This window comes from Martelella sp. K41-7, from assembly GCF_055808365.1.
Genome location: NZ_CM147867.1, coordinates 4,228,688 through 4,286,358, shown reverse-complemented (window position 1 = coordinate 4,286,358; position 57,671 = coordinate 4,228,688). Strand labels below are relative to the sequence as shown.

Here is a 57,671-nt window from a genome sequence, read left to right as displayed (position 1 = left end):
CGGTCAGCTTCTGGCCAGGCTTGCGGAATTTGGCAACACCGGCGGCCTCTGCCTCCGCATCCGCACTCACAAGCGTATAGTCGCGGCTGATCTCACCGGAACCGGACTTCTGATAGACGGTCAGTACGATCTCGTTCTTCGGCAGCGTGAACTCTTCAGGCGCCAGCACCGCGATCCTCAGCGAAGCCGGGTTGGCGGCAATCGGTGACGGGATCGGCGGCTTTGCCCCCGGCAGAAACGAAAGGGAGCAGGCCGACAGCAGAGCGAGACCGGAAACAGCCAGAAATCTCTTGAAAATAGGCATGGGCATGATCGGGTGAGCCACGGATATGGTTAATGATCATTCATACTATTGCGCATAGCTTAAGGGCGGGTAAAGACACGGCATAACCGCTACGACAAGGGGCAGTCCGGCAGCCACCGCAGGCCACGTTGCGCCAGCAATGCGCCGAATTCCGTATTGGTCATCAAAGGAATGATCGCGTGTGAATCGGCCTCGGGCGGTGGAACAGCACCCAACCGCAAGCCGGCGTTGCCGCCGTTGGCCAAAGGCCGAGAGCAGAACCAGACCGATGGCAAGGCAACTCCAGTGAGGAAGGAAGAACTCAACAGATCACTTGATTGACAATCATTTCTTATCGTTTTATGATAAGAAACCATTGTAGAACAAGAGGTCTTTTCGATGAAATCACCGAACACACTTGCACTGTCCAGACTATGCGGGCGCATGAAGCTTCTCACCCGGATCCTGCAAGCCAGCCTTGCCATCGGCGTGATCTATGCTGGCTGGTCCGTCATAACCCGGCCGGATACGGTCTCTGCCTGGCTTGCCGATGCCCTCTCCGTCCCCGTGACCGTCACGCCGGCCACTAGATTGGCACTCTCCATATTGGCAGCTGTTGTGGCGGGGCTGATGTTTGCCGGGCTGCAGACAGTCTGGCAGCTTTTCGACCGGCTGCAGCGCGAGAAGCCATTTTCCTATGAGGTTGCCGCGCTGTTGCGCAGAGCCGGGCTACTGGCACTTGCCGGCGCGGTCGCTGGCCTTGTCCTGCCAACTGCGGCCACACTTCTGGCAACGCTTGCCAACCCGCCGGGCAGCCGCACCCTGAGCATCGGCGTCGGCAGCGATCAGATGATGTTGTTCCTGCTCGCCGGGCTGCTGTTCGTACTGGGCCATGTGATGGTACTCGCCACCGCGATCAACGACGACTATGAGCGCATCGTTTAACCCATGGCGATCATTGTCAATCTCGATGTCATGCTCGCCCGGCGCAAGATGCGTGCGAAAGCGCTCGCCGAGCATGTCGGCATCACCGAACAGAACATATCGCTGCTCAGGTCAGGCAAGGTAAAGGGCGTCCGGTTCGAAACGCTCGAAAAAATATGTCAGGCGCTTGACTGCCAGCCCGGCGACATTCTGGAATATCAGGCGGACGCCCCCGGATAGCTCAAAGCCCGATCTCATGGGCATAGTGCGGATTGGCGCCGGCGCGGGAAACCGTGACGGCGGCAGCCTTTGCGCCGAGCGCCAGTGCATCTGCAATCGCCCCGGGGGAAAGAGCAAGGCACACGGACGTTCACAATGTTATCGGCAAACCAGTCTTGTCCCATGCGGGACGCCACGCCCTGTGAACTTCAGTTTCAATGCCGGGATCGGTGCGACGTCAGGGCCTATCTGAAGCAGCACATCGATGTTCTGCTTGCGTGAAGGATCCAAGCTCTCGATGAACGTGCAGCCGGGATCCAGAGCAACACCATAAAAGGCGGCACTGTTGCGCCCAGCCGCGACACGCTGACGCATTAGCGTTTGCTGGGCCTCGAACCGGCGAACATCAGCAGGTTCCAGGGCAAAGGTGACCCGCTGCCGGCCTCCTGCCCTCTTGCCTATTCCGGTTCTGTCCAGCGACGCATCGATCGTACGCAGTTTCCGTCCTTTGGACTTCATGAAATACTTAATGACGACATCACCACTCTCGAACTCGAGACTGGCCGGAGCATCGACAAAAACCCTGAAGTCCTGAGGCTTTGCGTCAAGCGATGCCAGAACTTCGGCTGTCTCGGTCAGGCGATCAGAAACCGTCGAGCAAGACGCCATGAAAAGCGCAACACAGAGAACCGCACCAACGGTAAGGAGTTTTTTCATCTCAAGCCCCCAAGGATGACACACCACCGGAATCTAGTTTGCAGCCAGAAAAATCACAATCATAAAATGCACAGCCCGCCTCGTTCAGCCTGAGCGGGCAAAGCATCCACAAACCTGTCGATCAGTTCAAAGCCCAACCTCATGGGCATAGGGCGGATTGGCGCCGGCGCGGGAAACCGTGACGGCGGCAGCCTTTGCGCCGAGCGCCAGTGCATCTGCAATCGCCCCGGGGGAAAGCGAGCGCACCTTCTCCTTTGTCAGCAGGCCCGCGATATCAAAGGATGCAAGAATACCGGCGTCGAAGGTATCGCCGGCGCCGACAGTGTCGACCACCGCGACCTTTTCACTCGGCACCTCGACCTTGTGCTCGGCAGTGTAGCCGATTGCCCCGTCCGCGCCGCAGGTAATCACCACGAGGCTTGCACCGGCTGTGATCCAGTGACGCGCCTTGTCATCGAGCGAACCTTCAAGACCGAACCAGTCGAGATCCTCATCGGAGAATTTCACGATATCCGATTTGGCCGCCATGCGTTCGATCCGCGCCCTGTGACTGGCAGGATCGGTGATGAAGGTCGGGCGGATATTGGGGTCAAGCGAGATAACACGGGCGTCCGCCTCGCGCATCAACAGCGCCTCATAGGTGGAGCCGCAGGGTTCGGGAATAAGGCTGATCGCGCCGAAATGCATTGCCGAACAGCCATCGCCAATGGCCGGCAGATCATCCTCGGTGATCATCCGGCCGGCTGTATTCTCGTCATAGAAGGCGTAGCTGGCCGAGCCATTGATCAGCTTGACGAAGGCAAGTGTGGTCGGCCGGTCGGATAGTGCGACGAGGGAATGATCGACCTTCGAGGCATCGAGCTTTTCGCGGATGATGTCACCCATCAGATCGGTGGAGATGCCGGAGAAGAACCCTGTCGGGCGGCCGAGCCGGGCCAGCGCGACCGCGGTATTGCAGACCGCGCCACCGGCATAGGGGGCAAAGGCCGGTTCGCCCTTGTCGGTCTCGCGCGGCAACATGTCGATCAGGGCTTCACCACAGCATAAAATCATCATTCTCTCCCAATTCCGGTTGCGCGTCCGCTCACCGGGAGCGGACGCCTATAGCAAGGGGCCCTCAGCGCCTTTCAGACGATCAGTTCCTGAAGCCCGCCGCGCGCGCGCGACCAATCCATCGGATGATCAAGGAAAGTGCCGACAGCTTCAAGCGTTGCCTCGTCTGCAAGACCATCCTTACGCGCGACGTTCAGCACTTCCTTCCAGGTCGCGATGTAATGGAGGTTAACGCCGCCCTCGCGGAAACGTTTCTCCGCCTCGCCGAAAATCCCATAATAAAACAACGCCATGCCATGTTCCACCACACCGCCGGCTGAACGGATGGCATTGATGAAGTTGAACATCGACCCACCGGCGGTGGTCAGGTCCTCGATCACCAGAACGCGCGCACCCTTCGGCATATGCCCCTCGATCTGCGCATTCTTGCCATAGCCCTTCGGCTTCTTGCGAACGTAGATCATCGGCAGTTCAAGCCGGTCGGCAAGGAATGCGGCAAAGGGAATACCCGCAGTCTCACCACCAGCCACGCAATCGAACTTCTCGAAGCCAGCATCGCGCAGCACCTTGGCGGCGGCGAAATCCATCAGCGTGGAACGAATGCGCGGATAGGAAATCAGCTGCCGGCAATCGATATAAACCGGGCTGACCAGACCGGAGGCAAGCTTGTAGGGCTCATCCGGCGCAAAATGCACCGCTCCGATTTCCCACAGCATGCGGGCCATCAGCTCCCCCATCACTGCGGGCTCCACGAAACTGGCTCTGCTCATCGCAACAATCCTCTTTATCCTGTGGCCTCAAGAGACCAGCGTTCCGGGATGCGGAAGGATGCATCACGGGAAAAGCGGGTCTTGTCGGCGCTGCCGCCTGCCGAGCGGCCAACCAATCCGGTTGTCCAATTGGACAATCACGGCGGAAAAATCAATCGTCGACCGGTCGATTCAACACATCCGGGCAGCATGCCAATACAGCATAGACCAACGTGGAATGGCTGCAATGACGGATATTAAATCGTTTAGAAAATCTTTTTTGACGCCGCTAGCAGCGTTTAGACCTCCATCGAATATCCCGCTCCGCGCACGGTGCGGATCACATCCGGCATCTGCGAGAAATTGAGTGCCTTTCTCAGCCGGCCGACATGGACGTCGACGGTGCGCTCATCCACATAAATATCGTGACCCCAGACACCATCGAGAAGCTGGGCGCGGGAAAACACCCGGCCGGGCGACGTCATCAGAAACTCCAGAAGCCGGAACTCCGTCGGGCCGAGCCGCACTTCGCGCGCCTTGCGGTGGACACGGTGGGTCTCGCGGTCAAGCTCGATATCGCCGCATTTCAGCACGCTGGAGAGCACTTCCGGCCTTGCGCGGCGGAGGATCGCCTTGACCCGCGCCATCAGCTCCGGCGTGGAAAACGGCTTGACGACATAGTCGTCGGCACCGATCGCCAGACCGCGTATCCGTTCGCTTTCCTCGCCACGCGCCGTCAGCATGATGATCGGCAGGCGTTCTGTCTCCGGCCGCATTCTGAGGCGACGGCAAAGCTCGATGCCGGAGACCCCCGGCAGCATCCAGTCGAGCAGCAGCAGATCGGGAACCCGCTCCTGAAGCCGGATCTCGGCCTCGTCGCCGCGCATGATGGTTTCGACCTCATAGCCTTCCGCTTCGAGATTGTAACGTAGCAGGACGCTGAGTGCTTCCTCGTCTTCGACAACTGCAATTTTCGGCACCATTGGACGTCTATCTCCCTGATCTCAAATGGCTTCAGACATCATCGGAACCGACGGCAGCAGAGTTGTCGTCCTTGGGACGTTCTCCCTGGGGCTGGGCGCCGGTGGCAATGTAGTAGATCATTTCAGCGATGTTGGTGGCATGGTCGCCGATACGCTCGATATTCTTGGCGCAGAACAGAAGATGCGTGCAGGTGGTGATGTTGCGCGGATCTTCCATCATGTAGGTCAAAAGCTCGCGAAACAGCGAGGTATAGATCGCATCGATCTCGTCATCGCGCTCGCGGATCGAGTTGGCCTTGTCGGCCTGGCGCGTTGTGTAGGCGTCCAGCACTTCCTTGAGCTGCAGCAACGCCAGTTCCGACAAATGCTCGATGCCGTGCGCTAGCTTGCGCGGAACGCCGGTGCCCTGCACAGAGATCACCCGCTTCGCGGTGTTCTTCGCCATATCGCCAACGCGTTCCAGATCGGCAGCGATGCGGATCGCACCCATGATTTCGCGCAGGTCCGCAGCCACCGGCTGACGACGGGCGATGGTCACAATTGCCTTTTCACCGATCTCACGCTCGGCCTCGTCCAGTGCGAGGTCGTCCTTGATCACCTTTTCGGCAAGCTCGGTATCGGTATTGACGAGGGCTGAGACCGACTGGCTCACCATTTCCTCCGCCAGACCGCCCATTTCGGAAATCCGGCGCTGGAGGTATTTCAGTTCGTCATCGAAAGCCGTCAGAATATGCGAGGGGGCCATGTTTAATCCTTCCTTGGCGTGAGCGTGCGGCAACCGCCCCTCAGCCGAAACGTCCCATGATGTAATCCTGGGTACGCTGATCCGCGGGATTGGTGAAAATCGTATCGGTACTGTTTTCCTCGACCATATGACCGAGATGGAACATCGCGGTGCGCTCGGACACGCGCGCGGCCTGCTGCATGGAATGGGTCACCATCACAATGGTGTAGTTCTCCGCAAGATCGGAAATCAGTTCCTCGACGCGGGCTGTCGCGATCGGATCGAGCGCGGAACAGGGTTCGTCCATCAGGATGACTTCCGGGCTGACGGCAATGGCGCGGGCAATGCACAGCCGCTGCTGCTGGCCGCCGGAAAGGCTGGTGCCCGGCTCGTCCAGCCGATCCTTGACCTCGTTGAACAGCCCCGCCTTGATCAGGCTGGTCTCGACGATCTGATCGAACTCGGTGCGATGACGGGCAAGGCCGTGGATACGCGGCCCGTAGGCGACATTCTCATAGATCGACTTCGGGAACGGATTGGGGTTCTGGAAAACCATGCCGACGCGTGCACGCAACTCCACCACATCGATGCCGGAGGTGTAGATATCCTCGCCGTCAAGCGTGATCGTACCGGTCACGCGACAATTGTCGATCGTGTCGTTCATGCGGTTGAGGGTCCGCAGAAAGGTCGACTTGCCGCACCCGGACGGGCCGATCAACGCCGTGACAGTATGCTCGCGTATATTCAGGCTGACATCAAAAAGCGCGCGCTTCTGCCCGTAATAGACGGACACCGCCTGGCCGGTCATTTTGTATGTGTTGTTGCTCATTGTTTGCTTCCAGGTGTTTTCGCGGTCGGGTTCGCCATTGCCACGCGCCTACCAGCGTCGTTCGAAACGACGGCGCAGGATCACCGCCGTGACGTTCATCAGGATCAGGAAGGCCAGAAGCACGATGATGGCGGCGGAGGTGCGCTCGACAAAGGCACGCTCGGCCTCGCCCGCCCACATGTAGATCTGTACCGGCAGTGCCGTCGCGGGGTCAAACGGGCTTGCCGGATAATCCGCCACGAAGGCGACCATGCCGATCAGAAGCAGCGGTGCGGTTTCGCCGAGGGCCTGGGCCAGGCCGATAATTGTGCCCGTCAGAATACCGGGCATGGCCAGCGGCAGGACATGATGGAACACGGCCTGCATTTTCGAGGCGCCGACGCCTAGCGCCGCCGAACGGATCGAGGGCGGCACGGCCTTCAGCGCAGCCCGGGTGGCAATGATGATTGTCGGCAGCGTCATCAGCGTCAGCACCAGCCCGCCGACCAGTGACGCAGAGCGCGGAAGCCCCATGAAGCCGATGAACACCGCAAGGCCCAGTAGACCGAAAACAATCGAGGGAACAGCGGCCAGATTGTTGATATTGACCTCGATGAGATCCGTGAACCTGTTCTTCGGCGCGAATTCTTCAAGATAGATCGCCGAGGCCACGCCGATCGGCAGTGCCAGCAGCAGCACCACACCCAGCATGTAGAGCGTGCCGACAAAGGCCACGCCGATGCCAGCCGACTCAGGCCGGCTGGATGCGCCATGAGTGAAGAAGCCGGTGTTGAAAGACTTCCTAAGCAATCCATCAGCTTTCAGTTCGTCCATCCAGTGAAGCTGCTGGTCAGAGACGCGCCTGCTGGTCTCGGGCACGGAAAGGTCGATCTGGCCCTTGTTGGCGGAATCGATATCGGCAGATGCCAGAAGGCGCACATCAACGGTCTTGCCGATGACCGACGGATCCTTCGCCACCACATCGCGCAGCTCCACCCGACTGCTGCGAGAAACCATCCGCATCGCCTCGCGCATTTCCGGCCCGTTTGCAGGACTGATGCCCAGCGTGCCGGCGAGCGCGCCCTGTACCAGTTGCGGATAATCCGCTGTCAGCAGAAGGCTGGGATCTTCGTCGCGTCCGCCGTCCGGATCGATCACCGAAGCCTCGAAGGTAATCGGCAGGGTGATGGTCGTCTGCTGAAAGGCAGTATAGCCCTTGCCGACCACGGAAAACAAAAGTGCGCCCAGAAAGAAGATGCCAACGCAAATCGCGAGCAGGCCGGAAATGCGGAAACGGCGTTCGGCAGCATGGCGGCGTTTTAGACTCTTGCGGCGTTTTTCAGCCTGCTCCTTGCTGAATGTCCCGATCATTCGTACTGCTCCCGGTACTTGCGCACAATATAAAGCGCGTAAACATTGAGGCAGAGCGTAATCACGAACAGCGTCAGGCCGAGCGCGAAGGCAACAAGCGTCTGCGGGGTGTTGAACTCCAGATCGCCTGTCAACTGATTGACGATCTTGACGGTCACGGTCGTCATCGGCTCCAGCGGATTGAGCTGCAACTGCGCGGCAACACCAGCGGCCAGAACCACGATCATGGTCTCGCCGATCGCGCGCGATGCTGTCAGCAGCAGTGCGCCTGCAACACCGGGAAGAGCCGCGGGCAGGACCACGCGTTTGATGGTTTCGGATTGCGTGGCGCCAAGGCCGAGTGAGCCCTTGCGCAGGCTATCGGGAACCGCATTGATGATATCATCGGATAGCGAGGAGACGAAGGGGATCAGCATGATGCCCATCACCACGCCCGCCGTCAGCACCGACTGCGCCTCGATGAAATTGCGATAACTGCCGGTGAAAAGCCCGTTCAGTTCCGCGGAGATATCGCGCAGCAGCGGACCGACGGTCACCAACGCGAAAAAGCCGTAGACGATGGTCGGAATGCCCGCAAGCACTTCCAGCAGCGGCTTGGCGACCGAGCGCAATCTGGGTCCTGCATATTCCGACATGTAAATCGCGGCATAAAGCCCGATCGGCACGGCAACCGCCATGGCAACGAGCGAGATGTAGAGCGTACCGGCAAGCAGCGGGATAAGCCCGAACTGACCGGGCGATCCGCTCTCTCCAGCAGCGGCGAAGCGCGGATCCCAGACTGTACCGAAGAAGAAATCGGCCGGCGGCACTTGAGAAAAGAACCTCAGCGATTCCGTCAGCATCGACAGTACAATGCCGACCGTTGTCAGGATCGCAATCGTCGATGCAAGGAGAAGGGCGGCAAGAACGGCCTGTTCAACGCGGTTGCGCGCCTGAAACGAAGGCCGGACCGCGCGATAGGCGAGAGCGAACGACATCAGAGCGAGCGCCAGCACCGCAGCCGCCATAGCCGCGCCCGAACGCGCCGAAAGCGTATTGAGCCGCTCGGCCGCGGACAGCACATAGGGTTCGGGCGAGGCGGCAAGCGGAATGCCGTTGCGGGCGAGGACAGCGCGGAGAACGCCAGCATCCTCGTCGACACTTGCACGCGCTTCCTCAGGCAATTGCCGCAGGCCATAGGCAACGGAAATCACGGTATTATAGGTGAGGCTCTGGGCGGAGGCCGGCTGCTCTTTCACGCTTTCGGGGAAATCGTTTCGGACTTCCGCGCCGATGACCAGCGGGCTGACCACCATCCACACCGCCATCAGCAGCACCGCCGGCACAATCGCGGCAATCGCCACGAAGCTGGCGTGATGCGCCGGGCGCGAATTCAGCCGCGTCCGGGTTTCACCGGCGAGCGCATAGGCCTTGGCGCGGGCCGAAAAATATCCGGCAACGCCAAGCGCGACCACCAGCGCCAGAATGATCAAAAAGACATGCATTATGTCGTTCCAGACCGTCCGGGATTTCCGGACCCTTGATTTCGGCCGCCCCCAGGTTTCTGGGCACCAGCCGGATTTTCAGTTCTCTCTTCGGCGGCGCCTGCCTAATCTTCCGGCGACATCAGCGCATCCTCGAACGCAGCAAGGATTTCGGCGCGCTGTTGTTCCGATGCCGGCACAAGACCATATTCGGCAAGTGGGCCATAGGGACCGGCCATGTTTTCCGACAGGAAGAACGCAACATATTCGCGCAAACCCGGGATCGCCCCGACATGCGCCATCTTGACGTAGAAAAACAGTGGCCGGGACACCGGATATTCGCCGGACGCAACCGTTTCGACAGTGGGGGTAACCCCGGAAATCGTCGCCACTTTCAGCTTGTCGGCATTGTTATCGTAAAACGACAGGCCGAAAACGCCGAGAGCGGTCCGGTCGGCTGCCACCCGCGCCAGCGTTTCGGTATAATCACCGTCGATCCCTGGCGCCCGCCCGTCCCGGCGCACCGCAATGCAAGTGTTTTCACCCTGCTTTTCGCCGAACATTTCGGTCAGCACGGGCAGCGAATCGGCTTCCTCGCAGCCAACCGCCAGCACCTTTTCCTCAAAGACCTCGCGCGTGCCGTGCTTTTCGCCGGGAATATAGGCCTTGATCTCCGTATCGGGCAGTGCCGGATTAACCTCGGACCAGAGGGTGTAGGGGTTCTTCACCAGTTGACCATCAATCACCAGTTCAGCCGCAAGCGCGCGGTAAAGATCAAGCGGCGTCAACGCCATCTGCGGCATCGAGGAGGCCGTGGCAAACACGATGCCATCATACCCGAAAGCCACTTCCGCGATCTCCGTCACGCCATTCATCGCGCAGTTTTCGATCTCGCCAGGGCGGATCGGCCGCGACGCATTGGCGATGTCGATGGTGCGCGGCCCGACGCCCCTGCAGAATTCCTTCAGCCCTGCCGACGACCCACCCGACTCCACGATCGGCGTCTTGTAGTCCGGGTAGATCTCGCCAAAGGTCTCGGCAACGATCTTGGCATAGGGCAGAACGGTCGACGAACCGGCAATCTGTATCTGATCGCGTGCCTGGGCCGACCCGATGGCAGATATTGCGAGAAACAGCGCAACAGCAGGCAAAACGAAATGCTTCATGGCGCATCCCTTGCGGGGTTATGAGTTTGCACCGTTTAACCCGATGCTTGGTCAGCTCCCGCTGCAAACAGCCGGAACCGGACTGGCCCGGTTTTATGTCATTTTTGATTCAATTTTATGACAGACCAGAGCTTTGTTTTTATGACGTTTTTTTGAACCCGCAAATCAATCAGAATCGCACCGTAAAGGTGGTCCCATTGCCGACCGCGGATTTGACCACTAGCCGCGCACGGTGTCGGGTGAGGATGTGCTTGACGATCGCAAGTCCCAGCCCCGTGCCTTTCTTCGACCGGCTGTCAGCCACCGAAACCCGGTAAAACCGCTCCGTCAGACGCGGAACATGTTCGGCGGGAATGCCGGGACCATAATCGACGACGGACACTTCCGCAGCGCCGTTTTCCAGCGCCTTCAGATAGACATCGACGCGCCCCCCGTCGGCCCCGTATTTGCATGCATTTTCGATCAGGTTTTCGAACACTTCCAGTAGCTCATCATTGTCGCCGTTCACCGTGACCTGCTCTTCCGGCAGGAACAGATTGATCGCGACTTCGAGGTCCTGGGCAAGCGGCAGCAGGCTGTCGCGCACATGCTCCAGAAGCGCGTTGAGCCTGACCTTCTGTTCCGGCGAGAGATGAGCCTTGGCTTCCAGACGCGAAAGCGACATCAGGTCGTCGACAAGCCGGCTCATACGGTTTGCCTGATCGAGCATGATCGGCAGGAAACGTTCCTGCGCCTTGGTGTCGTGTTTGGCGGGGCCTTGCAGGGTTTCGATATAGCCACGCAGTGAGGCAAGCGGCGTTCTCAGCTCATGGCTGGCATTGGCCACGAAATCGGAGCGCATCCGGTCGATCCGGCGAGCCTCGGAGATATCACGGAGAACCAGCAGAAACACCGGATTGCGTCCCGGTTCGGTCGCCACCGGGGCCGCCCGGACGAGATAGACGCGCTCAGACGGCAGACGTTCGGAATATTCGATCTGGTTGGCGCGACCATTGGCCAGCGTATCACGGATGATATCGAGAACGCCGGGCGCCCTCATGCGGGCTGAAATGTGCGATCCGAGCGGGAAAGTACCGAAGGTGCTGCCAGCGGAGCGGTTCTGATAAAGCACCGTGCCATCGGCTGCGAGAAGATAGATGCCGAGATCAATCTCTTCGAGAAAGCGCGACAGCTCGACGAAATCGGGGAGCAGATCGGCCGGTTGCTCGTCCACATCGTGCTGTTGGGGCGTTCCGGCTTCCGGGCTTTGCGCCACCAGCGACGCAGCGGCAAGGATCAGCCAGCCGAGACCGGCAGCGACAGGATGAAGTGAGCCGAAGAATATGGCCGCAAAAGCCAACGCGGCCGCCATAAACAGGACAATGCGCGCACGCGCCGCACGCGTTGCGATTTCCCTGACTGTCTGCTTCAGACGGTTCACCTGACGTCCTTAGAATTCTTGCAAAAAGAGCTGCTTATACGTCTTTTGTGACAGGCGTATTCACACCTGCAAAAAACAAACGGTCTCAATCTGCGGCGCGTACGCGTATGGCAAAAATGTCGAGCGGTGCACCTGATCCACTGAGGTCACTGGAAATCATCATCCGCGTGGGCAGAACCCCGCCCTGCGTCGGGTCGAGCCGCACGACGAGACTGTCTCTGTGGACGCTCGGCGTGAAGCGGTGACGCTGACATCCCTCGATGGTGCCGTCGGCACAGTAAATCCCCACAGGCTGACCGACGCCATCAGGTGCCAGGACGCTGGCTTCGAAAAGAACCGGGCCCTCCTCAAGCATCATCCGAACCGCCGTCGGCAATGCAACCGCGACCGCCCCGGCATCACCGGTGGCCTGTGACGCGACCTGAACTGCGGGCGCGCCATCGACCGTAACATTGGCAACGCGCGCCGATGCGCCCGGCACAAGCCCGTTGGAGGCACCAGGCTGAAACACATCTCGTCCAGCTGGATGCACCTTCAAAATCCTCCGCTTCAATCCGAAGTGCGGGGTTGGGCACCGCCGTATCGAGCGAATTTGGGTTGAACGTGAAATTTGAGCTGACCACCCACCAGCCGCCAAAAACGAGGAACGCAAGCACGATGACGGCGATCAAAAGCCGCGCAAAACGCCCGCGCTTGCGCGGAACCCGCTCGGACCTTACCGCTCGCCGCGCTTTCTGCTTCTTCTTCGGACGTTGCCGGTCGGAGGCTTTGAGTGTGCCGCCGACAGGCCGGCGTTCTTCCGATACGACCGAAATGTCATCAACGGCGGAAAGCTCTTCGCTATCAAGATGCCCTGTTTCCCGCCGGTCATCCGGGGAAACGGCGAAATCTGCTTCGGTAAAGTCAGTGTCCGCCCGCCCCTCGGCTCTGACGACCGGACTTTCAGGATAATCGAAGTGCGCCTCCGGTTCGCCATCCATATCGAGGGCGGAAATCCCGGATTCAGCCCGCCGGCCGGGATCGAAGGCCGGTTCTGCAGGGATCGAGGGCTCGGCCGGTGCTGCAGGTTTTTCGGGCATGCGTCCAACGGCAAATGGATCGTCGAACACAGCCGGGCGGGGCTGACGCGCTTCACGCGCCTTGCGGGCGGCATCAGCCTCTTCACGTTCAATCGCCGTGATAACCTCGTCCAGCCGGCGCCGCTGGCGTGCAACCGCTTTGCTATCGGTAATGCCCTGCTTGGCAAGTCCGCTTTCAAGCGCCTGCCTTGCGGACTGATAGACCCGCGCCCGCTGATTGGTATCCTCCCGGTCGGTGCTTTCCAGCGCCTTTCTGATGGCTTGTTCCAGTCCGCTCACAATTTCATCCCGTCACGTTTCATCAGGCCTTCTCAACGCTATTGACAGTGTTTCACCCCTTCGATCAAGGTAAAACAGCGCGCAACGCCACTCTCGACCCTACAGGTAGCCGACCGTGCAGTAACGCAGAAGCGTTTCAAAGCGTTGCAAAAGCAGTCGAAAAATGTCTCCCTTGGGAAAATTAGGCCGCGGCAACTGCATGCGGATGAGCCCCGGGGGATCCATGTCGCAAACTTTCCGTCTCGATGATCTGATGCAGATGGCCCGTGAGGAAGGCCGGATTGTGGCCGAAGAGGCCGCGCAGCGCCTCGGCGTCACGGTGCAGACGATCCGCCGCGACCTTTTGAAACTGTCGGAAGCCGGCAAGCTTACCCGCGTCCATGGCGGCGCGGTTCTGGCCTCAGGAACCAGCAATATCGGCTATGCCGACCGGCGGGCGCTCAATCCCGATAAAAAGGAAGCGATCGCGGCTGCCTGTGCGGCGAACATTCCAGACAATGCCGCAATCTTCATGAATATCGGCACCACCACGGAGGCGGTGGCTCGTCAGTTGCTCGGCCATCGCGGCATTCTTGTGGTCACCAACAATATCAATGTCGCCAATACGCTGGTTGCCAACCCCGACTGCGAAATCGTGGTCGCAGGCGGGCAGTTGCGTCGTACTGATGGCGGGCTGGTCGGCACCCTTGCCAACAATATTGTCGAACAGTTCAAGTTTGACCTCGCCATCATCGGTTGCTCGGCAATGGACGATGACGGCGACCTGCTCGATTTCGACATGATGGAGGTCGGCGTCAGCCAGACGGCCGTTCGACGCGCGCGAAAGACCTTTCTGGTGGCCGATCATTCGAAATTCGCCCGGTCCGCCCCCGCGCGCATCGCATCGCTTGCCGATATCGACACCTTTTTACCGACCGAGCTCTGGAGCCGCACCTCACAGCGCGATGTGCAGCCTGGAATACCCGGATCGTCGTCGCCTGATCGCCCCCGCGCAATCCGACTTTCGGCGCGTGACACCAAAATAACTGTCAGACGGCTTCAGAGGGAACAAAAGCCCCCTGCCCGCTTTGTTAACGCAAGCGGCCGGGGTGGGGCGCATGCCTTGAAAACAATGAAACGAACGATGTTGTAGCGCGGCTCACCCAGCCCGGCGCAACAATGACGCGGAGTGCGGAATTTGGCGAAGACACTGAAAGGACTGACCTGGAGCCATCCTCGCGGGTTCGACCCGCTGGAGGCGGCTTCGCGTCAATGGCGCGCCGAAACCGGTGTCTGCATCACATGGGAAAAGGGCACTCAGCAGGATTTCACGGATGTTCACACCGCTGAACTGGCCAAGGCCTACGACCTCCTGATCATAGACCACACGCATCTCGGGCGCCTGACGCAGGGCAAATGCCTGCTGCCACTGGATATCGAAGGACGGGAAGATGCCCGCCGGGAGGTTGAGCGTGGCGCTGTCGGTGCGACCTGTCAGAGTTTTCATTTCCGGGACAGGCAATGGGCCTTTCCGATAGATGCTTCAGCGGAGGTCATGGCCTTTCGCCACGACCGAGCGCCGGAAGTACCCGCGGACTGGGAGGCGCTGATGCACCTCGCACGAAAAGGCAAGGTCCTGCTGCCGCTGCGCACGCCGCATGCCCTGATGGTGTTTTTCACCATAGCCGCCGGGCTCGGCACACCATGCCGCGCAGAACAGCAAGGACCGCTAATCGGTGAGGATGAGGGCATCGTCGTCTATGAATATCTCGCCGAGCTTGCCCGCCTTGTTCCGGAGGAAAACCTGACAATGGATCCTGTCGCGGTGCTGGAACGGCTGGCCAGCGGTGAGACAAAAGCCTCGGTTGCACCCTTCATATCCGGCTATGTGAATTATGCAGTCGACGGCTTTCGCGCCAACCGCCTGGCCTTCACAAGTGTTCCTGCAATCAACGGCGATAGCCCGGCAAGTTCCACGCTCGGTGGCACCGGCATTGCCGTCTCCGCCGCATCCTCAAACGCCGAAGAGGCGCTTGATTTCTGCCACTGGATCGCAAGCGGGCCGGTTCAGTCGACACTTTATGCCGAGGCCGGGGGACAGCCTGCCCATAAACAGGCCTGGGAGAGCGCAGAGGTGAACGATGCCGTGTACAATTTCTACCGCCAGACCCGCGAGGCAGTCGAGCATGCCTTTGTCCGGCCCCGCCATGACGGCTATCACCACTTCCAGCAGGAGGCCTCCGACGTCATCATAGAGGCGCTGCGCACCGACGTGCCGCCAATCGCGGTCATCGGCCGCCTCAACAAACTGTTCGAAGACAGTTTTTCAAATGGTTCTATGGCAGAAATTTAAACCGTCTCGAGAAAAGATGTCCGTCAGCAATCAACATTGCCGGCCCGGTTGTGACGCCGTTTCGCGTGGCCTGAAACAGCGGAATTCACGGGAATCTCGTCTGATCTACTATTTTTGATTTACGTACATCATTTTTAACGCTATAGTCCTTCTCAACGAAGACCGGAAAGGTCTCGGGCGGGGCCGTTCAGCCCCGGTGAGGAGCGAAACAAACTAGGCGGACGATATGCGCCCAACCGTACATGACATTGCTGCCGAAGCAGGCGTCAGTCTTGCGACCGTCGATCGCGTGATGAATGCGCGGCCCGGCGTCCGGGAGAAGACCAGGGTCAAGGTGGAGCAGGCCATTGAAAAGCTAGGCTATGTCCGCGATGTTGCAGCCGCGAACCTCGCCAAAGGACGATCCTATCCCTTTACCTTTATTCTGCCGTGCAACGAGAACGCCTTCATGGCCGAACTGCGCGCGGCAGTCATTCAGGCAAATGAGCGCGGGCGGATCGAACGCACACAGATCACCATTGTCGACGTTCCCGCCTTCGATGCCGACGCCCTGTCCGACGCGCTGCTTGCTGCCGGCGAAACTGATACTGCCGGTATTGCTGTGGTCGCCATCGAGGCCGACCCCGTGCGCGAGGCCGTCCGCAAACTGACCGAAAGAGGCATTCCGGTCGTCACTCTCGTCTCCGATCTCGAAGACAGCACCCGCGATCATTATGCCGGCGTCGACAACCCCGCAGCCGGCCGCACAGCGGCGACATTGCTGGGGCGGTTTCTCGACGCGCGCAACGGCGCAATCGGTGTGCTGGCCGGTTCGCTTTCGGTGCGTGACCACCAGAACCGGTTTGCCGGATTTTCGCAAATCATGGCCGCGCATTTTCCAAACCTGACCATCCTGCCGCCCATGGAAGGCCGGGACGATCTCGCCCCTCGCACGCAGCCTGGTTTGCGAAGCAGTCGATACCCATCCGGACATGATCGGCCTTTACAGTCTCGGCGCCGGTAATCGCGGCCTGATCGCCGCACTGGAAGAGACCCGCGCCAAAGGCCGTGAAATCGTCACGATCGCACATGAGCTTTCGGTACATTCACGCGAAGCGCTCGAGAGCGGACTGTTTGATGTCATCCTCAATCAGGACGCCGGCCACGAAGTGCGAAGCGCAATTCGCGTGCTGAAGGCCAAGGCGGACGGCCTCGCGGTGATCGCCGCGCAGGAGCGTATCCGCATCGATATCTTCATCAAGGACAATCTGCCGTGACAAGGCAGCACCTCACAACAAGGGAGGAAAGACATGTATCTCGGGCTTGACCTCGGTACCTCCGGCCTCAAGGCCATGCTGATCGACGAACACCAGAAGGTGATCGCCAGTGCCGACGCGCCACTGACCGTTCAGCGCCTGCATCACGGCTGGTCGGAACAGAACCCGTCAGACTGGATCGCCGCTTGCAAGATCGCCGTTGGTCGTCTGGCGGAGCGTCATCCGGCAGAGCTTTCAGCCGTAAAAGGCATCGGCCTGTCCGGCCACATGCATGGTGCGACCATGGTGGACGCCGCCGGCGACGTTCTGAGACCGTGCATCCTGTGGAACGACACCCGCTCCTATGTGGAAGCCGCGCAACTGGATGACGACCCGCGTTTCCGCGCGATCACCGGCAATATCGTGTTTCCCGGCTTCACCGCACCGAAACTCGTCTGGGTCAGGAAAAACGAGCCGGAAATCTTCGCGAAAGTCGCCAAGGTTCTCCTGCCGAAGGATTATCTGCGCTTCTGGCTGACCGGTGAATATATCTCGGAAATGTCGGATTCGGCTGGCACGTCCTGGCTGGACACGGCAAAACGCGACTGGTCCGACGAACTGCTGGCCGCCACAGAGCTGCGCCGCGAACAGATGCCGGCGCTCGTCGAAGGGTCTGAGGCCGGCGGCACGCTGAAACAGGTTCTGGCCTCCGAATGGGGCATGACAGGCCCGGTCGTGGTGGCCGGCGGCGCCGGCGACAACGCGGCCTCCGCCTGCGGAATGGGTACCGTTGCCGATGGGGCAGCCTTTGTTTCGCTCGGCACCTCCGGCGTGCTTTTTGCCGCCAATGACCGCTATCGTCCAAAGCCGGAATCGGCCGTCCATGCCTTCTGCCACGCCCTTCCCGGCACCTGGCACCAGATGGGTGTGATCCTTTCGGCCACCGATACGCTGAACTGGTATGCCAAGGTGACCGACAAGAGCCCGGCCCAGCTTTCAACCGAAGTCGGCGAACAGCTCCAGGCACCAACTGATGTGACCTTCCTGCCTTATCTTTCCGGCGAGCGGACACCGCATAATGACGCCGCCATTCGCGGCGCCTTCATCGGCCTTGCCCATGAGAGTGATCGTGCGGCGATGACCCGGGCGGTCATGGAAGGTGTCGCCTTTGCACTGCGCGACAATCTGGAGGCGTTACGCGCCGCAGGCACAGAGCTTACCCGCATTACCGCAATCGGCGGCGGATCGCGCTCGCGCTACTGGCTGAAGGCCGTGGCAACAGCCCTCAACCTGCCGATCGATATCCCCGCAGATGGCGACTTCGGCGCCGCGTTCGGCGCTGCCCGTCTCGGCCTTCTGGCTGCGACCGGCGCCGACCCGCTTGCCGTCTGCACCCCGCCGGAAACGGCGGAAACAGTTGCCCCCGAGACGGCCCACACCGCCGCCTTCGAGGAGGCCTATCAGCGTTTCCGGGCGCTGTATCCGGCCATCAAAAACCTTTCCGGAAACTGACGCGAAAAGCGGGCATCTACCAAGACAGACCCCGCCGCTTACAGAAAATGACAAACCCAACAGGGAGTATCCAAGATGAGCACCGGCTTTTTCGGCGACATCACCAAAGTCCAGTATGAAGGCCCCGAAAGCGAAAATCAGCTTGCCTTCAAACATTACAACCCCGACGAAATCGTCATGGGCAAACCGCTGAAGGAACATCTGCGTTTCGCCATCGCCTACTGGCATTCGCTGGCCTGGGAAGGCGGCGACCCCTTTGGCGGCCGCACCTTCGACCGCCCGTGGTATGACGGCGGCATCGACAAGGCCAAGCTCAAGGCAGACGTCGGCTTCGAGCTGTTCACCCTGCTCGGCGCGCCTTACTACTGCTTCCACGACGTCGATATCTCGTCCCGAAGGCAATAGCTTTGCTGAAAACACGAAGTACCTGAACGAAGTCGTCGACTATCTTGGTGAAAAGCAGGAAGCAACCGGCGTCAAGCTGCTCTGGGGCACGGCCAACCTGTTCACCAACCGCCGCTTCATGTCCGGTGCCTCCACCAACCCGGACCCGGATGTCTTCGCGTTCTCGGCGGCGACCATCAAGACCTGCATGGACGCCACCAACAAGCTCGGCGGTGAAAACTATGTTCTGTGGGGCGGCCGTGAAGGCTATGAAACCCTGCTCAACACCGACATGGGCAAGGAACTCGACCAGATGGCTCGCATGCTGCACATGGTTGTCGAGTACAAGCACAAGATCGGCTTCAAGGGCCAGATCCTGGTTGAACCGAAGCCGCAGGAACCGACCAAGCATCAGTATGACTACGATGTTGCCACGGTTTACGGCTTCCTGCAGAAGCATGGCCTCGAAAAGGAAGTAAAGGTCAATATCGAGCAGGGTCACGCGATCCTCGCCGGTCACACCTTCGAGCATGAATTGGCACTTGCCCGCACGCTCGGCATTCTCGGCTCCATCGACATGAACCGCAACGACTACCAGTCTGGCTGGGATACAGACCAGTTCCCGAACAATGTTCCGGAAATGGCACTGGCCTACTACCAGGTTCTACTGAATGGCGGCCTCGGTTCCGGCGGCACCAATTTCGACGCCAAGCTGCGCCGTCAGTCGATCGACCCGGCCGACCTGCTCTATGGTCACATCGGTGGCATGGACAGCTGCGCACGCGGCCTGAAGGCTGCGGCCAAGATGGTTGAAGAAGGCGCCCTGCAGAAGCCACTCGACGAGCGCTATGCCGGCTGGAACGAGCCGACTGCCAAGAAGATGCTCGCCGGCGAAATGACGCTGGAAGACATCGCAACGATGGTCGAGAAAGACAATATCAATCCTGAGCCCAAATCCGGCCGTCAGGAATATCTCGAAAACATCGTCAACAAATACGTCTAATCACATAACGACTGTGATTTTGCATATCAGGACCGGGGCGCGAGAGTGCCCCGGTCCGTCTTGCTAGATTTTCGGTGGTGGCGATGTGCCTGTGGCCCGGGAAAGCCAGATCTCCCGCTGCCCGACCTCTGGGGACGGGACAATAACAATCCTGGTGCCGTCGCTGATCCGTCGTCGGAACATGTCGGCGCGTTCTGGCTCCGCACGGAGAACGCCCCTCTGTTGCAGCGCCTTCAGCTGCGATCGCGAGATGTCGAGCGCCGTTGCCAACAATCGGTCAAGGCGCTGGCTCACCGGTCGCGGAGCTGCCAGAACGATCTCCACGCGCGTGAAATTGGCGGGTTCCCTCAGAACAGTCCGCTCGATGTCGGCATCGGGGGTTTCATCAATCCGCCGTGTTTTTCGCCGCAGCGCCGCGAGGTTGAATGCCTCCGCCTCCACCCACTCCGGGTCGTTGGAGCGAAGCGCCTCGAGCGCGATGGGACTGATGTCGCGAACATTTCGCCGCTCGAAGATCGGCCTGTTCCAGGTTCGCTTGCACGTCACGCATTTGTAAATCAGCCAGGCATCGAGCCTGCGACCGTTGGCATTGAGCCGAACCTTGCCGCTTGATCGGAAAGGGCGAGGCTCCCCGCAACTGCCGCAGATGATCCAGGGTTGCGGTGCGGTGCGAGGCGTTATGGTCCAGCGGACCTTAAGTGAATTGCACATTTCGTCTTGGTCTTCCGTTCGGAAGTCCACCAAGAGGGTGCAGGAGAAAACCCTTGCGGGCGCGGCATGGCGATGTCGGGGGGTAGCTGAAGAGCTCAGGCAGCGGAACTGCGCTTGGCACATGGCAACAATGCCAGACCGGTCTCTTGCCGCCACCCGATGGACATAAATACACGCCGGCAGCACGCGGCAGGCCGGTGGTACGGGTGAAACTGGGTCGAGACCGGGATTACTTAGGCAAAGTTGACCTCTATGCGCCAATGCTCTTCGTCGGGGGTTTTAGCAGATGAACTGCGCGGCAGCGAGTCCGATCCTGTGAGCAAAAGCAGGATCGGCCGTGCTACGATAATTGTGCAACAAGATGGCGGACCGGGAGATCGGTCCTCGTGGAGGCTCTCGCGCTTCAGGCCTTTGTTTAGTCCAGGCCGGTAATCCGCAGCGCCCTGCCGTCCCCGGCGACAATCGTATCGATCTCTGCCGCCAGCACATCCCGGTCTTCCGGGCCCCGCAGCATCCGACCTGCGAGCTTGTCGAACCGTCCGCCGGCGATATCGGCGATCAGGGCCGCGGCTTTTGAAGGGGGAACGTTGATATTGTCCTCGAAGAGCTGCTGGATACCGGGCAGAAAGGTGCGGCCCGCCTCCGTGTTGAGCTGCATCTCGGTCATCGTCGTGCGCACCAGCCCCGGGTCAACGGCGAAGGCGAGCACGCCGCCGCTGGCCGTGGTGTCATTCAGGCATTCGGTGAAGCGCATAATTCCGGCCTTGCTGGACGCATAGCCGGAGCCATGGGGGAAGCTGGTGCCGGTTCCTCCACCGACCAGATTGACGATACGCCCCCTTCCCCGTTCAAGCATCGCCGGAGCGACCACTCGGCAGGTGTGGAAACAGCCGCGCAGGTTGATCTCGACATCGCCCCACCATTCGTCAGGATCGCATTCCCATATCGGACCGAAGGCGCGAAACGAGCCGTGGTTGTTGACCAAGCAGTCGATCGGTCCAATTTCCGAGACGATCGCGGCGAAGGTCGCCTCGACCGCTTCGCGATCAACGAGGTCAACCACATAGGCTTTCGCCTGACCGCCCTCCTTCTCGATCAGCGCCGCCGTCTCCCCGATCTGCGCGGCGGTGCGGGCAAGAACGGCAACCGTTGCACCGGTACGGGCCTGATGCAGGGCAATTTCACGCCCGATACCACGACCGGCACCGGTAACCACGGTCAATTTCCCCTGAAGATCGGCCATCTTTTCCTCCCACGAATGGCTGAACTGTCGTGCCGGAGCCCTCAAAAGAGCGTCGGCTCAACAATGTGAGGGGTGCAAGTCTGACCGACAGCTGAAGGCAACGCAAGGCATTAAGCCTCAACCTCCACATCCGAAAGCGGACGCGAGCAGCAGGCGAGGATATAGCCTTCCTCGATCTCGTCATCGAGAATGCCGCCGTTATGCTGCATGTCCACCTTGCCGGATTTGCACATGGTGCGGCAGGTACCGCAGATACCGCTCTCGCAGGCCGCCGGGATGCGCACACCGGCATTGCGCGCAGTCTGCAGGATGGTGAAACCGGGCTGCACCTCCGCTGTCACGCCAGAATCGGCGAATTCGACGGTAAAGAGCTTTTCCTCGTCGCCGCTATCGCCGACAAACACGGCTGGCTCCGACACTTCCGGCTTGAACGTCTCCTGGAAGTAATTGTTTTCCATATCGAAACTGGAGCTCTCAAGCGAATCCCTGACCGTTGCCATGAACGGATCCGGCCCGCAGCAGAACACCCGTCGCTCTAAAAAATCCGGGACCAGCAGCGCGATCTTGGCGCGGTCAATAAAGCCCCGCAGCCCTGACCAGAGCTGTGTGCGCTCAAGCTCGGTGACGATAAAACCGAGATTGAAGAAAGGCATGTAGCGCGCCTTGTACTCCAGCTCCCATCGAAAAATAATGTCGCTGGGCGAGCGGGCGCAGTGGATAAAGGCAATATCGGTGTCGGGGTCGCGGTCGCCGAGATCGCGGGTCATCGACATCATGGGCGTGATGCCGGAACCTGCCGAGATAAACAGATATTTATCCGCTGGATGCTGCACATAGGAAAAATCGCCCAGCGGCCCGATGGCCTTCAGTTTCATGCCCGGCTGAAGATTTTCAAACATCCAGCGCGTGCCGATACTGTCCTTTTGCGCCTTGACTGTCACCGCGATCGTGAACGGGCGCGTCGGGCTGGAGGAAATCGTATAGGTGCGCATGATCGGTTCGGGGCCAACCGGCAATTCCAGCGTGATGTATTGGCCCGGCAGGTAACGGAACCAGATGTTCTTTTCCTCTGCGCGGAATGTGAAGGTCATCACGTCCGGGGCCTCGGGCGTCCAGGCAACGCATTCCAGCATGTGCTCGCGACCATTCCATGGCACCATCTCGTCGATATGTTTGAATGTCTGCGGTTTGATCATATCAGGCGACGATGGAGAGAGGCGCGCTGCTGCCGGAAAGGCGATCGAGCGAGTTATTGACGTACCATTCGACAAATTGCATCACGCCGCCTTCATCCTCTTGTGAATAGGGGCCGGGTTCATAGGCCGGAGAACGAATGCCACGCGCGTTTTCCTCCACGATCTGACGGTCCTGATCATTGGTAAAGGTCCAGACATGGGTAAGCTCGTCGAGATCATAATCGATGCCCTCGACCGCATCCTTCGACACCAGCCATGTGGTGGTAACTTGCGTTTCCTCCGGCCCGATCGGCAGCACACGGAACGAGATCGCGTGGTCGCCCAGGAAATGGTTCCAGTTCGTTGGATAGTGAAACAGAACAAGCGCGCCGATGCCGGCAGCTGCCGTCTTCTCGCCCATCGGCTTTCGGACGGCCCGCTTGCCAGACATGGTGTAGCTTTCAGCACCGGCGATCAGCGGCATGCGGGCAATGCGGAACTGGCCATCAGGGTTCAGGAAGAACTTCGCCTCAAGGCCCGCCGCCTCGCAATGGGCCCAGTGCGCCTGGATCTCCGGATTATCCATCATGCCCTGAACACCGGTGACGGATGATGCCTCGGGATAGGTGCGGCAAAGCTCGGGATGGTTGCCCGCACAGTGATAGCATTCGCGGTTGTTTTCCCAGACAAGCTTCCAGTTGCCCTTTTCAATGATGGTGCTTTTGTGGGCGACCTTGGTCTCGCGAATATTGTGGGGCGCGAGATAGGGCGCGATGCCCTCGCGCAGCGAAGCGATATCGGGCGCTTCATCAGCGAGACAGATGAATATATAGCCCTCGATGCTCTCGCAATGCACCGGTTTCAGGCCAAACTGCGCACGGTCGAAATCCTCGCCCATATGGCGGACATATTGCAATGTGCCATCGAGATCATAGGTCCACTGGTGATAGGGACAGACCAGCTTGGCCGTTGTTCCCTTTTCGGCGGAGCAAACGCGCGATCCACGATGACGGCAGGAATTGTGCAGAGCCCGGATCTGTTTGTCGCGCCCGCGCGTCAGGATCACCGAATAATCGCCGACCTGGATCGTCAGGTAGTTTCCGGGGCGCGCCAGCTCGCAGTCATGGGCGACGAAAAGCCAGTCGCGATAGTAGAAATTCTCCATATCGACCCTGAAAATATCGGGGTCGGTATAGAAGGATCGCGGCAGCGAAAACCCGTCGCGGCGTTGCTTGAGCTCTTCGAGCATGATCTGGCGTGTCGTCATGGCGGCCTCCGGGGCGAAGACGGGCAATAACAACCATTAAATCACCGCCGATTGCGGCTCCGCGTCCCAATCACGACATGACTTTCGGAAATGACGACACCGGTTGCGTCGCGTGCGGGCTGCGCGTTCGGCGGCAGCCGCCTCGTTCCGCCTCCTTGTCAGACCGGCGCCAGCGCCGTGACCTCGATTTCGATCTTGTATTTCGGGTCAATCAGACCGCATTCGATCATGGTCGCCGCGGGCGGATGATCGCCGAAGGTTTCGGCAAGAAGCGGCCAGCAGGCTTTAAAATCTGCGGCATCCGGCAGGTAGTAGACAACCCGGACAATCTCGGCAAAGCCCGATCCGGCCTCATCAAGCGCGCGTTCGATGGCCTTCAGCGCCGAGCGGCACTGGCCGACGACATCTTCAGGAATATCACTCCCCTGCGCCGTTGTACCCGAAACGTGAACGAGGCCGCCCGCCGCCACCGCCCGGCAATATCCGATCCGGTTTTCATAAATCCCGCCAGAGGCAATCCGTCTCGTCACCATCAGAAAATCCTTTGTTGTACAGGGCCTTTGTTCTAAACGAGGATCGCTTAGATACGAACAGGTTTGTCATGGCGCGGATTATCGACATTAGCTGGGATGGGGAGGTTGCGCTCAACGAAGGTCGCGCGCTTCTGCTGGCGGGCGAGATCGTCGCCATCCCGACGGAGACCGTGTATGGGCTGGCCGCCGATGCCACCAATCCGGACGCGATTGCGAAAATCTACGCCGCCAAGGGCAGGCCCGCCTTCAATCCGCTGATCTGCCATATGTCCGGGCTCGCAATGGCCGAAGAATACGCCGATTTCTCACCGCTGGCGTGCCAGCTTGCCAAGGCTTTCTGGCCCGGTCCGCTGACGCTGGTTCTGCCGCTGAGCAAGGACGCCGCGATTGCTCCAGCGGCAACTGCAGGCCTGCCGACTGTGGGGGTGCGGGTGCCGCAAGGCTTTGCCGGACGGCTGATCGCCGAAACCGGCCGACCGCTGGCGGCCCCGAGCGCCAACACATCCGGCAGGATCAGCCCGACAACCGCCGCCCATGTTGCCGCCGATCTCGGGGAAAAGCTGCAGTTGATTGTCGATGCGGGTGCAGCAGCCGTCGGAGTGGAATCGACCATTTTGAAAGTTGAGAGCAATGCGATCACGCTTTTGAGGCCCGGCGGTATTTCGGTGGCTGACGTGGAAGCGCTGACGGGCCGCCCCGTTTTGCGCCCGCAGCACAAGACCGCCATTGTCGCGCCCGGCATGATGGTGTCGCATTACGCCCCGAGAGCCGCCGTGCGCCTCAACGCAATGCGAGTGGAAGACGGCGAGGCGCTGGTGCTGTGCGGCCCGCAGACGGTTGAAAACGCGGTCGCGGCGCACGCCACCTTCCAGCTGAGCGCAACCGGTGACCTTGCGGAAGCGGCGAGCCGGCTTTACGCCACAATGAAACAGGCAGACGCCAGCGGCGCCACCACAATCGCCTTTGCGCCCATTCCTGAAGGCGGCATCGGCGAGGCGATCAACGACCGGCTTTCCCGCGCTGCCGCTCCCCGGAAGGAAGACTGACCGCATGACCACGCCCGAACGCATAACCCGTTTTTCAGAGATTGTCGGCGCCGCCTACGCGCTGACCGAGGCCGCCGACATCGAGCCCTATCTGACCGAAAACCGAGGGCTTTACCGGGGCAGGACGGCATTGGTGCTGAAGCCCGGTTCGACGGAGGAAGTCTCCCAGATCCTGAAGCTTGCCAGCGAAACGAAAACGCCGGTTGTGCCGGCCGGCGGACGCACCGGCCATGTCGGCGGCCATGTGCCGCGCGAAGATGGCACCGACATCGTGCTGTCACTGGAACGGATGGACCGGATCCGCGCGGTCGACACCGCGGCCAATGTCATCGTAACCGATGGCGGCGCCATCCTCGCCGATGTGCAGAAGGCGGCAACCGAAAACAACCGGCTGTTCCCGCTTTCGCTGGGCTCGGAGGGCTCAGCCCGGATTGGCGGCAATCTCTCCACCAATGCCGGCGGCACGGCGGTGCTGGCCTATGGCAATATGCGCGCGCTCTGCCTCGGGCTCGAAGTGGTGCTGCCGACAGGCGAAATCTGGAACGGACTCAGAAGCCTGAAAAAAGACAATACCGGCTATGACCTGCGCGACCTTTTCATCGGCGCGGAAGGCACGCTTGGCATCATCACCGGCGCTGTGCTGAAACTTTTTCCGAAACCGCGCGGCCATCAGGTCGCTTTTGCTGCGGTTTCAACACCGGAAAAGGCGCTTTCACTGTTCGAACTGGCGTCCAACCGCTGCGCCTCGGCACTGACGGGTTTTGAGCTGATGGCCCGCATGGCCTTCGACTTCACCGTCCGCCACACCGAGGGCGCGCGCGACCCGCTTGCCGAAAAATACCCGTGGTACACATTGATAGATATTTCCACATCCGACAGCCAGCAATCCGCTGACACGATGATGGAAGCGCTGTTGGAAGAAGCCTTTGAACAAGGCCTCGTGGAAGACGCCGTGATCACCAAATCACAAGGCGAGATCGATGCGCTATGGCACATGCGCAACACCATGTCGGAAGCGCAGAAACCGGAGGGTGGCTCGATCAAGCATGATGTTTCCGTGCCGGTTTCCGCCATTCCCGCCTTCCTGCACACGGCGGATGCGGCGGTGATGGAGGCGATCCCCGGCGCGCGCATCTGTGCCTTCGGTCATCTCGGCGACGGCAATATCCATTACAATATTTCGCAGCCGGAAGGCGCCGACAAGGCAGCCTTCGTGGGACGCTGGGGCGAGATCAACGGTATCGTTCACGCCATCGTGCTTGCGCATCAAGGATCGATTTCGGCCGAGCACGGGATCGGCCGGCTGAAGCGCGACGAACTCGCCGAAATCCGCGAACCCATCGAAATCGAGCTGATGCACCGGATCAAGCGGGTCTTCGACCCTGCCGGGATCATGAATCCCGACAAGGTGCTGAAGGCCGATCCGCGCTAGAGCCGTTCAGGCTATCACCGCCTCACGGTGAAACATGCCCCAGCGTGCGCCGGTTTTCGCCCGGTGGTGCCACAGGACTGCCGCGACGAGGACGAGCATGGCGACATCGCTTGTTGGTGCAGCCATCCAGATCCCCTGCCTGCCAAACAGGAATGGCAGCGAAAAGATCAGTGGAATGTTGAACAGATAGGTCCGCCCGAGGCTCATCACGCCTGCGCCCAATGCCTTGCCAATCGCCTGGAAATAGCCTGACAGCACCATCACGGGCGCGACCACCACATAGGCAGCGGTGACAATGCGAACGATATGGGCAGCGGCCGCAATCGTTTGCGGATCATCGACAAACAGCGCAGCAATCGGCGTTGCGGCCAGGACAAACACCGCCTGCACGATCAAGCCGTAACATAGCCCGGTCAGAAGCCCGACAACCAGCGTGCGGTTCGACCGTTGATAGAGCGCGGCACCGTAATTGTTGCCGACAATCGACTGGCAGGCGAAGTTCAGCCCCATCAGCGGCAGGAAGGCAAAGGTCAGCAGCCTTGAGGCTATGCCGTAGGCGGCAATCGTCAGGTCATAGTCTTCACTGAACCACACCCTGACCGAGACCAGAATGCAGCCCGTTGAAAGACTGATGCCGATCAGCGACAGCGATTGCGGCAGGCCGAGGGCAATCGCCCGGCCCCAGGCTTCCGTCAGCGGCTTTCCGGTTCGCGCGAACAACCGGATCTGCGTCCGGCCTGAAAGCCGCAGGAGAACGACCGCCACAAGCGCCAAAAGCTGCGCTGCCAGCGTGCCGATGGCGGAGCCGGCGACACCCCAGCCGAGCAGCACGATGAAGATGAAGTTGAAGCCGATATTTGCAAGCGTGACCAGAACGCCGATCAGCGCCATCGTGGCGGGCCGGCCCTCCGAGCGCAGCGTGTCACCCTGAATGCTGATCAAAAATTGCAGCGGGCTGCCGAAGATCAAAAGCCCGATATAGGTTGCCGCCATAGCAGCAAGCCCGGCATCCCCGCCAGAAAGCCAGCCGATCAACGGCCGGCCGGCGAGCAGATAAACCGCCATCAGCGCCAGCGCGCAGACCATGGCCAGCGCTGTTGCCGATTGCATCGCCGATTGCGCACCAGCGCGATCACCGGCGCCCAGACGTCTGGCAAGGATCGAGGCCATGCCGGAGGCGACAAGTGTTGCCAGCGCGTTCAGCGCCATGAACAGCGGAAACACGAGCGTCACGGCGGCAAGCGCGCGCGGGCCGACATAGACGCCGAGGAAAATGGCATCGACTACGGTAAACAGCCCGTTGACCATCATCAGCAGGACGATGGGGGCTGCGGTTTTGAAATAAAGCGGCGCGACGGGGCCGGAGAGATAGGGGTTTGCGCCCGGTTCGGAAGCGGTATCCATGTCGTTGTCCCTCGGGACACTCATATCGCCAGAGGCGACCGGTTACAGGAGCCCGCATTGCCGTAGGCTTCGAGTGTCGTTTGGAAAACAACGGATGAAGGATGACACGACTTCACCATCGCCTGAAAAGGCGCGCGGGCGGCAGGCGTCGCTGGCCGCGCGCAATTAGCGCCGATGCAAACCGCAAGTCAAGCAGGTTTTGTGGTCAAACAACCCCCACAGGGCATTGCTCACCCCTCCTCGCGCGCCACAGCCCGCCATCCGATATCGCGGCGGCAGAAACCCTCCACCCAGTCAATATCCTCGATCAGCGTGTAGGCGCGGGTCTGTGCCTCGGTGACATTGTGGCCGAGCGCCGTGACGTTGAGAACGCGCCCGCCGCTTGCCACCAGCTTTCCGTCACGCATCGCTGTTCCGGCATGGAAAGTGCGGGCATCCTGCCCATCGGCGGGAAGGTTGCGGATCGCACTGCCCTTCTTGTAGGATCCAGGGTAGCCCTTGGTTGCCATAACCACGGTGAGCGCGGTGTCTTCGCTCCATTCGGCTGAAACCGTGTCGAGCGTTCCCGCGGCGGCAGCCTCCAGAATATCCAGAAGATCGCTTTGAAGCCGCATCATCAGCACCTGACATTCCGGATCACCGAAGCGGACATTGTATTCGATCAGTTCCGGCCCCTTTTCGGTAATCATCAGCCCGGCGTAGAGCACGCCCTGGAACGGATTGCCCGTCTCCGCCATGCCGCGGATCGTCGGCTCGATGATCTCCGTCATGGTGCGGGCGATCATCGCATCATCCATCACCGGGGCGGGCGAATAGGCACCCATGCCACCGGTATTCGGCCCGGTATCGCCGTCGCCGACGGCCTTGTGGTCCTGCGCGGTTGCAAGCGGCAGCGCGTTCTTGCCATCGGAAAGGCAGAAGAAGCTCGCCTCCTCGCCCACCAGAAACTCCTCGACAACGACTTCCGCGCCTGCAGAGCCGAACGTGCCGGAAAAGCAGTCATCAATGGCGGCGAGCGCTTCGGCATTGGTGCGGGCAACGGTCACGCCCTTGCCGGCGGCCAGACCGTCCGCCTTGATCACGATCGGCGCGCCGATTTCCTCGACATAGACCTTGGCCTCGTCTCCATCCGTGAAACGGCGATAGGCGCCGGTCGGAATGTCGTAGCGGGCGCAGAGATCCTTGGTGAACCCCTTCGAGCCTTCGAGCTGGGCGGCAGCGCTGGTCGGACCGAACACCTTGATATTGGCGACCATCAGCGCATCGGCAAGGCCGTCCACCAGCGGCGCCTCGGGGCCGACGACGACGAGGGCAATTTCTTTTTCGGCGCAAAAGGCGATGACCGCAGCATGATCGGCCGGATCAACCGTCACGCATTGCGCATGGGCCGCAATACCGGGATTGCCGGGCGCGGCATAAAGCACGCCGAGTCGCGGCGATTGCGAGAGCTTCCAGGCCAGCGCGTGCTCGCGCCCACCCGAGCCGATCAGAAGGACATTCATGGGGTTTGCTCCAGTTGTCACCTGCTGGCGGTTGGGTAAGCAGACGCGCGGCAAAGGTCAAGGCCGCGATGCCCACCTTCGAGAATAAGGCACGGGCGCCACGGCCGTTTCAGGCACTTTCCAGCCGGCAATGGCAGGCGGATATTTATGGGCGGCCCGCAAGGCGCACGGCCGCCGCAACCTTTCCACGCCGGAGTGCAAGACTTTCATAGCAGAGGATGTAATCGGCCTTCCTGTTTCCAAGGGTCCATCTGCATGATCGAGCCGGTCCTCTTCGGCAAACCGGCGAGCCGCAAGACAGTGCCTAACCGCCCGACAAAACCGGCGACGAGCAGACGTGTTCAGAGGTCAGGCGGAATAGGGAACGGGTTTCGAATCGTAATGGGTCATCGTTCCCTCGGTGCTGGAATAAGACATATCCTGCGCCGAGCATTTGATCAGATCGTTTGTCTCAACGCTCACTCCGCTTAGATAGTTAACGGTGGAGGTCCCCATTCCTCTGAGTGGGCTGTCGATCACTTTTAAACCGTCGGAAGCGCGCCAGGCCAGTAGCCTCTGGTTGGCGGTCGTGACATTGGCGGTCAGTCCTCTTGTGGTGACCGCTTCGACAGTGAGAATTGTCGCGTCTTCACCGCAAATGATGAAGAACGGGTCGGAACTGTTGCCGCTGCCATCGGTCGCGATGGCCTTGAGCTTGTCACCCGCCACCGGGACTTTTCCGACGTTGACGAGCCAACTGGAACCCGATTGTGACGAGCCAACGAGGGACGCTCCCATAAAGCGCTCGTTGAGGTATAATTTGACGCCTGTTCCATAGGTGCCGGTTCCTGAAATATTCGGAGAACTCCAGTTGGTGATATTCGGCGGAACGGGAACAGTGACCACCGCTGCCGTGATGGTGAACGGCGCCTCGCCGGACTTCGCACCGGCATCGGTTTGCGCCCAGGCAACCATCTTGTCACCAACATTGAGTGGTTGCGCGGGTGTGGCGGTCCAGTCCTGTCCATTGGTCAGGTGGCCGCTATCGGTGATCGATTGCCGCGGCATGACCGAGGCATAACCGATGTGAACCACGATATTGGGGAGTTCGTTTGTGTCTGTCGGAAGAACCGGTTCATCGCCCTCAATGTCCGAGGGGTGCCCGAAATGGACATTCGGCGTCGGCGGAACATAGCTGTCGACCTCGACAGCAGCAGATTTTCGCGAATTGATGCTGAAAACGCCGTTCATCTTTGTCCAGGCCTCTGCATAGACGTGATGTCCGTCCGGCGGAACGTAGGATGTTGCGGTAAACGCCCAGCGGCCATCACTGCCGACCAGCGCACCGGCTGGGTTGATCCCAGTGTCCATAAAATCCTGATCGTAGCAGATGACATAGGTGCCGATCGAGGCTTCTGAACCGCCGAATTCGGCTCCGGTATAGGTGTCGATCACCGGGATTTCGGGCACACTTGCAGCGGCGTCGGCATATCGGATGGCGGGGATGGATGTCTGTGCGTCGTTTGTCAGCCGCCATGAATCGAGCACTTCGAAGACCACACGTGTTGTGGTTGGCAACGTGCCGACGGCCGGCGTCCAGTCTGCCGACCAATAGCCGTCCCAGCCACTTCTTGCGACCCAGATCAGCCCCTCGTCTTCGGTCGAGATGATCACATTCTTCAGCCGCTCGGCATAACCCCAGGCGCCGTTCTGATCGATGTGCATCACCAACGGAGCACCGGGCCGGTTGCCGCCGATCGTGACGCAGGAGGGGATCAGCGATACCTGCGTGCCTTCGCTGTTTTCCGTTTTGGCAACGAGAACATCACCGGTCTGGAAGTCGAAGGGCTGGTAGACATTGGCGTCACTGCTGGTCCACAGGCCGCTTGCTTCCACGCCCACAGAACCGTTTCGGATCATCTGGCTGTTGCGATATTGCGCATAGCTGACCTGCAGACCGGGCTCTGCCATGCCGCCCAGCTGATTGCCCGAACAGGTGTTGATCACCGGCGCTAGACAGTCATTCTTGATGGCCGTGAAGACTGGGCCTTGTGATGTCGCTCCGTCGAGATGCGTGCGCTGCACTGCGATGCGCTTGCCCGTCTCAAGCGGTTGATGAAACGATACGGCCCACCCACCGGCATCGCTGGCAATGGTCGTGGCAATCGCCTGCCCCGCCATTGTATCGAACAGCTGGATGCGGTCGCCCGGTTCAGCACCGGAACCGGCAATGCGGCCGACATTCCGGCTATCGACCGAAAAGGCCACGGCCTTGACGAAGAACGGCATCGATGTGCTGCCATCAGACGCTTCGGCCAGCACGCAGAGCCTGTCTCCGACCGTAACGCTCTCCTGGAATTTGACAGTCCAGATACCGAGCCGGGTGAAGACGAAGGACTGGCCGAGAACCTGACCTTTCGGGCCATAAACGGTGACTTTCTCGCCGGGCCTGCCGTGCCCGAAGGCAAGGGTTCGGCTGGCATAGAGACCCGAGAATTTCGGGCTGGTGCCGCCGAAGATGAACCTGACCGCGGCGGAACTGACCCCTGTATCCGGGTTCAACGCCAGGATTTCGAAGCGGGTGTAGAGCCGCGGCGTTTCGTGAAGCGTGATCTTCCAGTGACCGCCGGCATCCGCGGTGGTGATCAGCATCTGCTGATCGGCGCTGCCGGTAAGCCTGATCGTCTGTCCGGGTTCTGCCGTGCCCAAAAAGGTAGCCGCAGCAGCACTGAAGGTGAATGCGGGCGGCAAGGGCCGCGCGGCACAGGATGCGGGAACCACCGGGTTCCCTGTCTCAATCAACATGGTCCGTCTCCGTTCGTTTTGGATGTGCAGCCCTTACCTGCTTGGCCTCCTCGGCCCGCTCAGCTTCGAAAGCTCTGCAAATTACGTGATGGGCCGGCGGCAATGCATTCTGCCGCCGGCCAATTGCGACGATCAAATATCGGACGCGACATAGCCCTCCTGCTTGCGGTTGAAGGGTGTCATGGATTCATTGCCTGCATATGCGCAAACGAGCCAAAGAAGATCACCGTCCGGCAGGGTCATTCCGTCCAGATAAGGCGCCACGAAACTGGTGCCGTCACCTGGCATATTATAGTCTACAAGCAACTTACCGTCGCTTCCGCGCCACCCCTTGACGACCATGTTTTTCACAGGCGCTGTTCCGGTCACGTCTGTATGTGACACGGTTTCGACGGTGAGCTCGCCGATTGTGGTTATACCCGTTACCTTGACGTATGGGTCAGACGGCGCGTCCGAGACACCATATGCCGCAGTCGCGGAAAATTTCGTTCCGGACGGGAAGCTGCCGCCAAAGTCTTCCGACAGGTCGAAGAACCAGGAATTATCGGGCTCTGTGGCGATCGGACCAACCGTCTGGGGAGACTCATCCGGCAGTGTCACGGTCAGCGTGACCCAAGTATCCAGCTGTGCCATGCCAAACGAATAAGGATATTTCGCATACTGGATTTCCGGTGGGCACGGCACGCCAACCTGCGGTTCGGGCCGGACCGTATAGTAGGCCGATTTTGGTGAGGTCGGCCCGGGGCCATCGGCACCGATTGCGGTGGCTTCGGCCCAGACTTCGTCGCCGGTTTGCGGCGGGTAGTCCGGGGCCAGGACCCAGGAGTGATCAGGTTGGACCAATGCAGGGATATTCGCAATCGCCATACTCTGGTGCATCAGGTTGTAGATCTGAACCGTTGTGTTCTCTGTCTCTTCAATGCCATTGAACGCACCGACAGCATCCTGGCCATCAATAACCGGTGCGTCCGGCACAGCGCCATTGGCATCAGCATAACGCCCGACATAAGCCGAGGTCGGCGAGTAGGAGCCAGATTCGACGGAGACAAACTGCACGAAATAGACGATAGTCGATTTCGGCAACGTGCCGAGGATGCTGATCCAGTCGATGGTCCAGGTGTTGTCGTCGGCGATCGTCTGGATCTCGGAAGACGCCAACCTCTGCCGTGGATGCCACGATAAAGTTCCCGGGCTCCCCGGTTCCCGAGGCCCCGTTCTGGTCGATCGATAAAACCACAGGAGCGTTCGGCCGGTCCTCCCCAATGGTCACTGCCGAATAGACGAGCGAGTAAGCCGTCTCATCGATCGAGTTCGTCGTTGCAACCAAGTTATCACCCGCCTTGAAATGGATGAATTCGTTTCCGGTTCTCCATTGGTTGCTGCTGTCCGCTTTCACCTGGTGGCTCGCTATCCTGATGCCGTCGCGATACTGGTCGCAAGAGACGGTCAACCCGCTGGCGGCAATGCCTGAAAGTTCTGACAAACCGCAATATTGGATGACAGGCAGCAGGCTTCGTTTGGTCGTCATTGTGAAAACCGGTCCTTGCGCGGTACTCCCGGACGGGTCGAGACGGCGAATGCGGACCGACATGCCGCTTTCAAGTAACTTGCAGAAGGAAACCGACCAGGTTCCTGCGTCGGTCGCACATGTCTCTGCTATCAACTCTGATGTCGAGCGGTCGAAGAGCTGGACTTTCTCTCTCGGCCTGGCACCGGAGCCGGCGACGTGAGCGACATTGCGGTCGTCCACAGAAAAGGTCTTTGCCGTAATGAAAAGCGGCAAGGATGTTGCACCGGTGAGACGTCTGGCAATAACGCAAATCTTGTCGCCAGCTTCGACCGGCATGGGGAACTTCACTGTCCACGTGCCGCGGGCGCCAATGGTGAAGTCACGTCCGAGAAGCATGCCGTCCGGGCCATAGACGCTGATTTCATTCCCACCTTTGATTTCGCCGAAAGCGACGGTTTTGCTGGCATAAACATCGGAAAGCTTCGGTTGACTACCGCCGTAGATGAACTGCACCTTTGGCGACGATGTGCCGTTTTGCTGGTCGCAGGCCCAGATTTCAAAGATGGTATACAGCCGCGGCACATGTCCGAGTTCGATATGCCAGCGACCGTCCTCGGCGCTCATCGTCGAGCACATTTGCTGGTCGGCGCTGCTGGTCAGTCGTACGGACTTTCCGGGGGAGCAAAGCCGCTGAAGCTTCCGCTTTCCGCGTCGAATTCGATTTCAGGCGGAAGCAGGCCGGTTTCTCTGTTGATTGTCTGTGTCATGGTTTTCTCCGTAAAGCTGGTTTGGACTGGCTGCTTTGCTCCGTGAGACAAAACCTCAGGGAACAAAAATTCTGAAATGCAACTTTAACTGGTAATCGATGGCATAGCTCGGCCTGTAGGTCAGGCTGGATCGTATCTTCGGTCGGCGGTGGTCGCGCCGTTCGGATTTGGCGGCCGGTTACGCTACATAGCCGACAGGCTTGCCATCGAAATGTGTCATCGTTCCCTCGGTTGGCGAGCTAGCTGTATCCTGTGCGCTGATGCTGACCACATCGTCTGCCTCAACGCGCGCACCGGCCAGGTACGAAACGGTGGAGCGTCCTGGGCCATTCATCAGCCCGTCGAGGACTTTCATCCCGTCGGACTGGCGCCAGGCAAGCAACCTTTGATTGTCGGTCGTCACAGACGCTGTAACCGCAGTCATGGTGACGGCATCAACGGTCAACGTGGTCGGAGCCTGGCCGGCAATGATGTAGAATGGGTCGGAACTGTTGCCGCTGCTGTCGGTCGCGATGGCCTTGAGCTTGTCACCGGCCACAGGTGCTTTGCCGGTATTGACGGTCCAGACAAGATCCGATTGAACAACGCTCGTTCCCATGACCTGCTCATTCAAAGACAGGCTGACTGTCGTCGCGTATGTGCCGCTTCCATTTACATTCGCTGATATGTAATCCCCGATGACCGGCGGTTGAGGCTTTGCTGCCGCCTCAATGATGAAGTCGGCTTCCGGCGATTTCGCACCGGCATCGGTTTGTGCCCATGCAACCATTGCCTCGCCAACGGTCAAGGTGAAATCCGGCGTAATCTCCCAGTCCAGGCTGGAAAGGTGCGGACTGATGCCGACCGGCGTTCGGTTTGCGTCCGCCTTCGGGCTGATCAATATCCGGGTCATTGCCTGGTCCGCTGGATCGGTAATCTGCTCAGTGCCTTTGACATCATCTGGAAACGCTCTCGTTACAACTGGCTCAGGGGGCACAAAAGCGCTGATTTGAACGTCCGGAGATTGACCTGAATTCACGCCGAAATGACCGTTCTCCAGCGTCCAGGCCACGGCATAGACTTCATCTCCGTCTTTCGGGACATCGCTGCCTGTTGGTTTGACCTCCCAACGTCCGGCGGTGACCGGTGCCCCACCCGGATTGATCGCCTGATCTTCATTGTTGCGGTTGTGGACGACCACAGCAGTCCCCGGCGTAGTCTCAATCCCGGCGATATCTGAAGGGATATAGGTGTCGATCACCGGGATTTCGGGCACACTTGCAGCGGCGTCGGCATATCGGATGGCGGGGATGGATGTCTGTGCGTCGTTTGTCAGCCGCCATGAATCGAGCACTTCGAAGAGCACACGTGTTGTGGTTGGCAACGTGCCGACGGCCGGCGTCCAGTCTGCTGACCAATAGCCGTCCCAGCCACTTCTTGCGACCCAGATCAGCCCCTCGTCTTCGGTCGAGATGATCACATTCTTCAGCCGCTCGGCATAACCCCAGGCGCCGTTCTGATCGATGTGCATCACCAACGGAGCACCGGGCCGGTTGCCGCCGATCGTGACGCAGGAGGGGATCAGCGATACCTGCGTGCCTTCGCTGTTTTCCGTTTTGGCAACGAGAACATCACCGGTCTGGAAGTCGAAGGGCTGGTAGACATTGGCGTCACTGCTGGTCCACAGGCCGCTTGCTTCCACGCCCACAGAACCGTTTCGGATCATCTGGCTGTTGCGATATTGCGCATAGCTGACCTGCAGGCCGGGCTCTGCCATGCCGCCCAGCTGATTGCCCGAACAGGTGTTGATCACCGGCGCCAGACAGTCATTCTTGATGGCCGTGAAGACCGGGCCTTGTGATGTCGCTCCGTCGAGATGCGTGCGCTGCACTGCGATGCGCTTGCCCGTCTCAAGCGGTTGATGAAACGATACGGCCCACCCACCGGCATCGCTGGCAATGGTCGTGGCAATCGCCTGCCCCGCCATTGTATCGAACAGCTGGATGCGGTCGCCCGGTTCAGCACCGGAACCGGCAATGCGGCCGACATTCCGGCTATCGACCGAAAAGGCCACGGCCTTGACGAAGAACGGCATCGATGTGCTGCCATCAGACGCTTCGGCCAGCACGCAGAGCCTGTCCCCGGCCGTAACGCTCTCCTGGAATTTGACAGTCCAGATACCGAGCCGGGTGAAGACGAAGGACTGGCCGAGAACCTGACCTTTCGGGCCATAAACGGTGACTTTCTCGCCGGGCCTGCCGTGCCCGAAGGCAAGGGTTCGGCTGGCATAGAGACCCGAGAATTTCGGGCTGGTGCCGCCGAAGATGAACCTGACCGCGGCGGAACTGACCCCTGTATCCGGGTTCAACGCCAGGATTTCGAAGCGGGTGTAGAGCCGCGGCGTTTCGTGAAGCGTGATCTTCCAGTGACCGCCGGCATCCGCGGTGGTGATCAGCATCTGCTGATCGGCGCTGCCGGTAAGCCTGATCGTCTGTCCGGGTTCTGCCGTGCCCAAAAAGGTAGCCGCAGCAGCACTGAAGGTGAATGCGGGCGGCAAGGGCCGCGCGGCACAGGATGCGGGAACCACCGGGTTCCCTGTCTCAATCAACATGGTCCGTCTCCGTTAACGTGGCTTGACCCAGCGCCGTTGCAGCAGCGTCGCCTGGCTTGTGTAAACAACCGGCAATGGTGTGCCGGTTGTCTTTTTATTGCGATGGATGCAGTTTCGTTAGGTTACTTGCTGGCCCTGATAGGTGGACATCATCGCCTCGGGGTCGCCGTCATTGGTCTGCGATGTGAACATCAGCAGATCGCCACTCTGGATATTCGATCCGCTCAGATATGTAGCGGTGAACGCTCCGGCGGTGCCCACTGGATACTGGACGACCAACAGACCATCGGACTGACGCCAGGCAAGGATCATCTGGTTGTCCGTATCGACGGTTCCACCGGCGCTGGCTGTCGTGATCGCGGTATCGTCCATGACCAATTGCGCCCGAGGGCTTCCGACAGTAATGGTATACGGATCCGAGGTGCCGTCGACGTTGGTGGCGACCGCTTTCAGATGATCGCCTGTGGCCGGCGTTGTTCCGACATTGACGGTCCATGACCGGCTCGCATTGACCACATTGGTACCCATCGACTGGTCATTCAGGAACAGTTCCACTGTCGTGCCGGACCAGCCGCTGCCCTGGACGTTGGGATCGCTCCAGTTGCCGATGGATGGTGGAATCGGCTTGTCGGCGGAAACGATGGTGAACGTTGTCTCCAACGACTTTGCGCCTGCATCGGTCTGCGCCCATGCAACCATTAGTTCGCCGGGGGTCCGTGGCGGGGTGACCGGGTTGATTTCCCAGGTCATGCCGGTCAGATGACCACTATTGCCGACCGGCGTGCGGGCCATATCGCTTTCCTTGGCAATATAGATGGTGGTGACCATCTGGTCGGATTGCTGGGGCAGATTCTCGCCGCCCGCGATATCGGCCGGAAAGCGTTTTGTGATCGTCGGTGCAGGCGGTACGAGAGCGTCAACCTTTTTCGGGGTGGATTGATCGCTGTTGACCCCGAATCTACCGTTATTCACGGTCCATGCGACAGCGTAGATTTCATCGCCATTGTCCGGCTTCTCGCTGCCTGTGGGCTTAACATCCCAGCTGTTCGCAGTAACGGTCGCACCAGCGGGGTTGACATCCTGCTGTTTCGTAATGTCATGGACGACCACAGCTGTATTGTTCGTCGCTTCCGTTCCACCGATTTCGGCCGGGATGTATTTTTCGATCACAGGCGCGGCTGGCTTGGTTGCCAGTATATCGGCATAGCGCGCGCTCAAGCAGGAGCTTGCTGCCAAGTCGTTTTGCACCAGCGAATCGAAAACTTCGAAAACCACGATTGCCGTCGACGGGAGTGCGCCGACATAGCTTGTCCAGTCAAGCGACCAATGGCCAAGAAAACCGGATTCGGCCACGCAGACCACACCGTCCTCAGCTGTCGAGGCAACAATGAATTTGTGCGGTTCCGCCCATCCCTTCGCTCCATTCTCGTCAATGTCAGTAACCAGCGCCGTGCCCGGCCTGGGACTATCGACCGTAACGTTTGACGACACGAGAGATTGCTGGGTGCCGTCCGGGCTCTTTGTGATAGCACAGAGAATGTCCCCGGACTGGAAGTCGAAAGGATAGTAATTGGTGGCATCGTCGCTCGACCAGAAGCCACTCGTACGCGGGCTTACCGTGTCGCTGTGGATGGACTGGCCGTTGCGAAGCTGTGTGTAGGTTACCAGCAGGCTGGGGTCTGCCATGCCGCCGATCTGCGTGCCCGAAAACGACGTGATTGCCGGGGCAAGGCAGTCGTTTGCCGTCGCGACGAATACGGGGCCATTGGAAGTCGTCCCGTTCAGATGGACGCGCTCGACGCCGATGCGGGTGCCGGTCTCAATCGGATCGCAGAACGAGACCTCCCACGCTCCGGCTTCGGTCGCGATGGTGGAAGCGATCACCTGATCGGCTGCAGTATCATACAGCTGGACCTGATCTCCCGGCATTGCGCCGGATCCTGCAATGTGGCCGATATTGCGGTCATTGACGGAAAACGCCTCTGCTTTGGTGAAGAACGGCATGGAGGTGTTTCCGCTGAACGATTCCGCCAGAACGCAGACCCTGTCACCGGCGCTCAGGCTCTCCCGAAAGTGAACCGACCATACGCCATGCTTACCCAAAGCGATGCCACGCCCGAGAACCTGACCTCTGGGACCAATAACGACGACCTTGGTGCCGGCCTTGCTGCAACCAAAAGCAAGTGTCTCGCTTGCATAAACATCGGAAAGCCGCGGATTGCTGCCGCCAAAGGTGAATTTGACTCTCTCGGAACTTGCCGCCGCTTCGGGGCTGCAAACCCATATTTCAAATGTTGTGTACCAACGCGGGGACTTGCCGAGTGCAATCGTCCAGTCGCCATTGGCATCGGCGGTGGCGGTGTGCATGCGCTGATCGACGCTGCTGGTCAGCCGAACGGTTTTTGCTGCTTCGGCCTTGCCGGTGAACGTTCCGGTGGCCGCGTTGAACTTCACTGCGGGCGGTAGCGGACGCTCGGTAATGGATGTGGGAACCACAGGGTTCCCTGTCTCAATAGACATGGTCCTTCTCCGTAAAATGACTTTGATCTGGTGTCTTTGCGGCAGCGGCTTCATGTCCGGCGCCTGATAAAACCTAATCCACAATACCTTCGGTTGTCTATATATTTTTTGCAACCTATAGTTACATGTCGCAGTGAATGGTGTATACTGAGCGCAGGCGACAAACATGGATTCACGCTCCCTCGCGGACACTTATGACAATAAAAAATCACATTATTTCAGATGGTTGTACAATTTTCGAGGACGTTACGTGCGCGTTTCCGATTGCGGATTGAACGATGCAAGTCCGTTCGGAAAATCTCGTATTCTGGCCCAAACAGTGCTGTTTTCCGCTCTGTGTTCTGTCTTGCGAGGTCGGAAGCGGCCAATTGCGTGCTCGCCAGCTTTGCAAGCAAACGCCAGGCAGAGAAACGGCGGCAACGCCTGCATGGTGCAGCGCAAAAGGCGTTAGTCACGCGCCGAGAAGGCCTGTGTCCGGCGCATTGCAAAAGTGGACCTAGCCAGCGCACCTGGAATGAGAATGTCACGGATCCCGGCCTGCTCCCGCAAAATCCAGGCGGGAAATGTTCGGCAAAAGCAAAGTGCGGGCAGGAACGCACGTTCCTGCCCGCATGTTGTCATTTCGCGGTCGTTACTTGCCGCTGAACAGAACGCCTTAGGGAACCGTGTAATATTCCGAGCGCAGCGAAGTCGCTCCAGGGTTGCTGTCCTCATCTGTTTCAGTGGCAACAGCGTAACAGACCTCTCCGGAGGCTGGCGGGTCGAATGCCGTAACCGTCCATCTGGAATTGGCGACTTTCTGGCTCGGAAGACCGACCGCATTGTCGTTATCGCTGCGATTCCATACGACGATCGTCGTATTGTCCATCGCTTCTGTGCCATTGAAAACCGAGTTTTCGTAACCCTCAATTGTAGGCTTCGGTGGTTGGCTAGAATCTTTGTCTGCATAGCGGAAGGCCGAGCAGGACGAGGGTGTATTGATGCCCGCACCGGTCAGCGATGAATAGGCCGTAAACTGGACAAGCATGGTTTTATCGCTCCAGGGCGGCAGTGGTAACCAATCCAGCGCCCAGTCCGCGTCGGGCGCGGTCTTGACCCAGGCAATCACGCCGCGATCGACACAGGACGCAACAACATAGTCACCCGGATTTGCAAACCCTCTGGCTCCATCTGCACGCGCTTCCATGACTTCAGGCATGCCCGGCCGGGCCTCACCGACGATCACCGAACTGTAGAGCGGCGAAGTTCTTTTGCCGTTGTCGATCGAACTGGTCGCGATGATACAGTCGCCGCGTCGCAGGTCGAGGCCCTCAGCCGCCCAGGATGCTGACTGGTCTGCGATAGCGTTACCTGCCGCAATCTGCTGACCATAGCGCAGATGGATATAGTTGACCTGCTGTCCCGGGTTGGCCCTGCCGCCCACATAGGTACCGAAGGCCATTTCGATGACCGGCGAAAAACAATTTTCGGTGGTCACTGCAAATGTTGGCCCCGCGGTTGCCGCGCCACGCTCGTCTGCACGCATAATGTCGATGCGGGTGCCAGCCTCGAGCGGTTTGCTGAATGACTTCGACCATGTGCCGTGCTCGTCTGCCTTGGCCTCTGCAATGAGGTTCTGACTTGCTGCGTCGAGCAACAGGATTCGTTCCCCGGCACCGGCACCCGAGCCGGCAACCCTGTCGATATTGCGCGTGTCGACCGAAAAGGTCTGGGCGTTTCCGAAGATCGGCATGGTGTGATTGCCGTTCGGAAATTTCGCCGTAATGCAGATTTTTTCTCCGGCATTGAGCGTTTCACTGAAATTCACCGACCACGGGCCTTCCATGCCGAAAATGAAGGCCTTTCCAAGCAGTTGGCCAGCCGGGCCGTAAACCGTGATTTCCGTGCCTGCCGGCCCGAAACCGAAAGCCGTCGTTTTGCTGACATAGAGATCTGTTAGCCGTGGACTTCTGCCGGAATATGTAAAGCTGATTTTGTCCGATTCGGCGCCCGTCACGGGGTCGCAAACCCAGACCCGGTAATTGGTGTACCATCGCGGCTGCTCGTAGCCGGGAATAAGCCATTTACCCTCGTCGCTGACATAGCATTTTCTGACCTGCTCGCTGACACTGTTCGTCATCTTGACAATCTGTCCGGCCTCGGCAGTCCCATACAAGGTTCCTTTGGTGATTTCTAATTTGATTCCAGGGGGCAAGGGTCGCTGGCTGTTCGGTTTGGAGGACGTCTGGTCCCCGTTCTCCTTAGACATGTCGTTCTCCATCATTGTGGTTGGTCCGGAGCTGTTCTGCCAATGGCTTGAAGCGCTGCCGAATAGGCGAATACAGCTCGTGATTGGAATGGGCGCTGGTCGTCGAAACTGCTGGTCGCGTGGAACAGGCAAGCCGCATGAAACACGCTTAACGTGTATTCTGATGTGTTTTTCTGCCTCTCGAAGCAAGACCGTCGCGGATGACAGCCGGCAATTGCTTGCCGGCTGTCCTGAGGGCTGCAACGGTGGCATAAGTCTGCTGCCGTCAACGTCTCACCGCTCTGTCAGACGCCATAACCTTCTTCTCTGCGAACAAACGGCGTCATACTGCCGTTATCGGGCGTATAGCTTGAGACGAGGTTCAAGAGGTCACCGGTTTCCAACGTCAGGCCGTTCACATACTGCGCTGTGAAAAATACTTGATTGTCTGCGCATTGATAGTCGACCATCTTTGTGCCGTCGCTGATCCGCCAGGCGAGTATTCTTTGGCCCTGTACCGCCGCCTTACCTTTGCAGTAGGTTGTTCCTACAGAGGTCAGAGCGGGCGAGCCAATGTTGGTTACACCAATTTTGCGGTAGTAGGGATCCGACATTTCTGATTTGTCGACAAACTGAGCTGTCGCCTTAACAACACCTCCGTTGGGAACGGGACCGGACTTGATTGCCCAGTCTGTTCCGGTGGCCCCCACTGTGCCTAAGTCTACCTCGGCTGGCTGAGGAGGAGATTGATTATAGTCCGTGTATGTATAACTGACCGTGACATAGGTGTTGATCATTGTCTGACCGGTAATCAAAGTGCCGCTGCTGGGATTTTCGATTTCCGGCGGGATAGGAACATGAGTGCCGCCGCTTTGAACACCGACTGTGTAGTCTTTTGATTTTCTGGTTGGGCCAAGGTCGCCGCTCGACTTGTCCGTCGCAATTGCGTAGACCTGATTGCCGATTTCTGAAGGTTCGATGATTGTGATCCCCGTCTGATCCGTTGACCATTTAGTGTCGCTTTGGACAGGAACCGCTGGAAAGTTGACCGTGGAGTCGTCATTGGTCCTATCGTGGACAGTGATCGTCGACTGCGTATCGGACTCTGTGCCTGCGAAGAGTGTCGGTTCATAGGTTGTCATGATTGGAATGTCGGGCTGAATATAACTTGAGCTCGCTTTCCTTGTCTCGTAGGACGAGGTCGAGGCATGTGTGGCCTGCTGGTTTGTTGAGCCAAGGGTCGTAAAGAAGACCAGGTCGCCATCAGAGACACCCAATGTGCTCAGATTGGGCGTCTGGAAATGGCCCGTATCGTCGGCGTTTAGGCGGTAGACTACACCCAGTGCCTCTGTGGAGATCACGACAGCGTGACCGATATCAGCCCAGCCGGCGAAGGCGTGGTTCGATATCTGATCGACCATTGGCGGGGTGGACCGCTCATATTTATATTGGACGCAACCATAAAAGCTGGACGTAGATCCGTTGTAGGATGCCGTCACCTTATAGAAATAGCCCTGGACGGCGGGACTGGGTAGCGTAAGTTTCCACTGGCCGTCCGCATCCGCCGGTACTCCGGAATAGCCGTGCTGATAGGCTCCCATGCTGTTATAGACGCTCAACGAGAGCGAGGCATTGGGGAGGCCAGCACCCCAGATAAAGCCGGAGTTGATACCGTTGACAGCCGGTGCCAGGCAGTCACTGCTCGCATTCACGGCAACCGGCCCATCGGACACGGCTCCATTCTTGTGGATACGCTGAAACCGGATGAGGCTGTCGGAAGGGAGCGCGTTGGCGAGCGTGATGCTCCAGTCGCCGTCATCGCTGGCGGTAGTGCCTTCGATCAGCTCTCCGCTTTCGTGGTCAAAAAGCTGGACGATGTCACCGGGCCGCGCGCCGGATCCTTCAGCCTTGCTGACCCCGGCGCGTTCAACCGAAAATGCATGTGCCTTGGTGAAGTATGGCATCGACGTGTTGCCGCTGGGAAGCTTCGCGATGAGGCAAACCGTATCGCCGGGCTTTGGGCTGTTGGCGGGGACGAAACGGGCGTGCCAGAAGTTTCCGGCAGACGTCTGGCCCAGGGAAATGAGCTTGCCGCTCGATGCATAGATAGCAACTTCGCTACCCTGCGGAGCAAAGCCAAAAGCGGTGGTCGCGCCGACATAGACGTCTTCCAGCGTCGGGTTGTTGCCGCCGAAGGTGAACTGCACCCTGGCGGATTCTGCACCGGTGTCGCAATCGGAGGCCCAAAGCCTGAAAACGGTATACCAGTGCGGCTGCTCGCCCAGCGGGATTTTCCATTTACCGTCCGAACCGACGGTGACCGTGATGGCCTGCCCGTCAATCCCGCTGGCCAGTTTGATTGTCAGGCCTGGCTTCGCGGTTCCGCTGAAGGTTGCCGGTGACGCAGTGAATTTGACTTCGGGCGGAATAATCCGCGCAGTGTTTTGCATGAGGGACGCGTTGTCCACGACTTCCATGTTCATGGGTCATCTCCGTTTGAATGGCGTTGGCAGGAATTTCGCAGCGGCGGCTCAATCTCCGGCGCTTTCTTTAGGGTAGTGGAATATACCTCTGGTTGTCCATTTAAAAATACAATCAGAGGTATATTTATTGAGCTTACTAGTCTCTAATTGTAATGACGCAGACACGTCCCATATGCGGGGAAAATTGTTGCAATTAATGCAAAAAATTTATATTTTTCAATACTATAGATTCAAAAATGCGGCGGCGTCAGACAGGCTCTTACGGGATCGATAATGTAACATCTTTAGCGTGTATTTTTCTAAAAAGCCTGAGGTTGCATTGCATGATGTGCAAAAACGGCTCGGCCCTTTATCCCGAAAGCCTGTGTTTCGTTTTTCACCGTGCTTCGAAATGCCAGGGTCAGGCTGGCACTCTCTGCAACGCCCCCGCCCCCGCAGGCCAATGCGTTATGGGACGACTAGAGCATCGGGCGATTTAAACTAAACGCCCGATGCTCTAGTCGTCGCCAGCGGCGCCACTAACCGCCTCACGGACAAATTCCGACATGGAGTTATCTGAAACGCGGCACGCCGTCAGGTAGAGCATGGACCCAACGGGCAGCTTGATGGGAGAGTTGCTTTCTTCGTCCGTGAAGGGGACCGATATCGTTGTAGGCGTTGTGACCGGGTCGGCGTCCGGGTCCGGCCAGTATGAAACAACACGCATGCCATCACTCGGCCGCCACCCCTCATAATAGTGCTTCGAATCGGAAAGCTTTACCGAGACCTGATCTGTTGTCACCGAGACAATTTCCGGCACCGGAATGGTGGGATACCCTACGGTTTTAACGTTTGTGTGTGAGTCATTGGCGTAATAAGGACCCCCGTCATCGAAGTAGGCCCAAGTGGATATCAAGGACCCCGGGGGCAAAGGCTGATTGAAGTCGCCGTAAACCTGCCACCTGAACGTATTCGTTTTGCAGTGCAGAGACTTCAGGGGAAGCGCCTCCCCGCCCGCGAGCAAAACGTAAATCACAACCAAAGACTGCGGTATAGTATAACCCTGAATGACGCACCCGCGCGTAATATCGAGCACGTCCGGCGGCAACGGTCGAGCTTTTTGGGCGGTGTGCCGACCGTGTAGTTCAGCGAAGGCGGCGATGTTGGACCAAGGTCACCCGTCGATTTGTCTGTTGCGATTGCGTAAACCACGTCCGCCAAAGCGATCCTGGTTGAACCATCATCGGTCTGATCGAAGATACACACATCATCGGATGTCCAGCTCATGTCCTCGTGGACAGGAATTGCCGGATAGTTGACCGTGTCGCCATAATTGTTCAGATCGTAGATGAAGAGAGTGGTCTGAAGGGTCGCTTCCGTGCCTGCAAAAGTGTTGCCGTCGGCCTGGGTCATGATTGGAGCAGCGGGGGGCGATGCGCTTGCGCTGCCATAGCAGGCAACGTAATCCGAAGTACTCGCGATGATGCCTGAATCGAGCGTTTCGGCCACCTCGAAGAAGAAAAGTTCACGGGCGGGATCGTGCACGCCATAGTCGCTCCAGCGATTGGGGGTTCGCCAGGCGCCGCTTTCGTCGCAGGCAGCCGCCAAAAGCTCGCCAGCGCTACGCGTCGAGACAATAACAAACTGGCCGGGCTCGGCGAGCCCATTGGCACCCTTTTCGTCGATTTTCCGGATGATCGGGACCGCCTGTCGCACTTCGCCGAAAGGCAAGGCATTATAGAATTTTGACCGCTTCACCAGTGCGGCTGTTCTTGCCGCAAACAAATCGCCAGACTGAGGTGGAGCCGGCAATTTCAAATACCAGCTTGTGTCCGACGCCGTTTTCACCGGCTCATATGTCTCCTGCAGCAACCCGTTCCTGTAGCGCTCGACCATGACCGTATAGCCGGGCACCGCCCTGCCCCAGATCAAAGCCTTGTCGATGCCGATGATCGCAGGCATGAGGCAACCGCCGATCGCTATGTTTACAATTGGGCCCGGTTCGCTCCGGCCGTCCGCCTGAGCCGTGGCGATCTGGACCCGCGCGCCCTCCGGGAGGTTCTGTTCGAACACCACGGACCATGATCCGCTCTGGGTTGCTGTCGTCCGGGCGACCGGCCGGCCGTTATCGATGTCGAACAAAGACAGTTTTTCATAAGGCCGCGCTCCGTGGCCACATGCATGATCGATGCCGCACTCCTCAACTACGAAAGGCTGTACCTCTACGAATTGCGGCACAGCATAATTGCCGTTCATACATTTTGCGACGATGCAGATCCGCGCGCGCGCGCCTACCCTGTTGCGGAATTTGATTGCCCATGTGCCGTGTCTGTCAAAAACGAAACAGCGACCGAAAACGGCGCCATCCGGCCCGTAGACTGTAATCTCAGCGCCTGGCTGGCTCACACCAGAGGCAGCGTCCGGGCAGGCATAGAGGTTTTCCAGTCTTGGTTGGTTTCCGGCGAAGGTGAAACAAATCTGCTCGGATTCCGCCCCGCTCGCCGGGTCAGATACACTGATGAAGAAGCGCGTATACGGCGTCGGCGGCCCACCAATTGAGATCCGCCAACGACCTTGTTCGTCTGAGGCCGTCATGCGCTCAACCTCGTCAACACTGGTTGTTAATCTCACATTTGTGCCCGGCTGCGCCTCACCCGAAAAGCGGCCGGTCATCGCATCGTGCTCAATAGCCGGCGGCTGCGGTCGGTAAAATTTCTGCATCAGACTGGAACCTCCCTGCATGGACATGACCTCCAAAAGCCAGCACTCGCAGATGTAACCTTGAGTTGCTAAAAAAGAATAGGCAACCTTTTCATACACTCAAATCTCCCCCACTGTTGCAAACGGGTCTGAGATTCTTCGAGCGCTTTGGAGCAATAACGACAGGCTCAGGCGCGAAGAGCCTGGACGCCGCCTGATGACGCCAGCCCCGACATCTTGAGCCGCTGCACCTGGATGGTGGTCACCTCCCTGCAAATAAAACCATTTCAAAATATAAATTAAGATAAATCTAATTTAGATCAATGTAGTTAAAGTAAAAATAATCTCATTAACGCGATATTAACCAATAAACGAGATTTATTGAAATATAGATTCATTGAACATTCGGGAGATGCGGAATGTTAAAGTATCAAGAGAGAGAACGCCGCCTCAATCACCGGCATTTCTCCATGTCCTCGTCCGTTTCTGCTCGGGCGATGATCGTTGCAGCGCTCGCTGCCGGGGTTCCGGTTGGCGTGGCTCATGCCGATAACGAGTGCGGAACAGGACCGACCGTGACTTGCGCGAGCGGGACTTACGGTTCCGGTATCACCTACTCGAATATCACCGACCTCACACTCAATCTCGGCAATGGCGTGAACGTGACGGACGGCGTCACGATTACGCCGAACACATCGGCGACAAACGCCAGCATCGCCGTGAACATCGATACGGGAAGCGGGACAATAACCAACCCGCCGAGTACTCTTTATGTCGACTCAAAATACGTGGCGGCGGTCAATATACCAGTGAGCGGCACGACGGACGGCTCTATAAGCGCGACATTTGCCAGCGGAGCACTGGTTTCTCAGGGCGATGGCAGCGGCGGGGTCTTTATTGGCTCCTACACTAATACACCCAATGCCAGTTACGATTTCAGCATGTCGGACGGCAGCATAGAGCTTAACGGCGATCAGTCATTCGGTGTTTGGCTGTTTAACGAGGGTTCTGGCTCGTCGGTGATCGACGTCTCAGGTGGCACGATCGTCGGCAATGCAAGTGCCGGAGCCTCGAAACAGACAGGCATCAGGGCGCAGACCTTTCCGCGCTCTTCTGCGGGTGACACAAGCGCCATCACCATGACGGGCGGGTCTGTCACAATGCACGCAGCCAACTCGGCCGCGGTGAACTCTACTGCCGCAGGTCCGTCAAACAGCGATGTCACCTTGTCTGGCATGACAATTCTGACGACTGGCGACGCGCTCTCCACAGCTGCCAATGGCCGCGACCAAGACGGGTCAGCGGTGGTTTCGCAAAATCAAGGGTCCGGGGACTCCAATTTGGCAATGCTTTCCGGAAGCGTCACCACCGAGGGAGATTACGCAGCCGGCCTACACTCCTTAATCAAAGGCAATGACGAATCGGTTACCGGCACGGCCTTAGTCATGTTAAATGGCGGAACGGTCACGACAAAGGGTCAATCGGCCGCCGCCGTTTTGGCTTATAATTCCACCTACGGTGATGCCTATGCGAAGATCGGTGGGGGAACCATAACGACCGAGGGCGATGGCAGCCACGGTGTTTACACAATCAATGCCCGGAACGGCGACGCCCGCATTGATATGAGTGGTGCTACAATTGTTACCAAAGGAGACAATGCTTCCGGCGTTCGTTCGTATATCTACAACGCGGCCGGTGCTGGCGATGCAAAAATCGACTTCCGCAACGGGTCTGTGACGACGGGTGATGCATCCGATCCGACCAAGGGAACGGGTTCCCACGCTGTATTTGCTCTTGCCCGAGGCACCGGCCAGGCCCATGCCTTCGTTGGCCAGCAAACCCACCCGCTTGCCATTCAGACCTACGGCGCGAATGCGCACGGCATATACGCACAATCCTATGATAGTGGTGGTACGGCCTATGCAGGCCTTCAAGGTGGCACGGTAAAAACCCAGGGCGACGGTTCCTACGGTCTGGCTGCAACCGCCATTGATGGTGATGTGGAGACCTATTATTCTCAGGGCACCATCTCCACGGTCGGTGATGCCGCACACGGTATTTATGCCAGCACGGGCGCTTCTGCCTCGGTGGACATGCTGGTACAAAACCGAACGGATGATGGGACACTCATTCTCTCCACCGAAGGGGACGGCGCGCATGGCGCCTACGCCGTTTCTGCTGCCGGCGCCATCAATCTTCACTCCACTGTCCAAAATGCCAAAACAACCGGACAGGGATCTCACGGTATCGCTGCGGAAATCAAATCTGCAGGCAGCACAGCAGATATTACCGTAGCGGAGGATAATTCGAACATTACCACCCAGGGCGACAATTCCAACGGCTTCTACCTCAAGAACTACGGCAAGGGTAATGTGACCGCAGCCTTTTCGGGTGAAACCTACGGAGCCAAAATCGCCACTTCGGGTCAAGATTCCTACGGCGTTTACATGGAGGCCTCCCAAGGCGGATCGGCGATCTTCAATGGCGATGTCGCGTCCTTGCAGACCAGCGGCGATGGCTCCCACGGCATTTATGTGACCAATCAGGACACAGCCAATGCCGGCAATGCCAGCATCACCTATACCAGCGGCGCCCTCTCCGTTTCCGGCAGCAACAGCTATGGCCTTTATGCTGAAGCGCTCGGTACCGGTACGGCGGACGTTACGCTGGCACCCAGCGCCTATAACTCTACCATTGATGTTTCAGGTTCGGGCAGTTACGGCGTGAGCGCATATAGCCAGGGCAATATTACAACCCTGTCGCTGGAAGAGGCAACGATTACAGCGACAGGCGGCGCACAGGCTGCGGTCGGCTTTGCCGAACGTGCTGGCGCCGGTCAGGCGGCAACCCAGGCCAATATTATCTTTGGCAAGGATCTGGTTATTGATGCTTCCGGATCGAACAACCAGCTCGCGTTTTACAATGCGGACGATCAGGCCGGCACCAACATGACCCTGACAACCACCGGCACGGTGACCGGCACGGCGGTGATGGGTGGCGGAAACTCGACATTCAATCTGGCAGGCGGTTCATGGACCGGCGATATCTATGGCGATTTCGCGCCTTCAGGCACGCCGGCAGCCAACCAGGGTGTCGATATATTCAACTGGTCCGGCGGCACCTTGAACAGTGGATTTTACGGACAGGGCGGTAATGATACGGCTCTGATTTCCGTCGCCGAATCTCCTTCATTCCCGGCTGCCATTCTGGACGGCGGTGAAGATGGCGGCGCGCCGGAAAGCGCGATTACCTCAGATTTCGACCAGGTAACCTTTGCAGCCAACAACGCCAATCTGGCCGGGCGCAACATCACCAATTGGGAGCAGTTCACGCTCAACGAGAATGTGGCCATCGGCTTTGTTGACGACGGCATGGCGCTCGACGGTTATGACGGCGGCAATGCCAATGATCTGGGCGATTTCGCAATGCTCAGCGGCTCTCGCGTGACTGCTGGTGCGGGCTTGGGGCAAAGCTTCAATCTGAGCGGCAACCTCACCAATCAGGGTACATTGTCGATGCAGGATGGCGCCTTTGGCGGCAATTTCATCGTCGGTGGCGACTACACCAGCAAAAAGGGCAGACTGGCTATCGATGTTGATTTTGGTGCCCTTCAATCGGACGTGTTGACACTCGGCGGCAAGGTTGACGGTATCACCGATATCGACATCGCCGATGTCGGTACGTCTGGATCAGTTGGTTCGATCCTTGTCGTAGACATGTCCAACTCAAGTGCTGTCGACAAGAATGAATTCATCATTGAAGATGAGAAAAACAACACGACAGCGTCGGGCATCTATGCCTACAGTCTTGAATATGACCTCAATGGCGATCCCGGTGCCGGTTACGCGCCTGGACTTTACCTGACATCCTTTGCGAATGGGCCAATCCCTCCAGGGCCTCCCGCGCCACCGACACCAAAGGTCCAGCCATATGTTCCGCTGTACGAAGGCTATCAATCGGTGCTGCTGGAGATGAACAAGTTGACGACGCTGCGCCAGCGGGTCGGCAAACGTTACTGGGCCTATGATGCCCCCATGGCCGCGCCCGTCAGCATCAAAGGCGCTCCAACGGAACCAACGCCATATCAGCGGTCGAATGAAAATACGCCCGCCGTGCAAAATCTCTGGGCGCGCATGGCTGGCAGTTACACCCACGTCGATCCGCAGTCAGTGACATATGACTATAAATACGATCTGTCCCGCTTCGGGTTGCAGTCCGGCCTCGATGGATTGTTCATCGATAACGAGCATGGACGGCTGATCAGCGGTCTGACAGGCCTCTACCGGACAGGTGAGGCGAAGTTCCAGTCGGGCTATGGCAACAGCAAGATGAACATTGAGGGCTGGGGGCTCGGCGCAACGGTGACCTGGTATGGCGACAATGGTTTCTACGCCGACGGCCAGGCTGAAGCCACCTGGTATTCCAGTGAACTGAAGGCAGAAGATCTGCAGCATGGCATCGATAACACCTCAGCCTTCGGCTATGCACTTTCAATGGAAACCGGCAAGCAGATCGGCTTCGGCAACGATCTGATCTTCACGCCGCAGGCACAGCTGGCCTGGTCATCAACAAATGTTGAAAGCTTCACGGGCGCCTACAGTGACGATGTTGAATTCAACTACGGCAACAGCCTCACGGCGAGACTTGGGATGGCCCTGGAACGCGAGAACGACTGGTACGAACAGACGGGTCTTTCGCGCCATAGCAATATCTACGGCATCGCAAATGTCTTCTACGATTTCAACAGCTCCACCAAAGCAACGATCGAGCAGGTGTATGTCGCAGAATCAAAACTCGGCGGCTGGTCGGGCGAGATCGGGTTCGGAGGCACCTATGACTGGCAGGATGCCAACGAGAGAGACTACGGTGTCTACGGCGAAATCTCCGCCTCTATGGGTTTCGAAAGCGGCACCTACGGCTACGCCGGCAATGTCGGCTTCCGCGTAAAGTGGTAACATCTCCGCGTAAGCGAATAGAAAGCCGGGGCCAGCGCTCCGGCTTTTTTCATATCATCAATGCTGGTCTTTCAAGCTTGTCCCGAGGGTGACGGAATTGCGCAAACGTCCAGTCCAGCGTGTGTTCGCGTCCGTCCGAACCAACAGGAAGGACATTCAGGGGGCTTGCTCCGGTTTTCACCTGCAGGCGGCTCTGGAACCCGCGCCGCAAAGGCCGAGGCCGCGATGTCCACCTTCGCGAACAATGCGAAACCATGGCGGTCTCAGGCAAGTTCCAGCCAGAGCGGGAAATGGTCGGAGCCGTTCGCACCGCGATCGACCCGCGCGGCGCGAAGACACGGCACAAGCTCGGGGCTTATGAAGGCATAGTCGACCCACTTGCCCGCACCATCGGAAAAGCCCGGATGCGTCCAGGTAATCGCCTCCCCGGTTCTTGCATGAAGGCGCTCGAAGACATCGACAGGCTGACCCGCGCGCAGATTGCGCTTGCCGTCGAGTTCCAGCCGGCCGGTCATCGCGATATGTTCTTCGCTTTCCGGCTCCATGTTGAAATCACCGAGCATGATGAAGTCCCCGGCCATTGGCGGATCGGTCAGGCCATATTCCTGCCCCCCGGTCATCGCCGCGCCTTCCAGCGTGAAACCGGCAAGCCGTTGTCGCAGGAAGCCGATCTGTGCCAGACGTTCATCGACGCTCATATGGTCAAGATGGGCGGAATAGACGCGCACCGCCCCGACCGGCGTTTCAACCACGCCCTCAAGGGCCGAACGCTGATAATTGAGCCGATCAAGTGTGCGGCTTCGCGGCAGAGGCAGGTTTCGCAGCGATAGCAGAGGATAGCGCGAAAGCAGCATGTTGCCGAATTGCAGACGGCGCTCAACGATCCGCCCGCCTTGGCGCGAGAAATCGCGATGCATGTCGGCTGCGGCACCAAAGGCTGCGAAATGATCGGGAAACTGCGCCTCGATTTCGGCAACCATATCGCGCCCATCATTGCCCGGAAAACCGCGCGTCACCTCCTGAAGCGCAATGATATCGGCATCATCAAGGCTTGCGGCGATGCGTTTCAGATCATACCTGCCGTCTACACCGACACCGAACTGAATGTTGTAGCTTGCGATTTTCACGATAATCTTTGACCTTGAAGCCCACGGGCGATAACGATGCGCTCGGTTTTACCCCTTACACTCACTGACACAAGCGACGGACCATGAAATTTCTCGATGAGGCAAAAGTCTATATCCGCTCTGGCGATGGCGGGGCCGGGTCTGTCTCGTTTCACCGCGAGAAATACATCGAATTCGGCGGCCCGGACGGTGGCGATGGCGGACGCGGCGGCGATGTCTGGGTCGAAGCAGTCGAGGGGCTGAACACGCTGATCGACTTTCGCTTCCAGCAGCATTTCAAGGGCGCGACCGGTGGCCACGGCATGGGCCGCAACCGTACCGGTGCCAAAGGCGAAAGCACGACCCTGAAAGTGCCGGTCGGCACCCAGATTTTCGAGGATGACCGCGAAACGCTGATCTGCGACCTCACCAACATCGGCGAGCGCTACCGGCTGGCGGCTGGCGGCAATGGCGGCTTTGGCAACGCGCATTTCAAGACCGCGACCAACCAGGCACCGCGCTGGGCCAATCCGGGGCTCGAGGGCCAGGAAAAGACGATCTGGCTCAAGCTGAAGCTGATTGCCGATGCCGGTCTTGTGGGCCTGCCGAATGCCGGAAAATCGACGTTTCTCGCAACCGTCACCAGGGCGCGGCCGAAGATTGCCAACTACCCCTTCACCACGCTTCATCCGAACCTTGGCGTTGCCACCATTCATGGTCGCGAATTCATTCTTGCCGATATTCCCGGCCTGATCGAGGGCGCGCATGAGGGTGTCGGCATCGGCGACCGGTTCCTCGGACATGTCGAGCGCACCCGCGTACTGTTGCATCTGGTCTCCTCGATGGAAGAAGACGTTGCCGGCGTTTATCGCACGGTGCGCCACGAGCTTCAGGCCTATGGCCACGAACTGGGCGATAAGCATGAGATCGTCGCGCTGTCTCAAATCGACATTCTCGATGACGAGACACTGGCGGAAAAGAAAAAAGCGCTGGAAGATGCCAGCGGTGGCCCGGTTTTCGCGATTTCGGCGGTTGCGCAGAAAAACATGACTGAAGTGCTTTCGGCCCTTGCCGAAGTCATCCGCGCCGAAGAGGTCCGCCTCGGCATTGCCGCGCCCGAAAAGGGCGACGACAAGGGCCGTCACGACAAGTGGGAGCCCTGACAATGAACGGGATGCACCGTTCGCTGACCCATTATCGGCGGATCGTGATCAAGATCGGCTCGGCGCTGCTCGTGGACCGGGTGCGCGGGCTGAAACGGGAGTGGCTGAACAGGCTCTCGGACGATATCGCGACGCTCAAGACGTCCGGCGTCGAAGTGCTGGTGGTCTCTTCCGGGGCGGTGGCGCTTGGGCGCACCGTGCTGCACAGCCACTCCGGCACGCTGAAGCTGGAAGAGGCACAGGCTGCGGCTGCCGTCGGCCAAATCGGCCTTGCAGGCGCATGGACGGAGAGCCTCCGCCACCACAACATTCTCGCAGGCCAGATTCTGCTGACCCTGCAGAACACCGAAGAGCGGCGCCATTACCTGAACGCCCGCGCCACCATCCTGCAACTGCTGAAAGCGGGCGCGGTTCCGATCATCAACGAGAACGACACCATTGCCACTTCGGAAATCCGCTATGGCGACAACGACCGGCTTGCTGCCCGTGTCGCGACCATGATCGGTGCGGAACTGCTGGTACTGCTGTCCGATATTGACGGGCTTTACACAGCCCCGCCGCATCTTGATCCAAACGCCCATTTTCTGGCCGAGATCGAGACGATTACGCCCGAGATCGAGGCGATGGCAGGTGGCGCAGCCTCCGAGCTTTCACGCGGCGGTATGCATACCAAGATCGAGGCCGGCAAGATCGCAACCGCTGCCGGTTGCGCGATGCTGATCGCCTCGGGCAAGATCGACAGTCCACTGAAAGCGATTGAGGACGGCGCGCGCCATTCGATGTTCCACGCCTCGCATACGCCGGTCAACGCCCGCAAGACCTGGATTGCCGGCCAGCTTCTGCCCGCCGGCACGATCCATATCGATGATGGCGCGGTGGCGGCGCTGAAACGCGGCAACAGCCTTCTGCCTGCCGGCGTTACAGCTGTTGACGGGCATTTTTCGCGCGGCGACACTGTGGCCATCGTCAATGTCGGTGGCGGCGAGGTCGCACGCGGCCTGTCCGGCTATGACAGCGACGAAGCCCGGATGATCGCCAGTGCAGAAAACCGGCGACATCGAGGCGATCCTCGGCTACCCCGCCCGCGCGGCCATGGTTCACCGTGACGATCTGGTGATGGCCGCTGCGACGAAGAAGAGACAGAACGAAGGTTCGACCCATGCTTGATCAGGTCCACACAGACGATGTCGCAGCCGTGATGCAGGATCTCGGCGCGCGCGCGCGCAGCCGCCCATCAGCTTGCCATTGCCCCGACCGAGACCAAGAACCAGGCGCTTCTGGCCATGGCCAGCGAGATTGAAGCCCGCAAGGCTGAAATTCAGGCCGAAAACCAAAAGGACGTCGCGACCGCCCGTGAAAACGGCATCACCGGCTCGTTCATCGACCGGCTGGAACTGAACGACGCCCGCATCGACGCGATCGCAGACGGCATTCGCGCCATCGCCGCGCTCGATGATCCGGTCGGCGATGTCATTGCCGAATGGGACCGGCCGAACGGGCTGAAAATTTCGCGGGTCCGCACCCCGCTCGGCGTCATCGGCGTCATTTACGAAAGCCGGCCGAATGTCACCGCCGATGCCGGCGCGCTGTGCCTGAAGGCCGGCAATGCGGTGATCCTGCGCGGCGGCTCGGATTCCGCTCGCTCGGCACGCGCAATCCACGGTGCGCTCAAGGCCGGTCTTGCCAAAGCCGGACTGCCGGAAGATGCAATCCAGATCGTGCCGACCACAGACCGCGCTGCCGTCGGCGAAATGCTCGCCGGTCTTTCCGGCAATATCGATGTGATCGTCCCGCGTGGCGGCAAGAGCCTGGTTGCCCGTGTGCAAACGGAGGCGCGCGTGCCGGTGTTCGCCCATCTGGAAGGGGTTTGCCACATCTATGTCGACAGATCCGCCGATCTGGACATGGCGCGCGACATCGTGGTCAACGCCAAGATGCGCCGTACCGGCATTTGCGGGGCTGCCGAAACCCTGCTGATCGACCGGCAGGCTGCGAAAATATTTGCCACCCCGCTGATCGAGGCGCTCGAAGCCGGGGGCTGCCTCGTGCGCGTCGACCACGACATGATCGCATTCGCCCGTGGCCGCGACGAGGCCGATGACAGCGACTGGACGACAGAATATCTCGACGCCATCATTGCGGTGAAGCTGGTCGACGGGATTTCGGGCGCGATCGAGCACATAGGAAAATATTCTTCGCATCACACCGAGGCTGTGATCGCCGAAGACCCGGAGGTCGTCGCACGTTTCTTCAACGAGATCGATTCCGCGATCCTGCTGCACAATGCCTCGACGCAATTTGCCGATGGCGGCGAGTTTGGCATGGGCGCGGAAATCGGGATTGCCACCGGCAAGATGCATGCGCGCGGGCCGGTGGGCGTGGAGCAGCTCACATCGTTCAAATATCTAGTGCGCGGCAACGGACAGACACGGACCTGACAGATTGACCGAGGGGACCATCGAGCGGCGCTTTATCGCCATGCCCTATTGCGAGCCGGGCATGACAGTCGGCCTGTTTGGCGGTTCCTTCAACCCGCCGCATGAGGGCCATTTTCTGGTGGCAAGCCTTGCCATTCAGCGCCTCGGCCTCGACCAGCTCTGGTGGCTCGTTACCCCCGGCAACCCGCTGAAAAGCGGAAACACCCTGGCCCCGCTGGCCGACCGTCTGACCATGAGCGAAAAGCGCGCGCGTGATCCGCGCATCCGGGTCAGCGCGCTCGAACTGTCGCTCGGCACCGCCTATACCGCCCGCACCATCCGCCACATCGTCCGCCGCAACAAGGGCGTCAATTTCGTCTGGATCATGGGGGCCGACAATCTCGGTGATTTTCATCGCTGGCAGGAATGGCGCAGCATTGCCCGCACCGTGCC

41 protein-coding genes and 5 pseudogenes (2 of these 46 running past the window's edge) are annotated in these 57,671 nt (G+C 59.2%); 14 read left to right on the top strand and 32 right to left on the bottom strand.

What is annotated here, in order from left to right:
* On the bottom strand, nt 1–304 hold the 5' portion of the coding sequence (locus AC0L7L_RS20295; RefSeq protein WP_473511045.1) for a hypothetical protein. Its footprint begins 269 nt before the window's first position; 304 of the gene's 573 nt are visible here — the first part of the coding sequence; it begins with the start codon at nt 302–304; the stop codon falls past the left edge of the window.
* A gap of 89 nt (nt 305–393) precedes the next feature.
* Nucleotides 394–699 (bottom strand): hypothetical protein, encoded by a 306-nt coding sequence (locus AC0L7L_RS20290; RefSeq protein ID WP_272213986.1) that lies wholly within the window; start codon nt 697–699, stop codon nt 394–396.
* On the opposite strand from AC0L7L_RS20290, the gene AC0L7L_RS20285 reads away from it, so the two are divergent.
* Together AC0L7L_RS20285 and AC0L7L_RS20280 are read left to right on the top strand one after the other, a co-directional pair.
* Nucleotides 683–1,228 carry a DUF2975 domain-containing protein gene (locus AC0L7L_RS20285; protein WP_272213984.1) on the top strand — a complete coding sequence of 182 codons (546 nt, stop codon included), beginning with the start codon at nt 683–685 and terminating at the stop codon, nt 1,226–1,228. The two genes, AC0L7L_RS20290 and AC0L7L_RS20285, sit on opposite strands and share 17 nt — an antisense overlap.
* 3 nt (nt 1,229–1,231) lie before the next feature.
* On the top strand, nt 1,232–1,447 hold the full coding sequence (locus AC0L7L_RS20280) for a helix-turn-helix domain-containing protein (RefSeq protein WP_272213983.1): 216 nt from the start codon (nt 1,232–1,234) through the stop codon (nt 1,445–1,447).
* Nucleotide 1,448: 1 nt separating this feature from the next.
* Here AC0L7L_RS20280 and AC0L7L_RS20275 read toward each other — a convergent pair.
* The 13 genes and pseudogenes from AC0L7L_RS20275 to AC0L7L_RS20215 all read right to left on the bottom strand — a co-directional run.
* Nucleotides 1,449–1,544: pseudogene (locus AC0L7L_RS20275) on the bottom strand (carbohydrate kinase); the annotation flags it as partial.
* 41 nt (nt 1,545–1,585) lie between these two features.
* On the bottom strand, nt 1,586–2,143 hold the full coding sequence (locus AC0L7L_RS20270) for a hypothetical protein (RefSeq protein ID WP_272213981.1): 558 nt from the start codon (nt 2,141–2,143) through the stop codon (nt 1,586–1,588).
* A gap of 126 nt (nt 2,144–2,269) precedes the next feature.
* Nucleotides 2,270–3,196 (bottom strand): carbohydrate kinase family protein, encoded by a 927-nt coding sequence (locus AC0L7L_RS20265; RefSeq protein ID WP_473511041.1) that lies wholly within the window; start codon nt 3,194–3,196, stop codon nt 2,270–2,272.
* 74 nt (nt 3,197–3,270) lie between these two features.
* Nucleotides 3,271–3,966, bottom strand: a complete 696-nt coding sequence (locus AC0L7L_RS20260) for an orotate phosphoribosyltransferase (protein WP_473511039.1) — start codon at nt 3,964–3,966, stop codon at nt 3,271–3,273.
* Nucleotides 3,967–4,244: 278 nt separating this feature from the next.
* Nucleotides 4,245–4,928, bottom strand: a complete 684-nt coding sequence (gene phoB, locus AC0L7L_RS20255; RefSeq protein ID WP_272213977.1) for a phosphate regulon transcriptional regulator PhoB — start codon at nt 4,926–4,928, stop codon at nt 4,245–4,247.
* Between the two features lie 31 nt (nt 4,929–4,959).
* On the bottom strand, nt 4,960–5,673 hold the full coding sequence (gene phoU / locus AC0L7L_RS20250; protein WP_272213975.1) for a phosphate signaling complex protein PhoU: 714 nt from the start codon (nt 5,671–5,673) through the stop codon (nt 4,960–4,962).
* Between the two features lie 40 nt (nt 5,674–5,713).
* Complete coding sequence (gene pstB, locus AC0L7L_RS20245; RefSeq protein WP_473511036.1) at nt 5,714–6,481, bottom strand: phosphate ABC transporter ATP-binding protein PstB; 768 nt, start codon at nt 6,479–6,481, stop codon at nt 5,714–5,716.
* Nucleotides 6,482–6,529: 48 nt separating this feature from the next.
* Nucleotides 6,530–7,831: a phosphate ABC transporter permease PstA gene (gene pstA, locus AC0L7L_RS20240; protein ID WP_473511034.1), complete on the bottom strand. Its 1,302-nt coding sequence runs from the start codon at nt 7,829–7,831 to the stop codon at nt 6,530–6,532.
* Nucleotides 7,828–9,315, bottom strand: coding sequence for a phosphate ABC transporter permease subunit PstC (gene pstC, locus AC0L7L_RS20235; RefSeq protein ID WP_272213973.1), 1,488 nt, complete (start codon nt 9,313–9,315; stop codon nt 7,828–7,830). Before pstC ends, pstA begins: the two co-directional genes overlap by 4 nt.
* Nucleotides 9,316–9,419: 104 nt before the next feature.
* Nucleotides 9,420–10,460, bottom strand: a complete 1,041-nt coding sequence (locus tag AC0L7L_RS20230) for a substrate-binding domain-containing protein (RefSeq protein WP_272213970.1) — start codon at nt 10,458–10,460, stop codon at nt 9,420–9,422.
* Nucleotides 10,461–10,629: 169 nt separating this feature from the next.
* The gene (phoR, locus tag AC0L7L_RS20225; protein WP_473514026.1) at nt 10,630–11,811 is read right to left on the bottom strand and encodes a phosphate regulon sensor histidine kinase PhoR; all 1,182 of its coding nucleotides are present in this window, start codon (nt 11,809–11,811) and stop codon (nt 10,630–10,632) included.
* Between the two features lie 154 nt (nt 11,812–11,965).
* On the bottom strand, nt 11,966–12,238 hold the full coding sequence (locus AC0L7L_RS20220; RefSeq protein ID WP_473511031.1) for a hypothetical protein: 273 nt from the start codon (nt 12,236–12,238) through the stop codon (nt 11,966–11,968).
* Nucleotides 12,239–12,278: 40 nt separating this feature from the next.
* Entirely contained in the window at nt 12,279–13,238 is a 960-nt protein-coding gene (locus tag AC0L7L_RS20215; RefSeq protein WP_473511029.1) for a hypothetical protein, read from the bottom strand.
* A 223-nt stretch (nt 13,239–13,461) separates the two neighbouring features.
* Between AC0L7L_RS20215 and AC0L7L_RS20210 the strand changes: the two genes are divergently transcribed.
* From AC0L7L_RS20210 to xylA, 5 genes and pseudogenes are all read left to right on the top strand, one after another.
* The gene (locus AC0L7L_RS20210) at nt 13,462–14,370 is read left to right on the top strand and encodes a DeoR/GlpR family DNA-binding transcription regulator (protein ID WP_473511027.1); all 909 of its coding nucleotides are present in this window, start codon (nt 13,462–13,464) and stop codon (nt 14,368–14,370) included.
* 45 nt (nt 14,371–14,415) lie between these two features.
* The gene (locus tag AC0L7L_RS20205; RefSeq protein WP_473511025.1) at nt 14,416–15,570 is read left to right on the top strand and encodes an extracellular solute-binding protein; all 1,155 of its coding nucleotides are present in this window, start codon (nt 14,416–14,418) and stop codon (nt 15,568–15,570) included.
* Nucleotides 15,571–15,796: 226 nt separating this feature from the next.
* A pseudogene (locus AC0L7L_RS20200) lies at nt 15,797–16,826 on the top strand (LacI family DNA-binding transcriptional regulator).
* A gap of 33 nt (nt 16,827–16,859) precedes the next feature.
* Nucleotides 16,860–18,317: a xylulokinase gene (xylB, locus tag AC0L7L_RS20195; RefSeq protein ID WP_473511023.1), complete on the top strand. Its 1,458-nt coding sequence runs from the start codon at nt 16,860–16,862 to the stop codon at nt 18,315–18,317.
* A gap of 75 nt (nt 18,318–18,392) precedes the next feature.
* Nucleotides 18,393–19,704 (top strand): annotated as a pseudogene (gene xylA, locus AC0L7L_RS20190) (xylose isomerase).
* Nucleotides 19,705–19,767: 63 nt separating this feature from the next.
* Here xylA and AC0L7L_RS20185 read toward each other — a convergent pair.
* The 5 genes from AC0L7L_RS20185 to AC0L7L_RS20165 form a co-directional block, all read right to left on the bottom strand.
* Entirely contained in the window at nt 19,768–20,415 is a 648-nt protein-coding gene (locus AC0L7L_RS20185; protein WP_272213957.1) for a DUF1062 domain-containing protein, read from the bottom strand.
* 415 nt (nt 20,416–20,830) lie between these two features.
* Nucleotides 20,831–21,658 carry an SDR family NAD(P)-dependent oxidoreductase gene (locus AC0L7L_RS20180; protein ID WP_473511021.1) on the bottom strand — a complete coding sequence of 276 codons (828 nt, stop codon included), beginning with the start codon at nt 21,656–21,658 and terminating at the stop codon, nt 20,831–20,833.
* A gap of 110 nt (nt 21,659–21,768) precedes the next feature.
* A complete protein-coding gene (locus tag AC0L7L_RS20175; RefSeq protein ID WP_473511019.1) occupies nt 21,769–22,854 on the bottom strand; it encodes an FAD-binding oxidoreductase in 1,086 nt (361 codons plus the stop codon).
* A gap of 1 nt (nt 22,855) precedes the next feature.
* Complete coding sequence (locus AC0L7L_RS20170; protein ID WP_272213951.1) at nt 22,856–24,100, bottom strand: aromatic ring-hydroxylating oxygenase subunit alpha; 1,245 nt, start codon at nt 24,098–24,100, stop codon at nt 22,856–22,858.
* A 158-nt stretch (nt 24,101–24,258) separates the two neighbouring features.
* Nucleotides 24,259–24,633 (bottom strand): RidA family protein, encoded by a 375-nt coding sequence (locus tag AC0L7L_RS20165; protein ID WP_473511017.1) that lies wholly within the window; start codon nt 24,631–24,633, stop codon nt 24,259–24,261.
* Nucleotides 24,634–24,701: 68 nt separating this feature from the next.
* Between AC0L7L_RS20165 and AC0L7L_RS20160 the strand changes: the two genes are divergently transcribed.
* Together AC0L7L_RS20160 and AC0L7L_RS20155 are read left to right on the top strand one after the other, a co-directional pair.
* Nucleotides 24,702–25,679, top strand: coding sequence for an L-threonylcarbamoyladenylate synthase (locus AC0L7L_RS20160; RefSeq protein WP_473511015.1), 978 nt, complete (start codon nt 24,702–24,704; stop codon nt 25,677–25,679).
* 4 nt (nt 25,680–25,683) lie between these two features.
* Nucleotides 25,684–27,111 carry an FAD-binding oxidoreductase gene (locus AC0L7L_RS20155; RefSeq protein ID WP_473511013.1) on the top strand — a complete coding sequence of 476 codons (1,428 nt, stop codon included), beginning with the start codon at nt 25,684–25,686 and terminating at the stop codon, nt 27,109–27,111.
* A 6-nt stretch (nt 27,112–27,117) separates the two neighbouring features.
* On the opposite strand, the gene AC0L7L_RS20150 is transcribed toward AC0L7L_RS20155, so the two are convergent.
* The 11 genes from AC0L7L_RS20150 to AC0L7L_RS20100 form a co-directional block, all read right to left on the bottom strand.
* Nucleotides 27,118–28,515, bottom strand: coding sequence for an MATE family efflux transporter (locus tag AC0L7L_RS20150; RefSeq protein WP_473511011.1), 1,398 nt, complete (start codon nt 28,513–28,515; stop codon nt 27,118–27,120).
* A 230-nt stretch (nt 28,516–28,745) separates the two neighbouring features.
* Nucleotides 28,746–30,017: a phosphoribosylamine--glycine ligase gene (gene purD / locus AC0L7L_RS20145; protein WP_473511008.1), complete on the bottom strand. Its 1,272-nt coding sequence runs from the start codon at nt 30,015–30,017 to the stop codon at nt 28,746–28,748.
* Between the two features lie 348 nt (nt 30,018–30,365).
* Nucleotides 30,366–32,801, bottom strand: a complete 2,436-nt coding sequence (locus tag AC0L7L_RS20140; RefSeq protein WP_473511006.1) for a hypothetical protein — start codon at nt 32,799–32,801, stop codon at nt 30,366–30,368.
* 132 nt (nt 32,802–32,933) lie between these two features.
* Nucleotides 32,934–33,884 carry a hypothetical protein gene (locus tag AC0L7L_RS20135; RefSeq protein WP_473511004.1) on the bottom strand — a complete coding sequence of 317 codons (951 nt, stop codon included), beginning with the start codon at nt 33,882–33,884 and terminating at the stop codon, nt 32,934–32,936.
* Complete coding sequence (locus AC0L7L_RS20130) at nt 33,790–34,935, bottom strand: hypothetical protein (protein WP_473511002.1); 1,146 nt, start codon at nt 34,933–34,935, stop codon at nt 33,790–33,792. The genes AC0L7L_RS20135 and AC0L7L_RS20130 overlap by 95 nt, the downstream gene beginning before the upstream one ends.
* Nucleotides 34,936–35,256: 321 nt before the next feature.
* On the bottom strand, nt 35,257–37,668 hold the full coding sequence (locus AC0L7L_RS20125; protein ID WP_473511000.1) for an Ig-like domain-containing protein: 2,412 nt from the start codon (nt 37,666–37,668) through the stop codon (nt 35,257–35,259).
* A gap of 117 nt (nt 37,669–37,785) precedes the next feature.
* The gene (locus AC0L7L_RS20120) at nt 37,786–40,188 is read right to left on the bottom strand and encodes a hypothetical protein (RefSeq protein ID WP_473510998.1); all 2,403 of its coding nucleotides are present in this window, start codon (nt 40,186–40,188) and stop codon (nt 37,786–37,788) included.
* 655 nt (nt 40,189–40,843) lie between these two features.
* Complete coding sequence (locus tag AC0L7L_RS20115) at nt 40,844–42,307, bottom strand: hypothetical protein (protein WP_473510996.1); 1,464 nt, start codon at nt 42,305–42,307, stop codon at nt 40,844–40,846.
* Nucleotides 42,308–42,720: 413 nt separating this feature from the next.
* Complete coding sequence (locus AC0L7L_RS20110) at nt 42,721–44,898, bottom strand: hypothetical protein (protein ID WP_272213932.1); 2,178 nt, start codon at nt 44,896–44,898, stop codon at nt 42,721–42,723.
* 496 nt (nt 44,899–45,394) lie between these two features.
* The gene (locus tag AC0L7L_RS20105) at nt 45,395–45,679 is read right to left on the bottom strand and encodes a hypothetical protein (RefSeq protein ID WP_272213931.1); all 285 of its coding nucleotides are present in this window, start codon (nt 45,677–45,679) and stop codon (nt 45,395–45,397) included.
* A 230-nt stretch (nt 45,680–45,909) separates the two neighbouring features.
* A complete protein-coding gene (locus tag AC0L7L_RS20100) occupies nt 45,910–47,598 on the bottom strand; it encodes a hypothetical protein (protein ID WP_473510994.1) in 1,689 nt (562 codons plus the stop codon).
* Between the two features lie 398 nt (nt 47,599–47,996).
* Here AC0L7L_RS20100 and AC0L7L_RS20095 point away from each other — a divergent pair, with 398 nt between their 5' ends.
* Nucleotides 47,997–52,532 carry an autotransporter outer membrane beta-barrel domain-containing protein gene (locus tag AC0L7L_RS20095; RefSeq protein WP_473510992.1) on the top strand — a complete coding sequence of 1,512 codons (4,536 nt, stop codon included), beginning with the start codon at nt 47,997–47,999 and terminating at the stop codon, nt 52,530–52,532.
* A gap of 263 nt (nt 52,533–52,795) precedes the next feature.
* Here the strand turns inward: AC0L7L_RS20095 and AC0L7L_RS20090 are convergent, their stop codons facing one another.
* Complete coding sequence (locus tag AC0L7L_RS20090) at nt 52,796–53,659, bottom strand: endonuclease/exonuclease/phosphatase family protein (RefSeq protein ID WP_473510990.1); 864 nt, start codon at nt 53,657–53,659, stop codon at nt 52,796–52,798.
* 83 nt (nt 53,660–53,742) lie between these two features.
* On the opposite strand from AC0L7L_RS20090, the gene obgE reads away from it, so the two are divergent.
* The 4 genes and pseudogenes from obgE to AC0L7L_RS20070 form a co-directional block, all read left to right on the top strand.
* Nucleotides 53,743–54,801 carry a GTPase ObgE gene (obgE, locus tag AC0L7L_RS20085; protein WP_473510988.1) on the top strand — a complete coding sequence of 353 codons (1,059 nt, stop codon included), beginning with the start codon at nt 53,743–53,745 and terminating at the stop codon, nt 54,799–54,801.
* A 2-nt stretch (nt 54,802–54,803) separates the two neighbouring features.
* Nucleotides 54,804–55,968: pseudogene (proB, locus tag AC0L7L_RS20080) on the top strand (glutamate 5-kinase).
* Nucleotides 55,961–57,239 (top strand): annotated as a pseudogene (locus AC0L7L_RS20075) (glutamate-5-semialdehyde dehydrogenase). Before proB ends, AC0L7L_RS20075 begins: the two co-directional pseudogenes overlap by 8 nt.
* A gap of 40 nt (nt 57,240–57,279) precedes the next feature.
* Nucleotides 57,280–57,671, top strand: the 5' portion of a protein-coding gene (locus AC0L7L_RS20070) for a nicotinate-nucleotide adenylyltransferase (RefSeq protein ID WP_473514024.1). The gene runs 202 nt beyond the window's last position; the window shows 392 of its 594 coding nt (coding positions 1–392); the start codon lies at nt 57,280–57,282; the stop codon falls past the right edge of the window.

What these genes read in the sequence shown, in the direction of transcription:
- AC0L7L_RS20185 (WP_272213957.1), bottom strand. Translation starts at nt 20,415, where the DNA reads ATGTGCAATTCACTTAAGGTCCGCTGGACCATAACGCCTCGCACCGCA.
- purD (WP_473511008.1), bottom strand. Translation starts at nt 30,017, where the DNA reads ATGAATGTCCTTCTGATCGGCTCGGGTGGGCGCGAGCACGCGCTGGCC.
- AC0L7L_RS20210 (WP_473511027.1), top strand. Translation starts at nt 13,462, where the DNA reads ATGTCGCAAACTTTCCGTCTCGATGATCTGATGCAGATGGCCCGTGAG.
- AC0L7L_RS20260 (WP_473511039.1), bottom strand. Translation starts at nt 3,966, where the DNA reads ATGAGCAGAGCCAGTTTCGTGGAGCCCGCAGTGATGGGGGAGCTGATG.
- AC0L7L_RS20140 (WP_473511006.1), bottom strand. Translation starts at nt 32,801, where the DNA reads ATGTTGATTGAGACAGGGAACCCGGTGGTTCCCGCATCCTGTGCCGCG.
- pstA (WP_473511034.1), bottom strand. Translation starts at nt 7,831, where the DNA reads ATGATCGGGACATTCAGCAAGGAGCAGGCTGAAAAACGCCGCAAGAGT.
- phoR (WP_473514026.1), bottom strand. Translation starts at nt 11,811, where the DNA reads ATGGCGGCCGCGTTGGCTTTTGCGGCCATATTCTTCGGCTCACTTCAT.
- AC0L7L_RS20130 (WP_473511002.1), bottom strand. Translation starts at nt 34,935, where the DNA reads ATGAGCGCCGAGGACGGTCGCTGGCATATCGAACTCGGACATGTGCCG.
- AC0L7L_RS20265 (WP_473511041.1), bottom strand. Translation starts at nt 3,196, where the DNA reads ATGATTTTATGCTGTGGTGAAGCCCTGATCGACATGTTGCCGCGCGAG.
- AC0L7L_RS20220 (WP_473511031.1), bottom strand. Translation starts at nt 12,238, where the DNA reads ATGATGCTTGAGGAGGGCCCGGTTCTTTTCGAAGCCAGCGTCCTGGCA.
- AC0L7L_RS20180 (WP_473511021.1), bottom strand. Translation starts at nt 21,658, where the DNA reads ATGGCCGATCTTCAGGGGAAATTGACCGTGGTTACCGGTGCCGGTCGT.
- AC0L7L_RS20125 (WP_473511000.1), bottom strand. Translation starts at nt 37,668, where the DNA reads ATGTTGATTGAGACAGGGAACCCGGTGGTTCCCGCATCCTGTGCCGCG.
- AC0L7L_RS20150 (WP_473511011.1), bottom strand. Translation starts at nt 28,515, where the DNA reads ATGGATACCGCTTCCGAACCGGGCGCAAACCCCTATCTCTCCGGCCCC.
- AC0L7L_RS20280 (WP_272213983.1), top strand. Translation starts at nt 1,232, where the DNA reads ATGGCGATCATTGTCAATCTCGATGTCATGCTCGCCCGGCGCAAGATG.
- AC0L7L_RS20115 (WP_473510996.1), bottom strand. Translation starts at nt 42,307, where the DNA reads ATGACGAACAGTGTCAGCGAGCAGGTCAGAAAATGCTATGTCAGCGAC.
- phoU (WP_272213975.1), bottom strand. Translation starts at nt 5,673, where the DNA reads ATGGCCCCCTCGCATATTCTGACGGCTTTCGATGACGAACTGAAATAC.
- AC0L7L_RS20170 (WP_272213951.1), bottom strand. Translation starts at nt 24,100, where the DNA reads ATGACGACACGCCAGATCATGCTCGAAGAGCTCAAGCAACGCCGCGAC.
- phoB (WP_272213977.1), bottom strand. Translation starts at nt 4,928, where the DNA reads ATGGTGCCGAAAATTGCAGTTGTCGAAGACGAGGAAGCACTCAGCGTC.
- AC0L7L_RS20230 (WP_272213970.1), bottom strand. Translation starts at nt 10,460, where the DNA reads ATGAAGCATTTCGTTTTGCCTGCTGTTGCGCTGTTTCTCGCAATATCT.
- AC0L7L_RS20155 (WP_473511013.1), top strand. Translation starts at nt 25,684, where the DNA reads ATGACCACGCCCGAACGCATAACCCGTTTTTCAGAGATTGTCGGCGCC.
- AC0L7L_RS20160 (WP_473511015.1), top strand. Translation starts at nt 24,702, where the DNA reads ATGGCGCGGATTATCGACATTAGCTGGGATGGGGAGGTTGCGCTCAAC.
- AC0L7L_RS20285 (WP_272213984.1), top strand. Translation starts at nt 683, where the DNA reads ATGAAATCACCGAACACACTTGCACTGTCCAGACTATGCGGGCGCATG.
- obgE (WP_473510988.1), top strand. Translation starts at nt 53,743, where the DNA reads ATGAAATTTCTCGATGAGGCAAAAGTCTATATCCGCTCTGGCGATGGC.
- pstB (WP_473511036.1), bottom strand. Translation starts at nt 6,481, where the DNA reads ATGAGCAACAACACATACAAAATGACCGGCCAGGCGGTGTCCGTCTAT.
- AC0L7L_RS20110 (WP_272213932.1), bottom strand. Translation starts at nt 44,898, where the DNA reads ATGAACATGGAAGTCGTGGACAACGCGTCCCTCATGCAAAACACTGCG.
- pstC (WP_272213973.1), bottom strand. Translation starts at nt 9,315, where the DNA reads ATGCATGTCTTTTTGATCATTCTGGCGCTGGTGGTCGCGCTTGGCGTT.
- AC0L7L_RS20100 (WP_473510994.1), bottom strand. Translation starts at nt 47,598, where the DNA reads ATGCAGAAATTTTACCGACCGCAGCCGCCGGCTATTGAGCACGATGCG.
- AC0L7L_RS20270 (WP_272213981.1), bottom strand. Translation starts at nt 2,143, where the DNA reads ATGAAAAAACTCCTTACCGTTGGTGCGGTTCTCTGTGTTGCGCTTTTC.
- AC0L7L_RS20165 (WP_473511017.1), bottom strand. Translation starts at nt 24,633, where the DNA reads ATGGTGACGAGACGGATTGCCTCTGGCGGGATTTATGAAAACCGGATC.
- AC0L7L_RS20120 (WP_473510998.1), bottom strand. Translation starts at nt 40,188, where the DNA reads ATGTCTATTGAGACAGGGAACCCTGTGGTTCCCACATCCATTACCGAG.
- xylB (WP_473511023.1), top strand. Translation starts at nt 16,860, where the DNA reads ATGTATCTCGGGCTTGACCTCGGTACCTCCGGCCTCAAGGCCATGCTG.
- AC0L7L_RS20095 (WP_473510992.1), top strand. Translation starts at nt 47,997, where the DNA reads ATGTTAAAGTATCAAGAGAGAGAACGCCGCCTCAATCACCGGCATTTC.
- AC0L7L_RS20175 (WP_473511019.1), bottom strand. Translation starts at nt 22,854, where the DNA reads ATGATCAAACCGCAGACATTCAAACATATCGACGAGATGGTGCCATGG.